Origin of the sequence: Niastella sp. OAS944 (genome assembly GCA_024809215.1) — a bacterium.
Taxonomy (GTDB): domain Bacteria; phylum Bacteroidota; class Bacteroidia; order Chitinophagales; family Chitinophagaceae; genus Niastella.
In genome coordinates this window covers 1-57,671 of record JANUBW010000009.1, presented here as the reverse complement: position 1 = coordinate 57,671, position 57,671 = coordinate 1, and the positions used below count along the sequence as shown (strand labels likewise).

Annotated in this window: 43 protein-coding genes and 1 pseudogene; 16 read left to right on the top strand and 28 right to left on the bottom strand. The window is 43.4% G+C overall.

What is annotated here, in order from left to right; all coding sequences use genetic code 11:
- Window positions 1-105 precede the first annotated feature (105 nt).
- On the top strand, window positions 106-1,341 hold the full coding sequence (locus tag GGD38_RS28500; RefSeq protein ID WP_375302856.1) for an isocitrate dehydrogenase (NADP(+)): 1,236 nt from the start codon (window positions 106-108) through the stop codon (window positions 1,339-1,341).
- Between the two features lie 956 nt (window positions 1,342-2,297).
- Here the strand turns inward: GGD38_RS28500 and GGD38_RS28495 are convergent.
- Window positions 2,298-4,205 (bottom strand): beta-N-acetylhexosaminidase, encoded by a 1,908-nt coding sequence (locus GGD38_RS28495; protein ID WP_375302857.1) that lies wholly within the window; start codon window positions 4,203-4,205, stop codon window positions 2,298-2,300.
- Between the two features lie 154 nt (window positions 4,206-4,359).
- Between GGD38_RS28495 and GGD38_RS28490 the strand changes: the two genes are divergently transcribed.
- The 3 genes from GGD38_RS28490 (at window position 4,360) to GGD38_RS28480 (ending at window position 7,394) form a co-directional block, all read left to right on the top strand.
- Window positions 4,360-5,187, top strand: a complete 828-nt coding sequence (locus tag GGD38_RS28490) for a universal stress protein (RefSeq protein WP_375302858.1) — start codon at window positions 4,360-4,362, stop codon at window positions 5,185-5,187.
- Between the two features lie 56 nt (window positions 5,188-5,243).
- On the top strand, window positions 5,244-6,152 hold the full coding sequence (locus GGD38_RS28485; RefSeq protein WP_375302859.1) for a LysR substrate-binding domain-containing protein: 909 nt from the start codon (window positions 5,244-5,246) through the stop codon (window positions 6,150-6,152).
- 66 nt (window positions 6,153-6,218) lie between these two features.
- Entirely contained in the window at window positions 6,219-7,394 is a 1,176-nt protein-coding gene (locus GGD38_RS28480) for a threonine synthase (protein ID WP_375302860.1), read from the top strand.
- Window positions 7,395-7,439: 45 nt separating this feature from the next.
- On the opposite strand, the gene GGD38_RS28475 is transcribed toward GGD38_RS28480, so the two are convergent.
- The 6 genes from GGD38_RS28475 to GGD38_RS28450 form a co-directional block, all read right to left on the bottom strand.
- Window positions 7,440-7,613 (bottom strand): hypothetical protein, encoded by a 174-nt coding sequence (locus GGD38_RS28475; protein WP_375302861.1) that lies wholly within the window; start codon window positions 7,611-7,613, stop codon window positions 7,440-7,442.
- A gap of 178 nt (window positions 7,614-7,791) precedes the next feature.
- Window positions 7,792-7,971 (bottom strand): hypothetical protein, encoded by a 180-nt coding sequence (locus GGD38_RS28470; RefSeq protein WP_375302862.1) that lies wholly within the window; start codon window positions 7,969-7,971, stop codon window positions 7,792-7,794.
- A gap of 759 nt (window positions 7,972-8,730) precedes the next feature.
- Window positions 8,731-9,795: an agmatine/peptidylarginine deiminase gene (locus GGD38_RS28465; protein WP_375302863.1), complete on the bottom strand. Its 1,065-nt coding sequence runs from the start codon at window positions 9,793-9,795 to the stop codon at window positions 8,731-8,733.
- Between the two features lie 71 nt (window positions 9,796-9,866).
- Complete coding sequence (locus tag GGD38_RS28460) at window positions 9,867-10,742, bottom strand: carbon-nitrogen hydrolase (protein ID WP_375302864.1); 876 nt, start codon at window positions 10,740-10,742, stop codon at window positions 9,867-9,869.
- Window positions 10,743-10,795: 53 nt separating this feature from the next.
- A complete protein-coding gene (gene bshB1, locus GGD38_RS28455) occupies window positions 10,796-11,530 on the bottom strand; it encodes a bacillithiol biosynthesis deacetylase BshB1 (RefSeq protein WP_375302865.1) in 735 nt (244 codons plus the stop codon).
- Window positions 11,531-11,784: 254 nt separating this feature from the next.
- On the bottom strand, window positions 11,785-12,921 hold the full coding sequence (locus tag GGD38_RS28450) for a serine hydrolase domain-containing protein (protein WP_375302866.1): 1,137 nt from the start codon (window positions 12,919-12,921) through the stop codon (window positions 11,785-11,787).
- 277 nt (window positions 12,922-13,198) lie between these two features.
- On the opposite strand from GGD38_RS28450, the gene lpdA reads away from it, so the two are divergent.
- The 3 genes from lpdA to GGD38_RS28435 all read left to right on the top strand — a co-directional run bounded on the left by lpdA (window position 13,199) and on the right by GGD38_RS28435 (window position 15,782).
- Window positions 13,199-14,602 carry a dihydrolipoyl dehydrogenase gene (gene lpdA / locus GGD38_RS28445; protein ID WP_375302867.1) on the top strand — a complete coding sequence of 468 codons (1,404 nt, stop codon included), beginning with the start codon at window positions 13,199-13,201 and terminating at the stop codon, window positions 14,600-14,602.
- Window positions 14,603-14,700: 98 nt separating this feature from the next.
- Window positions 14,701-15,459 (top strand): DUF6882 domain-containing protein, encoded by a 759-nt coding sequence (locus GGD38_RS28440; protein WP_375302868.1) that lies wholly within the window; start codon window positions 14,701-14,703, stop codon window positions 15,457-15,459.
- A gap of 71 nt (window positions 15,460-15,530) precedes the next feature.
- Window positions 15,531-15,782 carry a hypothetical protein gene (locus GGD38_RS28435; RefSeq protein ID WP_375302869.1) on the top strand — a complete coding sequence of 84 codons (252 nt, stop codon included), beginning with the start codon at window positions 15,531-15,533 and terminating at the stop codon, window positions 15,780-15,782.
- Between the two features lie 57 nt (window positions 15,783-15,839).
- On the opposite strand, the gene GGD38_RS28430 is transcribed toward GGD38_RS28435, so the two are convergent.
- Window positions 15,840-16,577, bottom strand: a complete 738-nt coding sequence (locus GGD38_RS28430; RefSeq protein ID WP_375302870.1) for a DUF4197 domain-containing protein — start codon at window positions 16,575-16,577, stop codon at window positions 15,840-15,842.
- A gap of 53 nt (window positions 16,578-16,630) precedes the next feature.
- Here GGD38_RS28430 and GGD38_RS28425 point away from each other — a divergent pair, with 53 nt between their 5' ends.
- Window positions 16,631-17,761, top strand: a complete 1,131-nt coding sequence (locus GGD38_RS28425; RefSeq protein ID WP_375302871.1) for an NAD(P)/FAD-dependent oxidoreductase — start codon at window positions 16,631-16,633, stop codon at window positions 17,759-17,761.
- A 62-nt stretch (window positions 17,762-17,823) separates the two neighbouring features.
- A pseudogene (locus GGD38_RS28420) lies at window positions 17,824-17,985 on the top strand (four helix bundle protein); the annotation flags it as partial.
- Between the two features lie 18 nt (window positions 17,986-18,003).
- On the opposite strand, the gene GGD38_RS28415 reads toward GGD38_RS28420, so the two are convergent.
- Entirely contained in the window at window positions 18,004-19,155 is a 1,152-nt protein-coding gene (locus GGD38_RS28415) for an MFS transporter (protein ID WP_375302872.1), read from the bottom strand.
- A gap of 396 nt (window positions 19,156-19,551) precedes the next feature.
- Between GGD38_RS28415 and GGD38_RS28410 the strand changes: the two genes are divergently transcribed.
- Together GGD38_RS28410 and GGD38_RS28405 are read left to right on the top strand one after the other, a co-directional pair.
- A complete protein-coding gene (locus GGD38_RS28410) occupies window positions 19,552-21,396 on the top strand; it encodes a PAS domain S-box protein (RefSeq protein ID WP_375303915.1) in 1,845 nt (614 codons plus the stop codon).
- A gap of 137 nt (window positions 21,397-21,533) precedes the next feature.
- Entirely contained in the window at window positions 21,534-22,208 is a 675-nt protein-coding gene (locus tag GGD38_RS28405; RefSeq protein ID WP_375302875.1) for an HAD family hydrolase, read from the top strand.
- A 315-nt stretch (window positions 22,209-22,523) separates the two neighbouring features.
- On the opposite strand, the gene GGD38_RS28400 is transcribed toward GGD38_RS28405, so the two are convergent.
- The 7 genes from GGD38_RS28400 to GGD38_RS28370 all read right to left on the bottom strand — a co-directional run bounded on the left by GGD38_RS28400 (window position 22,524) and on the right by GGD38_RS28370 (window position 33,918).
- Entirely contained in the window at window positions 22,524-23,732 is a 1,209-nt protein-coding gene (locus GGD38_RS28400) for an AGE family epimerase/isomerase (RefSeq protein WP_375302876.1), read from the bottom strand.
- A 3-nt stretch (window positions 23,733-23,735) separates the two neighbouring features.
- Window positions 23,736-24,923 carry a glycosidase gene (locus GGD38_RS28395; RefSeq protein WP_375302877.1) on the bottom strand — a complete coding sequence of 396 codons (1,188 nt, stop codon included), beginning with the start codon at window positions 24,921-24,923 and terminating at the stop codon, window positions 23,736-23,738.
- A 22-nt stretch (window positions 24,924-24,945) separates the two neighbouring features.
- On the bottom strand, window positions 24,946-26,778 hold the full coding sequence (locus tag GGD38_RS28390) for a sodium:solute symporter family protein (RefSeq protein WP_375302878.1): 1,833 nt from the start codon (window positions 26,776-26,778) through the stop codon (window positions 24,946-24,948).
- Window positions 26,779-26,957: 179 nt separating this feature from the next.
- A complete protein-coding gene (locus tag GGD38_RS28385) occupies window positions 26,958-28,067 on the bottom strand; it encodes a glycoside hydrolase family 26 protein (protein ID WP_375302879.1) in 1,110 nt (369 codons plus the stop codon).
- A gap of 5 nt (window positions 28,068-28,072) precedes the next feature.
- A complete protein-coding gene (locus tag GGD38_RS28380) occupies window positions 28,073-29,152 on the bottom strand; it encodes an IPT/TIG domain-containing protein (RefSeq protein WP_375302880.1) in 1,080 nt (359 codons plus the stop codon).
- 24 nt (window positions 29,153-29,176) lie between these two features.
- Complete coding sequence (locus tag GGD38_RS28375; RefSeq protein ID WP_375302881.1) at window positions 29,177-30,742, bottom strand: RagB/SusD family nutrient uptake outer membrane protein; 1,566 nt, start codon at window positions 30,740-30,742, stop codon at window positions 29,177-29,179.
- A gap of 35 nt (window positions 30,743-30,777) precedes the next feature.
- Window positions 30,778-33,918 carry a SusC/RagA family TonB-linked outer membrane protein gene (locus GGD38_RS28370; protein WP_375302882.1) on the bottom strand — a complete coding sequence of 1,047 codons (3,141 nt, stop codon included), beginning with the start codon at window positions 33,916-33,918 and terminating at the stop codon, window positions 30,778-30,780.
- 232 nt (window positions 33,919-34,150) lie between these two features.
- Here GGD38_RS28370 and GGD38_RS28365 point away from each other — a divergent pair, with 232 nt between their 5' ends.
- Together GGD38_RS28365 and GGD38_RS28360 are read left to right on the top strand one after the other, a co-directional pair.
- Window positions 34,151-35,029 carry a helix-turn-helix domain-containing protein gene (locus GGD38_RS28365; protein ID WP_375302883.1) on the top strand — a complete coding sequence of 293 codons (879 nt, stop codon included), beginning with the start codon at window positions 34,151-34,153 and terminating at the stop codon, window positions 35,027-35,029.
- Between the two features lie 238 nt (window positions 35,030-35,267).
- Window positions 35,268-35,972 (top strand): NUDIX domain-containing protein, encoded by a 705-nt coding sequence (locus GGD38_RS28360; protein WP_375302884.1) that lies wholly within the window; start codon window positions 35,268-35,270, stop codon window positions 35,970-35,972.
- Between the two features lie 456 nt (window positions 35,973-36,428).
- Here the strand turns inward: GGD38_RS28360 and GGD38_RS28355 are convergent, their stop codons facing one another.
- The 6 genes from GGD38_RS28355 to GGD38_RS28330 form a co-directional block, all read right to left on the bottom strand.
- Window positions 36,429-38,258: a glycoside hydrolase family 2 protein gene (locus GGD38_RS28355; RefSeq protein ID WP_375302885.1), complete on the bottom strand. Its 1,830-nt coding sequence runs from the start codon at window positions 38,256-38,258 to the stop codon at window positions 36,429-36,431.
- Between the two features lie 163 nt (window positions 38,259-38,421).
- Entirely contained in the window at window positions 38,422-39,636 is a 1,215-nt protein-coding gene (locus GGD38_RS28350; RefSeq protein ID WP_375302886.1) for a glucuronyl hydrolase, read from the bottom strand.
- 248 nt (window positions 39,637-39,884) lie between these two features.
- On the bottom strand, window positions 39,885-41,501 hold the full coding sequence (locus GGD38_RS28345; RefSeq protein ID WP_375302887.1) for a RagB/SusD family nutrient uptake outer membrane protein: 1,617 nt from the start codon (window positions 41,499-41,501) through the stop codon (window positions 39,885-39,887).
- Window positions 41,502-41,526: 25 nt separating this feature from the next.
- Window positions 41,527-44,793: a TonB-dependent receptor gene (locus GGD38_RS28340; protein ID WP_375302888.1), complete on the bottom strand. Its 3,267-nt coding sequence runs from the start codon at window positions 44,791-44,793 to the stop codon at window positions 41,527-41,529.
- 243 nt (window positions 44,794-45,036) lie between these two features.
- Window positions 45,037-46,167 (bottom strand): FecR family protein, encoded by a 1,131-nt coding sequence (locus tag GGD38_RS28335; protein WP_375302889.1) that lies wholly within the window; start codon window positions 46,165-46,167, stop codon window positions 45,037-45,039.
- A 222-nt stretch (window positions 46,168-46,389) separates the two neighbouring features.
- Window positions 46,390-46,974: an RNA polymerase sigma-70 factor gene (locus GGD38_RS28330; protein WP_375302890.1), complete on the bottom strand. Its 585-nt coding sequence runs from the start codon at window positions 46,972-46,974 to the stop codon at window positions 46,390-46,392.
- A 306-nt stretch (window positions 46,975-47,280) separates the two neighbouring features.
- Between GGD38_RS28330 and GGD38_RS28325 the strand changes: the two genes are divergently transcribed.
- Window positions 47,281-48,108 carry a glutaminyl-peptide cyclotransferase gene (locus tag GGD38_RS28325; RefSeq protein ID WP_375302891.1) on the top strand — a complete coding sequence of 276 codons (828 nt, stop codon included), beginning with the start codon at window positions 47,281-47,283 and terminating at the stop codon, window positions 48,106-48,108.
- 91 nt (window positions 48,109-48,199) lie between these two features.
- Here the strand turns inward: GGD38_RS28325 and GGD38_RS28320 are convergent, their stop codons facing one another.
- From GGD38_RS28320 to GGD38_RS28305, 4 genes are all read right to left on the bottom strand, one after another.
- The gene (locus GGD38_RS28320; RefSeq protein WP_375302892.1) at window positions 48,200-49,099 is read right to left on the bottom strand and encodes a class I SAM-dependent methyltransferase; all 900 of its coding nucleotides are present in this window, start codon (window positions 49,097-49,099) and stop codon (window positions 48,200-48,202) included.
- 56 nt (window positions 49,100-49,155) lie between these two features.
- Window positions 49,156-49,845, bottom strand: coding sequence for a hypothetical protein (locus GGD38_RS28315; RefSeq protein WP_375302893.1), 690 nt, complete (start codon window positions 49,843-49,845; stop codon window positions 49,156-49,158).
- A 128-nt stretch (window positions 49,846-49,973) separates the two neighbouring features.
- Window positions 49,974-51,632 carry a hypothetical protein gene (locus tag GGD38_RS28310; protein ID WP_375302894.1) on the bottom strand — a complete coding sequence of 553 codons (1,659 nt, stop codon included), beginning with the start codon at window positions 51,630-51,632 and terminating at the stop codon, window positions 49,974-49,976.
- A 147-nt stretch (window positions 51,633-51,779) separates the two neighbouring features.
- Window positions 51,780-54,806, bottom strand: a complete 3,027-nt coding sequence (locus GGD38_RS28305) for a tetratricopeptide repeat protein (protein ID WP_375302895.1) — start codon at window positions 54,804-54,806, stop codon at window positions 51,780-51,782.
- A gap of 170 nt (window positions 54,807-54,976) precedes the next feature.
- Here GGD38_RS28305 and GGD38_RS28300 point away from each other — a divergent pair, with 170 nt between their 5' ends.
- Together GGD38_RS28300 and GGD38_RS28295 are read left to right on the top strand one after the other, a co-directional pair.
- Window positions 54,977-55,384: a DoxX family protein gene (locus GGD38_RS28300; protein ID WP_375302896.1), complete on the top strand. Its 408-nt coding sequence runs from the start codon at window positions 54,977-54,979 to the stop codon at window positions 55,382-55,384.
- Window positions 55,385-55,508: 124 nt separating this feature from the next.
- Window positions 55,509-55,922, top strand: coding sequence for an acyl-CoA thioesterase (locus GGD38_RS28295; protein WP_375302897.1), 414 nt, complete (start codon window positions 55,509-55,511; stop codon window positions 55,920-55,922).
- Window positions 55,923-56,044: 122 nt separating this feature from the next.
- Here GGD38_RS28295 and dacB read toward each other — a convergent pair whose 3' ends face one another.
- Together dacB and GGD38_RS28285 are read right to left on the bottom strand one after the other, a co-directional pair.
- Window positions 56,045-57,454, bottom strand: coding sequence for a D-alanyl-D-alanine carboxypeptidase/D-alanyl-D-alanine-endopeptidase (gene dacB, locus GGD38_RS28290; protein ID WP_375302898.1), 1,410 nt, complete (start codon window positions 57,452-57,454; stop codon window positions 56,045-56,047).
- Between the two features lie 9 nt (window positions 57,455-57,463).
- A partial coding sequence (locus tag GGD38_RS28285) for a hypothetical protein (RefSeq protein WP_375303914.1) occupies window positions 57,464-57,671 on the bottom strand: 208 nt, incomplete at its 5' end.

The window sequence follows — 57,671 nt, the reverse complement described above, 5'->3', positions numbered from 1 at the left end:
AAAAACAACATACGATCAATCGGTTGGGCAGCTAAAAAGCCTTTTGCACATTTGGCCATTCTGCTGTAGGTTTGCACCCTTATTTGAAGGCAAAAACAAGCATTTATGGCACAAAAAATCAATGTACAGAATCCTGTTGTAGAACTGGATGGCGATGAAATGACACGCATTATCTGGAAGTTCATCAAGGATAAACTCATCCTCCCTTACGTTAACGTCGATATTAAATACTTCGACCTGGGTGTTGAATACCGCGACCAAACCAATGACCAGGTTACAATTGATGCCGCCAATGCTATCAAACAGTATGGTGTTGGGATCAAATGTGCTACCATTACACCCGACGAAGCCCGCGTAAAAGAGTTCTCCCTGAAACAAATGTGGAAGAGCCCTAACGGTACCATTCGTAACATTCTTGATGGTACTGTATTCCGTGAGCCAATTGTGATCAACAATATCCCCCGTTTGGTTACCAACTGGACAGCACCCATCATCGTTGGCCGTCACGCCTTTGGCGATCAGTATCGCGCTACCGATACAGTGATCAAAGGAAAAGGCAAACTCACTATGACCTTCACTCCCGAAGGTGGTGGCGAACCGCAAACTTTTGAAGTATACAACTTCAAAGGCGACGGTGTGGCTATGACCATGTACAACACCGACGAAAGCATCATCGGTTTTGCCCGCAGCTGCTTCAACATGGCCCTCGCTAAAAAATGGCCTTTGTACCTCAGCACCAAGAACACCATTCTTAAAAAATACGACGGTCGTTTCAAAGACATCTTCGAAGACATTTATCAAAACGAATTTAAACAAGCTTTCGAACAAGCCGGTATCGTATACGAGCACCGTTTGATCGATGACATGGTTGCCAGCGCCCTGAAATGGAATGGCAATTTTGTTTGGGCTTGTAAAAACTACGATGGCGACGTTCAAAGCGACACTGTAGCACAAGGTTTTGGTTCACTGGGTTTAATGACCTCTGTTCTGATCACTCCTGATGGTAAGACCATGGAAGCTGAAGCTGCCCACGGTACTGTAACCCGTCACTATCGCGATCACCAAAAGGGTAAACCAACCAGCACCAACCCTATCGCTTCTATCTTTGCATGGACGAGAGGTTTGGCTTTCCGTGGAAAGCTCGACGGTAACCAGGCCCTTATCGACTTCTGCAACACATTAGAGTCTACCTGTATAGAAACAGTTGAAAGCGGTAAAATGACTAAAGATTTGGCCGTTTGTATCCACGGAAATAAAGTAGAACACGGAAAACACTTCCTGTATACTGAAGAATTCCTCGATGCCATCGATGCTAACCTGAAAAAGAAAATGGGTCTTTAATATTACCCGCTTCTCAAAATAAATAGGTTATACATTATCAAAAAGGCGCCCCCGCAAAACGGGAGCGCTTTTTTGTTATCCGCCATCCCCGCTTTAGTGGTTTCCGGGGAATTTATGATTGTAGTCAGTATTTTAAAGAGAAAGGCCTTCCCGAATTTCGGAAAGGCCCTTGTGATGATAATACCCCTTAACTTACCTATTTTGAAAATTCTTAGTTCTATACTGCCTTTGTGATTTCCATTAGCACATTAGCTAATTATCACATTATCTCATTATCATTATTTGTGCCTAATGGGCCGCCGCCCATATTATTCCTGTTAAGAAAACCATAAACCCCACTCAACATTCAGAAACATTCTTCACCTTGAGACATAATTTCTACAAAAAGGTCCCAGGCGTTTTACTGGGACCTTTTTAGAAATGATTGATTAAACCCTAAACTATTTATTCTTTACGTGCAGGAACCACCATCGCTTGCTTAGCGGTTAATCATCACCTTGTTATGCAGGGTCGATGATCGTATTTTAATTGACAGTTCACGCAATAAATACGTTGCGCCTTCAGTTTAGTAAGCATGTTAAAGAATAGATAATGTAGCAGAGGGACTAACCGGGCGCAGGAAAAAGCTGTTTAAAAGCCTATAAGATCATGTGAGGTTTGAAAACAAAATGGCAGCAGGATCACGACCTTAAATATTACAACAAAAAATATTTTGCCATTAAAATGAAAAGCCCGAACGTTAATTATCGAAAGAGACATAACCCCTTTGCATATTGTCGCAACATTAACCCGATCTCTACCCTTCCTTATAAAAATATTTGAATTCTTTCTTGCCAGGGGAACGCCTATGTACACGTGAAGGATTAAACAAGTACGGCCGGCGTTCCTATTTTATTTTAAAGCAAACGGCCCGAAGAGCGAAGCTCATCGGGCCGTTCCATTTGCACATTAGCTAATTACTTCTTCTTCTCTGCACGCTTTTTCAACTCCGCTACCGGCATTACGATCATTCTGCCAACAGGCGCTGCGCCACGATAGGTGATCACTTTCAGGCTCACGGCATCAACAGGCACTTTTAACGCCTGTGTATATTTGGGATAGAAACGATCGGGGAATGAATTATCAAAACTGTAATAGATATCTAACCCCTGCACCTCAGTGCTCATTTCTACTTTCAGTTGCTCGCCATCTTTGCTGGCATTGAATATAGGCTCATACATGCTTGGGGCATATTTGATCTCTGCCACATCAAAGCGTGTGAAATGATTCTCTACACGGCGTATAAAGTCGTTCCAGTTCTTTTTCTCCTTAGGCGACCATACACTTTCAGCTACCGCAAAAGCACGAGGCCAGGTCATATATTGCGCATGACGCATATTGTAAACCTGTTCTGTCCATAAGTTCGCCTGACCGCCCTTGATATATTTAGGATCTACTCCTTCGGGCACCGGCTCAAACTCATAAGAGTTGGTCAACCGAACCGATTTGTACACCGGTGGCTCAATTACACCATCGCCCTGCATCAAATCGATATACACATTATTATTGGGGCTCATTACCACTTCATGTTGCATTTTAGCAGCTTCTGCCCCACCCTTTGAACCACGCCAGCTCATTACGGCCGCATTGGGCGCCAGGCCGCCTTCTAAAATTTCATCCCAACCCAGCATCTTTTTTCCTTTCGACTCAATGATCTTTTCAACCCGCTTTACAAAATAGCTTTGCACTTCATGCATATCCTTCAGGTTCTCCTTTTGCATCAGGGCTTTAATAGCATCGCTTTTCTCCCAAAAGTTTTTGGCGCATTCGTCGCCGCCCATATGAATGTACTCAAAGGGAAAAAGCTGGGCCACTTCGGTGAACACTTTATCAAGCGCTTCATATACTTTTTCATTGGCCGGGCACAGGGTATTATCAACCAGTGCCGAAAATGTACCCTCGCCCCATTGCATGAATTTTTCACCTGAGTTTACGCGATAGGTCCCGGGCGTACAAGACAGTTCGGGGTACGAAGCCACTACCGCCATGCTATGGCCAGGCACATCTACTTCGGGAAGAATATTCACAAAACGGTCTGCCGCATATTTTACCAGCTCTTTAATATCTTCCTGGGTATAAAAACCACCATAGGTGCGTGGTTCATTTTCTGCAGGCGGCGTAAACGTACCAAACGTTCCGGTTTTTTCTACGCGCCAGGCGCCTACCTCCGTTAATTTAGGCAGCGATTTTATTTCAATACGCCAGCCCTGGTCATCGGTAAGGTGTAAGTGCAGTAAATTGTATTTGTACTTAACCATATCATCGATATAATCCTTCACTTCTTGTTTGGTAAAGAAGTGACGCGATACATCGAACATCAAACCACGCCAGGCAAAACGGGGGTAGTCGGTAATATGCACACCAGGAATAACCCAGCTGGCCTTTTTCACCACCGTTTGACTTTCTATTTCTTTAGGTAATAATTGTATAAGGGTTTGAACGCCGTAAAACAAACCGGCCGCATCATTAGCGGTCACCTGAACACCGGTGGCTGTTACATCTAAAATGTACCCTTCTTTACCAATAGCCTTATCGGCTGTTTTGTTAAGGGTAAAACTAATGGCATTGGCTTTAACGCCAGGGGCCGCGGCGGCAAGCGTAAAACCAGTAGCGGTTTTTACTTTGTCGGTAAATAACCGTACAACCCGTTGCACATCGACATTTTTAGCATCGGCGGCAACTTTGGTTTGGCTCGAAAGCACGAACCGGGCGCTCTTTTTTTCGAGGCTCACCGGCTGGGGAATTATGGCAATGTCGTTGGGTGTTTGCGCAATCACCATGGTACCGATCAAAAAGGAGGTAAGTAACAGGCTGATTTGTTTCATATTAGTCTTTATTCTTTGAGGATGTTTTTCTCCCATTCAGGATTTTTAAAATTAAGGGAAAATCTCCGCTCACTTCCACTAAAATTCATGCAAACGATTGATCCTCTTTATTGAATGAGGTTTAATTTGTAACTTCCCAAAAACAATCAAATACATGAAGAAGATTCTGGTACCAACTGACTTTTCGGATACATCGAAGAATGCAGCACTGTTCGCCGCTCAAATGGTTGCAGATCTCCAGGATGCTAAAATCGTTTTGATCCATGTGTCAGATAAGATAACAGGCGGCTCAGACGGCACTCCATTAACCGAAGACGATGACGATCGTCGTATCATTCTTACACAGGCCCTCAGCCAGTTGTCGGAAGAACTGCTTACCGTATCCAAGGTGCCCATTGAATTTGTTATGGAAAAGGGCACCTCCCTTGTGGAGACCCTCACCCGTTACGTTCGCTACCAGGCAATTGATCTGGTAATAATGGGAATCACCGGCGCCACCCGCCTTGAACAGATCTTTATGGGTAGCAATACGCTCGAAATGGCCAAGGAAAGCGCCTGCCCTGTTTTGATCGTTCCGCCAGACGCAAAATACCGCAAGATCAAAAATGTGGTGCTGGCCAGCGACTTTAAAGATGTAGATACCACTATTCCGGTTGCACCGCTAAAAGCTACCCTCGACCTGTTTAAGCCAGCCCTTCACATTGTAAATGTAGATAGCGAACACTATGTTGAGCTGACTGACGAATACAAAGCAGAAAGAAAGAAACTGGAAACCATGTTAACAGGATATTCGCCTGAGTTCTACTTCATCAGGCAATATGATTTCTTCGATGCCATCAGCCAGTTTGCCGACGATAAGAATATCGATCTTATTGTGATCGTTCCGCGCGAGCGTTCTTTCCTCAGCGGTTTGTTTAAAACCAGCCATACTAAAAAGCTGGCCTATCACAGTCATATACCCATTGTTGCAATACACGAATAACAACAGTTCAAAATATCACAAAGGCGTAGCTGAAAAGTTGCGCCTTTTTTCGCTAAATGCTAAGTTACAGTCATATCGTATTTTTTGAGGTAGCCACCCACCTCAGCTTTTCAAAAGCTGCCGATGTTTTATATATCAGCCAACCCGCTATTACCAAGCATATTCAATCGCTTGAAAAAAGTTATAAAGTAAGCCTGTTCGAACGCAAGGGCAATTCGGTATCACTCACCAGCGAAGGCAAAATACTGCTTGAATATGTAGTTAAGGGCCGCGAGCTGCAGCGCCAGCTTGAATTTGATCTTACCAAACAAAAGAACCTGCAGCAGGCACGTGGTTCACTTACGCTGGGTACCAGCACCACCATATCGCTGTATGTTATTCCACCTGTGTTTTCAGCCTTTCATCAACAATACCCCAATATCGATCTCACCCTTATCAACCGCAATTCGGAGAATATTTTAAAAGCCCTGCTCGATCATGAAATTGACCTGGCCATTACCGAAGGACGTAACACCATTACCTCGGTAAAATATCAATTCTTTTTAACCGATGAGGTAATACCGGTATGCAGTGCCAAAAGCAGCCTGGTGAAAAAGAAAAACATTACACCGGAAGAACTCAAAAATATACCTGTAGCCTTACGCGAAAGAGGCAGCGGTACTCTCAGCGCCGTTACCGAAGCATTGCAAAAATGTAAAATAAGCATTGCCGATCTGCAACATAAAATAGTTTTGGGTGGAACCGAGGCCTTGAAGAATTTTTTACTCGACGATGTTTGTTTAGGCTTTTTGCCTTTACGCTCGGTAGCGCGTCAACTAAAAAATGGTGAGCTGGTTCGGTTATCCATCGCAGGTTTACAAATACATCGTGAGTTTTATTTTATGCAGCGCCGCGGTTCAGAAACCGATCGTATTAACCAGCTCTTCATTAAACTGGCTACCAGTCACTATAACAAAAAGTTATAGCGTATAAGCAAACGGTATCGTTTCACTTGCAGCAGGTTGTTACTTTTACGCTGTCATTACGGAACAATGAAAACAGTACAACCACTCACCGCACTACATCAGCTCGTGTGTTCGCAGTGCGAACAACCATACAGCGCATTTGAACAGCAAACATTTTCTTCCTGTTGTAACAAACCATTGGTAGCACAATATAACCTGGCAGAAGTACCATCTAAAACGGTGCTGTACAACCGGCCGGCTACTATGTGGCGTTACAAAGAAGTATTGCCTGTTTTAGAAGAAGAAAATATTGTAAGCCTGGGAGAAGGCATGACGCCCATTTTGGAATTAAAACGCTTACAGGCAGTATATGAATTACCAAATCTTGTATTGAAAGATGAATCCAAAAATCCAACCGGTTCATTTAAAGCAAGAGGATTAAGTGCAGCCGTGTCAAAAGCAAAAGAGTTTGGCGTAAACACCTGCATAGTTCCAACAGCAGGTAATGCCGGTGGCGCATTAGCAGCCTATTGCGCCAAAGCAGGACTAAAAGCCATAGTAGTAATGCCACGCCATACCCCGCAGGTATTTAAAGATGAATGCGAGTTATATGGAGCAGAATTAATTTTGGTTGATGGCCTCATTAGCGATTGCGCTAAAAAAGTAGCACAGTTAAAAGAGAACATCAGCTGTTTCGATATTTCTACCATGAAGGAGCCTTACCGCCTTGAAGGCAAAAAAACCATGGGCTACGAAATTGCAGAGCAAAACAATTGGACGCTGCCCGATGTGATCTTATACCCAACTGGTGGCGGCACAGGGTTAATAGGTATGTGGAAGGCATTTAAAGAAATGCAGCAAATGGGTTGGATCGGTGACAAACTTCCGCGACTGTATGCAATACAGGCAGAGAACTGCCAACCCGTTGTACAAACCTGGAAAGGCTTACAACCCAATGCAAAAGGCTATGTTGGTAAACCCTCCCTGGCCAATGGATTGGCAGTACCAAATCCGTTTGCAGAAGATATGATGTTAAAAGCATTACGCGAATCGAAAGGGCAACCGCTGGCTGTAAGCGATAGTGCAATGGTAGCCGCGGTAAAAGAAATAGCACGAAAAGAAGGATTGATCATTGCTCCTGAGGGCGGCGCATTATGGAGTGCGTTATTGCAATTGGTGCATGAAGGAATTGTGCAGCGTGCAGAGAAGATATTATTACTTAATACAGGTTCTGGATACAAATACCTTGAAAATATTCTTTAAAGGACGGGTAATGCGGGGCTGGCTAAATGCCGGCCCTTGATTTTACTATTTCTTTTCAGAAGGCACTTGCGCAGACTTAGGTACGCCGTAAGTTTTAAGTACTCTGTTGGCCTCATCTAATTTTTCTTTAAAGAGCACTTTCCCGGCATATTTTTCATCGAGGGTCTTATCTATGTAAATACCTGGGTATTTAGGTTTTATTAAACCTTTATTTTTCATATACACTATTTCTTATCCTTAGGTTTTGGAAGCCCAACACGTTTAAGTGTCTTATTAGCCTCGTCCAATTGCTCCTTAAAAATTACTTTTCCCTTATACTTTTCAAGGGATTTGTCAATATGAATAATAGGTAGATATGCTTCGTTGAACTCTTTATATTCTTTACTAAACTCCTTCATTAATTATTGGGATTCTTTTCAGAATTCTTTTGCTCAGACTTAGGTACGCCATAAGTTTTAAGCATTTTATTTGCTTTGTCTAATTTCTCCTTAAAGATCACTTTCCCATTATATTTATCAAGGGACTTATCTATGGTAACTACGGGATGTTTTATATTATTTATGTCTTTGTTATCCATTGTACGAATTATTATTGAAGAATAAATATATTATAAATCTAAACTAACTTTATATAATTACGAAACTAACGGACTTGATTATCGTCAACTTATTTCATTACTACAGACGATGAGTTATGAACTGCATCTGTTAGTATGAAATGAGCACAGTTAATTTAAAACAGAGCTAGTTAGATTAAAATGAAGACCATTTAGTATAAAATGAGCGCTACTTAGTTTAGAAAATGGGCTTTTTGATTTACAATGAAGAAAGTTAGCTTTAAATAGGTACTTGTTAGTTTAAAACGGGGGGCCTTTAGCATAAAATTCAGACCAATTAGTGTTAAAAAGGGATAATTTAATTTTAAATACGAAATCCTAATCTAATTATCCTCGTTCCTACGTTATGAACAGGCAATACCAAACTAATGATCGCCCTTAATAGCCTTATCATCACCAACCTTAGTTCCATTTTTCTGATATTTAGATTAGAATGGGTAGCTATAAGTTTAGAATGGCACATCCTAAACTTGTTTTTGTTGATCCTACACTCTAAATGACAATCATTTCACTTCTGGCTATGAACTTTAAATTTATTTTCCCTGCATCTTAACTTATCTCCATGAAAACCTAAACGACAAACACCAAAACGATGCTAAAAAAAGAAATTCCAACATTAAAAACCAAAACAAAAAGCCCTAATGAAGTAAAACTTACCTCATTAGGGCTATTTTATATCTTAAAGCCACTAACTGTGAACTAAGAACTAAAAACTCAGCACTAAACAGCCGGCTCCTGCTGACTTAAACAATGGAAACTTCCTAATCCCCAAATAATATCAGTAGAGTCGATGCCTATCACTTTTCGATCGGGGAAATTTTGCTGTATTATCTGCAACGCTTTATCATCTTTCTCGCAACGAAATGTAGGAACTATCACTGCAGCATTAGCAATGTAGAAATTTGCATAAGAGGCTGGCAAACGCTGATCTTCATACACCACTGCATCGGGCATGGGCAGTTCTACAATATTCAACTGCTGGCCGTTCAACAAACGCAATTGCTTCAACTGACGCAGGTTGTGTTGCAGCAGCTCATAATTCTCATCCTGTTTGTTCTCTTCTATTACAGTCAACACAGTATTGGCATTTACAAAACGAACAGTATCATCAATGTGCCCGTCTGTGTCATCGCCAACAATACCTTCATCAACCCACAACACCTGTTCAGCACCATAATAGTTGTATAAATATTCTTCAATCTGCTGCTTGTTCAAATGCGGATTGCGGTTCTCATTTAATAAACAGGCAGTTGATGTGAGTATGGTGCCCTGTCCGTTAAATTCAACCGAACCACCTTCCATTACAATCCCCGGATTGTAAACAGGAATATCATAATGTTTACCTATTAAAGTTGGAATAACATCATCGAGATCGTATGGCGGGTATTTATTACCCCAGGCATTATACCCCCAGTCAACGATCACTTTTTTAACATCGGCATTGGGGTTTATTAAAAAGGCCGGACCATGGTCCCGGCACCACGCATCGTTGGTAGGATGTATAAAGAACTGGATCCTGCCCAGGTCGGCGCCTGCTTCGCGCAAACACTTTATGGCAAATGCCTTCATGGCCTCATCAACCACGTTGATGCACACTGTTTCACCTACTGCTACTTCTTTTATGAACTGGCAGTATTTAGGATAAATGCTTTCAATTTTACCGGGCCATGAAGCTTCCTTATGCGGCCAGCTTAACCAGGTAGCGGTATGCGGCGCAAATTCAGCAGGAAAATAATAACCCAGTTGCTTTGGTGTAGGTGTATCTGGAAATTGAAATGATGCCATTCTTATTTCTATATTCGTATTTCTTTGTATTAATTAGCACATCAGCAAATTATCACATTAGCTAATTATGCTTAGTCTTCGTCAATAAACCGCTTCGTGATCGGCTGGTAAGAATCGATCCTACGGTCGCGTAAGAACGGCCAGTGCGTACGATAGCGATCGGTTGTAGCTGTGTCCAGTTCCATTACATGCACTTCTTCTTTATCGGGCGAAGCCTGGTATAATACAGTGCCGAACGGATTGCTTACAAATGAACCGCCCCAGAATTTCATAGCACCGTTCTGCTCAAGTCCAACCCGGTTAACACTAACTACGTGCACACCGTTGGCAACGGCATGACCGCGTTGAATAGTTTGCCAGGCGTTGTATTGCTCAACATTGGTAGCATCGTCTTGCGAAGTTGCCCAGCCAATAGCTGTTGGGTAGAACAGAATTTCGGCGCCCATCAAAGTGGTAATACGCGCAGCTTCGGGGTACCATTGGTCCCAGCAAATGAGCACACCAAAAGTGGCATATTTTGTTTTCCATACTTTATAACCCATATCACCAGGCGTGAAATAGAATTTCTCATAATACGCCGGATCGTCGGGAATATGCATTTTACGGTATTTACCCAGGTACTTACCATCGGCATCGATCACCGCGGTTGTATTGTGATAAATACCCTGTGTTCTTTTTTCAAACAAAGAAGCAATGATCACCACACCGGTTTCTTCCGCTACCTTGCTCAACGAATCGGTTGAAGGGCCAGGTATGGGCTCTGCCAGTTTGAAGTTTTCATAATCTTCCACATCGCAGAAATACAGCGAAGTGAACAACTCCTGTAAACAAACGATCTGCGCACCTTTGGCTGCCGCCTCACGTACTTTAGTAATCGCTTTTTGCAGATTTTCTTCCTTATTGTTGGTGCAGCTCATTTGCACCATGCCTATTTTTACTTTTGCCATTTTCAGTTGTTAGTTCAATGTTTAAAGATCTCGGTTTCTTTTACCAGTCAATCCTAAGTTTCAACTTGCAACAAAGCATCCAGATTCCTGATCCCTATCTTCTTTTCACATATGAATCCCTCTGCATATTTCACGCCAATACGTTTCCCCATCATGCGGGCGCGGCCAATAACGCTATCGAGGAAATCGGGCGATGAAATATAGGTTTGCGGACCATCACCTCCAATTTCAACATTGAACTGGGTGGTATAGGCTTTTACCGCTTCCATCCTTTGCTCAAACACATCAGAAATGTCAATGAGCAGATCTGGTTCATGGTACCAGTCCTGCAGATAATGCAGTATATATTTAGGGCGCCATTTTGGTTGTGGCCTTCCGTTTTCGTCGGTTGTTTCAATTTTAGCCAAACCCGATAAAAAGCAGGCCGTGGAAATCAATTGCCCCGCCCGGCCATGATCGGGATGGCGGTCGGTAAGGGCATTTGCCAGCACCACTTCGGGCTGCCAGGTCCTGATGGCCCTTATCAGCTGCATCTGATGTTCTTCATCGTTCTTAAAAAAGCCATCGCGCATTTTCAGGTTGGCCCTAACATGTACTCCCATAATTTCGGCGGCTTTGGCTGCCTCGGCATACCGGGTCTCAATAGTGCCCCGTGTGCCCAATTCTCCTTGCGTAAGATCAAGGATCCCGGCCTTCTTGCCCCGCTTTATTTCATTTAGGATCGTTCCCGAACAGCTCAGTTCCACATCGTCAGGATGAACGCCTATTGCCAGTAAATCCAGTTTCATAATTTAAATTAAAGCTGCAAATGTATGAAGAGTTTAAACATTTAAACTCGTTTCAGCCTGTATTACAAATATCAATAGGGGAATGTTGGGCCTGCGCCCAAAATTTAACATTAGCGGCTGAAATCTGAAGGCCAAAGCCGAAAGCTGAAGGCTGAAGGCGAATACAAGACAGCTACCAGCCAAAAGCGAGGCCTGGATTTACTTTTGAGTTTTGAATAAAAGAACTGAGAACTAAGAACTGAAAACTAAGAACTTTAAAAGGTTAGCCCCCATTGGATCAATGCATTCACTTCGGCCGGCGCATTGTCAATTCGCTTATCGGCCCGTTTCTTCCCAAGCCTTACAAGGATTGTTTTTTTGGAAGGAATAACAATCACATATTGTCCCAGAATACCGCGGGCATAAAACACCTCGGGACGGCTGGGGGTAATCCACCACTGATACCCATAGTACTTACAGGGCTGGCCGGTTTCGTCGGGTATGAGGCAGGGTTTTATCGATTGCTGGTAGTAATCCAATGAAATGATCTCATTACCTTTCCAGCGGCCGCTGTCGAGCATCAGTTTGCCCAGGCGGGCAAAATCGCGGGCATTTGAATTAAAACAACAATAGGCTTTTTCGCTGCCGCCAATTTGGTCGGTGCTCCATAATGCCGCATGTTCGGCACCTATAGGTTGCCACAATTTTTCCGAAGCGTAAGCGCTAAGCGATTTACCGGTGGCTTTTTCAACAATAAGCCCCAGTAATTGTGTGTCGCCCGATTTATATCTGTGCAGCGTACCCGGTTGTTGTACGACAGAAACGCCGGTTGCGGTTTTATATAGATCATGCCCGTAATACAGTTCGGTGGTAACTGAAAACGGATTGGCATATGATTCGTCCCAATTGGAGCCACTGCTCATGGTAAGCAGGTCAACAATACGCACTTTGGCCCGCTCCCCTGTTCTGAACTCTTCCAGATAATTACCCACCGGTTCTTCCAAAGATCTGATCTTACCTTCTTTAAGTGCGGCGCCTACCAGCAGGCTGGTAATGCTTTTGGCCATGGAAAAGGAACCAGATAAGGAGGAATCGCTGTAGCCATCCCAATAAAATTCGTATAAAACTGAATCGTTCTTAATGGCCAGCACGGCAACGGTCTGCAGGTCTTCGAGCATCTTTTTGAGGTCGGCCGGCAGGGGATTTTTGTTATAATCGTTTGAAATGTTCCAGGGTTGCGGGTCGCCGGTGACAACCGGGTTGTTGCTGAATTTTTTATAATCGTCGATATTGGCAAAATTATACCATACCGCCTCAAACAGGTAAGTGCGGCCCGAAATAACGGCATAAGCAGAAAACCCAACAATAATGATAAGAATTACAGCTACTATAGCCTTGATAAACTTTTTCATAGCGGCGGTTGTTGAATGAAGGTAATAAATTGCACCAACCTGCGCTGACCCTCTAACGGGTTATTAACTATTTTTTTCGGGGCTGTGTAAAAAAAAGGAATATGTAACACAATAAATATTATTCGAAAACCTCCGGGAACGTGTTCGTCCCTTTTTTTTGCTCTTTTCTCATTTTCGAGTAGCTTCGCAGGTCTTTATTAGAAAAAATAAGATAAGTCAGTAATAGAATACTGCCGGAAGAATCGGTAAATCGTAAAATCTAAAATCGTAAATCGAAATGGCATACGACGTAGTAGTTCTCGGAAGCGGCCCCGGCGGATATGTGGCAGCTATCCGGGCATCTCAACTGGGATTCAAAACCGCAATTATTGAAAAAGAAAGTCTGGGTGGTATTTGTTTGAACTGGGGCTGTATTCCCACCAAAGCCCTGCTAAAAAGCGCCCAGGTATTTGAATACATTAAGCATTCAAAAGATTATGGTATCGAGGCTACTGGTACCCCTGATTTTTCGGCAGTGATCAAACGCAGCCGCGGCGTTGCCGACAAAATGAGCAAAGGCGTTACCTTCCTCATGAAGAAGAACAAGATCGACGTGATCATGGGCTTCGGAAAATTGAAAGCCAAAGGTCAGATTGAAGTAAAAGGCACCGATGGCAAAACCCAGATCGTTGAAGCAAAACATATCATTCTGGCAACTGGTGGTCGCAGCCGCGAACTGCCCAGCCTGAAAATAGATGGCAAAAAGATCATTGGCTACCGCGAAGCTATGGTGCTGCCTCAGCAACCTAAAAGCATGATCGTAGTAGGTAGTGGCGCTATTGGCGTTGAGTTCGGTTACTTCTACTCAACCCTGGGCACTAAGGTGACCATCGTTGAATTCATGGACCGCATTGTACCTGTAGAGGACGAAGAAATTTCAAAAGAACTGGCAAAGAACTTCAAAAAGAACGGCATTGAAATTATGCTTAGCTCTGAAGTAACCAGCGTTGACACCAGCGGTAATGGTGTTAAAGCCAAAGTAAAAACCAAAGAAGGTGAAGTTACCCTCGAAGCCGATGTAGTACTGAGCGCTGTGGGTGTAGCTGCTAACATCGAAGGTATTGGCCTCGAAGAACTGGGTGTTAAAACCGAAAAAGGCAAGATCACTGTAGATAAATATTACAAAACCAACGTACCAGGTGTATACGCCATTGGCGACTGCGTACCTGGCCAGGCTTTGGCGCACGTAGCTTCTAAAGAAGGTATCATTTGCGTTGAAAGCATTGCTTACGGTGAAAAGAAATACAACCACCAGCCAGAAGCCCTCGATTATGGCAACGTACCAGGTTGTACTTATTGCACACCAGAGATCGCTTCTGTTGGTTTAACCGAAAAGCAAGCCAAAGATGCCGGCTACGAAATTAAAGTGGGTAAATTCCCATTAAGCGCTGCAGGTAAAGCTTCTGCTGCCGGACATAACGAAGGTTTCATCAAAGTTATCTTCGACGCTAAATACGGCGAATGGCTCGGTACGCACATGATCGGTTACAACGTAACTGAAATGATCGCTGAAACTGTAGTTGCCCGTAAACTGGAAACTACTTACCACGAAGTACTTGATAGCATTCACCCTCACCCAACCATGAGTGAGAATATTAAGGAAGCTATTGAAGTAGCTTATGGCGAAGCAATTCATATCTAATTAAGATATCACATCATAAAAAAGGACCATCTGTTTCAGGTGGTCCTTTTTTTATTGGTACCATGAATTCTTTATTTTAGTGTGAAAAGTAACATCTTATGAAGACTTCAGACTACGATAGCTTTGTACAAAAATGTGCTGAAGAGCAGGAATTGATACAAGCCAAATTTCATTCAGATTATAATATAAACAACTATGAAAATTGGTTTTATAACCAGGCAACGGGGCTTCTGACTTTTTCTACCGGAAACGACCAAATAAACTTCTCCTATATTCAGATAGGCACCTTTTCGGAAAATACAAAAACATGGAAGTGGTCGTGGGACAATGATCATACGCTCGACAATGTTAAAGACCAGGCTAATGTTATCAGGGAGTTCGGTGAAACCTCCCATTTCCCAAAACTTACAAACGGCTATTTTTCCAGTGACGAATATGAAGCTTGGGAATTCACCGCCATTGCCTTAAAGCTAACAAACGGCATCGGCGTTTACCGACCGGTTGCTGACCACCTTAAGATCTTTATGGTAATAATTGGCCTTGTTGACAATGAAACCGCCGAAAACATCAAAAGCAAATACGTTGAATGTGAGGAGCACGAATACCGCAGAAGGGCATTCGTTTGCCGGCATTTGAACCATGTGGACAAAGTAGGTTTTGAAGAAGCTTTTGAGACGTTTGAGGGGATGGAACTGAGCCTGGATGAAGATGACGATTTCATGGCCTGGTGCAACGAATGTGAAAAGGTACGACAACAGGAAGGCGAATGGAATAAAACCTCCATGGAGTTTGCCGATATTAAACTGGTGTGTGAAAAATGCTATTTTGAAATGAAGGAGCTGAACCTTGGGACATGACAATAAATAATATTGTTGTTGCCAGGCTGCCAGGGCTATGAAAGCCGCCAATTAATGTTTAAATTTAGAACATGGAAATTAACCCATGGCCTGTTTTGTTCTCGTACAGCGTCATTTTTACAATTACAACGGTCGTTTGCATGCTGCTATTAACCCTGTTGAACGACCTGAATATGTTCCGCATAAGAAGCCGGTCGGGCTATATTTTATGGGGCCTTGCCGTGGGATTGATAGTAACATTCATATTTGTTTCCTTTACATTTAAAAGCAAGCGGATAGCTAATGGAAGTATTGTTGTTCCATCTGTTTCTGCTAATAAATAAAAAAAGGACCACCCTCCGATGATCCTTTTATTAAAACGGTGAACTGTAAACAGTGAACTATGAACCCTGCGCCTCTTTACTTCCAAACACCTTCTTCAACAGATCGGTAACGCGGGCAACAGGATCTTTACGGATCTTCTGCTCTTCCAAACTAACCTGGTAAAAAATGCCACCGATCGCTTTCTCCGTTACAAAACCACTCAAATCGGGATTGATCTTGTTCGTAGCAAACTTATTATAGGCATTAAACACATCGCCCCAATATTTGGTAGCGCCTACCTTTGATAATGAACTTTCAATAACTGGTTTGAAGGCCGACGTTAATGCAGTGGTGGTTTTTGTTTTCAGATAATTGGTAGCAGCAAAATCGCCGCCTTTTAAAATACCCAATGCATCCTGAATGGTCATGGTTTTAATGGCATCAACGAAGATCGGTGCGGCCGACTTGGCAGCATCTTCAGCCGCCCGGTTCACCGATAAAATGGCTTTATCAACCAGGCTTCCCATACCCAGATCGCGTAAAGTTTTCTCAACTTTCTGCGCTTCAGTAGGTAATAATATCTTTATTGCGGCGTCCTTAAAAAAACCATCAACGGCCGAAAGTTTGCTCGAAGAGTTTTGAGCACCCACTTCCAGGGCTTGTTTTAAGGCTGAAGCAATTTCAGTGGTGCTTAACCCGCCAGCGGCGCCGGTAGCATAAGGCTCTATCTGCTTCAGGATCTGCTGGGTACTTTCACAACTGGTAAACAGCCCTAATAGAATTACACAGGATAATAATTGGATAATTTTTTTCATCATCAATTGTTTACTGATTATATTATGCAAGATTAAGGCGTAAAATTATAAAAATGCAAATATCGATCTGGGAAAAAGAAAGTTTTTATGCACCCAAAGATGTGATCATTGTTGGCAGCGGACTTGTAGGCTTATGGTGCGCCTGGCATCTTAAAAAGAAAGACCCCAAAATATCAATAGCCATTATAGATAGAGGTATTATTCCCACCGGGGCCAGTACCCGCAATGCCGGCTTTGCCTGTTTTGGCAGTGTTACCGAACTGGTTGAAGATGCCAGCCGTTTTGGCGAAGACAATATGCTTCAACTGGTTGAAATGCGATACAAGGGGTTACAACGCATTCGCAAAGTGTTCAAAGAACCGGCCATTGATTTTGAACTCTGCGGCGGCTATGAATTATTTCCACCCAACCATACCAGGCAACGGAGTGAGCTTGAACATGAAACAGAACGATTGAACAAATTACTACATGATATAACCGGTAAGAAAAGAACATTTAAAGATGCCAGCAAAAAGATAAATGAGCTGGGCTTACATCATGTTGACTATCTCATCGAAAACAAACTCGAAGGGTATCTTCATAGCGGCAAGTTATGCCAGGCCCTGTTACAGGAAGTGCAAGGCATGGGTGTTACGGTATTAAATGCCATCGAGATCAGTGGTTTTGAAAAAGTGGATGATAACGTAGTATTATACACGAACCAGTTAATACATTTAAAAGCCAAACAGATACTCATCTGCACCAATGCATTTGCCCGTCAGCTACTGCCCGATCTAAATATTGTTCCTGCCCGCGGGCAGGTTCTTGTTACTTCCCCTATTGATGATCTTCCGCTCAAAGGAACATTTCACTATGATGCAGGATATTATTATTTCCGCAACCTTGGCAACCGGGTATTATTAGGTGGCGCGCGAAATAAAGCATTTGAAGAAGAAGAAACCACCGAGCTCGAGATCACCGAAAAAATACAACAGGAGTTAGAACATTTTCTCAGCACTCACATTTTGCCCGGTTACAAATACCAGATCACCGATAGATGGAGTGGCATTATGGGAATGGGTAATGAAAAGTTACCAATAGTAAAAGAAGTGAGTTCGGGCGTTTTTTGTGCGGTGAGAATGAGTGGGATGGGAGTAGCACTCTCTCCGGTTATTGGGGAGCAGGTTAGTAAGATGTTAACTTAGCAACTGAACTATGTTTTAAGTTTTTAGTTCTTAGTTTTTAGTTTTCTTTAGGATTTGGCAGAGGTGGAAATCTTGAGTTTGTGCAATTCCTTGAAATTTCTCATGGTTCTGCCTGTGAATGCCAATCTCAACTATACCGCATTTTTGACCGCCAGTATATAAATAAGGAGCTATTTGATCAACTATTCCTCCCCTTTAACAAGAAACTAAGAACTAAAAACTAAGAACTAAAAACTAAGAACTCAGAATTTCGTCTTCGAAGCAATAACCGTCGTCATAAACCCAAGCACAGCTATAACCGCAAAAGAAACCCTTAAATTAACACCCTCAGCAATAAACCCAATCATCGGCGGGCCGGCTAAAAATCCTAAGTAACCAATTGTTGACACTGCTGCAAGCGCCACACCTGGTGAAAACACCGTTGACTTACCCGCCACCCCATATACCAATGGCACAACCGATGATACGCCAATTCCCACTAACATAAAACCAACAGTTGCAGTAACTATAGAAGGGAAACCAATAGCGACTATCAAACCGGTGGCTATTACCAATCCGCTTATTTGTAACACGCGCAATGTACCTACCCGTGCAACGAGTTTATCACCGGCAAATCGTCCACCCGCCATGGTACTCATAAATGCCGTATAACCCAATGGTATCAAACCTTTAGGCGCTTCTACCACTTTCTGAAAATATACACCGCTCCAGTCGAACATGGCGCCTTCGCAAACCATACAACACATGGCTATAAGGCCAAGCTTTAATAATGTAGCATCGGGTTTTGCAAACAATGGCCGGTCGTCATCGGCATTAATATCCTGACGAAGGGAGTTGCGATAAAGTAATGCTATCAATAAATAAGCAGTCCCGGTAATTATACAAAAATGTATGAGGGGGGGTAAATGAAAATTGATCATGAGTGTGCCTATAGAGGCGCCGGTAAAACCAGCCAGGCTCCAAATACCATGAAAGGATGCCATAATAGAACGGCCATACAATACTTCTAAACTTACCGCCTGGGTATTCACGGCTATATTGAACAAATTACCAGTAAGGCCAAAAGCAAACAAAACAAGCACCAGTTGCCATGTTGCCTGAACCAGGCCAATGTTGCATAAAATAAGTGGATATAGCACTGCCGACAATAACACCATTTTGCGGCTTCCGAAATGATGTACCAGCCAGCCCGAGAAGGGTAATGATACCATTAAACCAACAGGAAGCGCAAACAATACCGCTCCCAGACCACCATCGCTTAATCCCAATTTCAACTTTATGTCGGGAATACGGGAAGCCCAACTGGCAAAACATAATCCCGCAATAAAAAAGAAAGCACCTATTGATAACCTCGCTGCTCGCTTTGATACAGGCTGCACCAAAAAAGTATCCATGGCCGCAAAATTACTGGGAAGTAGGCGATTGTACACAAAAACATTTTTGCAGAATTTTATTAAATTTACACAACCATTCAACTGCCATGAACGTAATTAATGAATATGTATTAGTGTTTGTACGAGAAAGATGAATAGGACTACGAATAAATTTTCATGCTTCTAATCAAACAATACTTAAGATTTATAACCGTTATTGCAAAGTGATTAAGATAATTCTTTAAATTTACAGAACGTGGTTTCACCACACATGTTCACTAAGGCTCAGTGACTTCCAACCAGTAGATCATTTCATTCTCTCTGACTAGTAGCAACGAATCCCTTCCAAACCAAATAGGGTATTCATGACGCATTCATGAATGCGAGGAGATTTATTGATGTTAACACCTACTATTTATGCAAACCTCATCTGTTTCGCGTAGTAATGCTACTATGCAGGCTACTACTGGTCACCAGCGACAAACTGCATTTGCTGCCATATTAAATGGCGTTATAGAAAATACTGAAGGATACACATGGATCATTGACAGGAACCTGCGGTACATAGTCTGTAATATCCATCTTCGCAACCTTATAAAACAGCATACGAATAACAACGTGTTGCCAGGCACGGAAGTTATTGATTGTATTGCGCTGTTAGATGATACACAACTACTTCCATGGACAAGCATTTACCAGTCTGCATTAAATAACATACCCAGCCGGTTCACACACCAGATCATCGTTGAGTCAAAACCTGTTTTCTTTGACATTTCGGTAAATCCCGTTCACGAAGGGAACAATGTAATTGCCCTCTCCTGTTCGGCCCGGGATATTACCGAACACAAGAATGCGGAGGAATCATTGCGGCAAAGTGAACTGAAGTTCAGATCATTGATCGAGAACAGTTCCGATCTTATTGTCATGGCTGGTCCCGAAGGAAATATCTTTTATGGCTCGCCTTCTGCCCAAAAAGTATTTGGCTATGAAGAAGCCGATTATATTGGGCGGCATGTATGTTCGTTTGTACATCCCGATTATTTATCCGCTGTAGGCGATTTGCTGGTGAACCTCATGACACATCCCGATGAAATGTGCACCATCGACCTGAAAGTTTTTGACAAACAGGGTAATGAACGTTGGGTATCGGGCCTCGCCTCTAATATGTTAAATGTACCTGGCATCAATGCACTGGTAGGGAATTATAGAGATATTACCGAACGAAAAAAAGCGGAAGAAAAAGTAAAGGAGTCGGAATACCTGTATAAGAGCCTGTTTTATAAAAGTCCGCTGCCTATATGCGTTTGCAATTCTGAAAGTCTGCAGTTTGCCGAAGTTAATGAAGCAGCCGTTCAACTGTACGGCTATTCGCGCAAAGAGTTTATGCAAATGACGGCATTTGAAATTATGTCACCCGAAGACAGGAATAACCTGCAGCATTTAATGCCCAGAGCAAGCCATAGCAATCGACCGCCCACATTACGAAAACATTTTAAAAAGAACAACGAAGCCATCTTTGTTGAAGTATGGGCGCATCCCATAAATTATAAAGGCAGCAATGCCTGGCTCCTGATAGCAAACGATATTACCGAAAAAATACAGTTACAGAACGAGCTTGTTGAAGAAAGAATAAAACGCCAACTGGAAATTGGGCAGGCAGTTATTGATGCACAGGAAAATGAACGCGAAACCCTGGGCCGCGAACTGCACGATAATATCAGCCAGGTATTAACAACTGCCAGGCTGTACCTCAATTGCGCAAAAGACTCGCCCTCAATGCAGGATGCCATGATCAAAAAAAGCGCCGACACCATTAGCAGCGCCATTGAAGAAATAAGACGATTGTCGAAATCGATGATAGAAACCTTTCATAAGGAAGTGGGCCTCGAACTTTCGCTGAACGACCTTATTGAAAATGTGTTGCTTACCCAGCAGTTTTCTATTGATCTGCAATACAATGTGCCCAACGAACAGCAACTGGATGATAAACTAAAAATGACTATTTTCAGAATAGTACAGGAGCAGCTGAACAACACCATAAAACATGCCGCTGCATCACAAGTTTTTATTAGTATATTACAAAAGGACCGGCTGTTACAAATAACCATTGCCGACGACGGCAAAGGGTTCAACACAAATAAAAAACGGACCGGCATTGGCATCACCAACATTATAAGCCGGACTGAATTGTTTAACGGACGGGTTAAAATTGAGTCGGCCCCGGGCCATGGTTGCCGTATGCAGGTGAGCTTTACTATCTGATAACCAAAGCGTTTCTTTAATAAATTAGGTTTCCACGGCATTAATAATATATTGTGTTTTGTTGTTTTACACTGCAAAACGAGGCGCAAGCCTTACTTTTGCGGTGTTTTTTTTATTTAAATGCACGGGGGATATTTATGGATAAGGCTTTTTTGTTCGATCTGAACGGCACCATGATCGATGATATGCAATTTCATTTAAAAGCATGGTATCATATCTTAAACGATGAACTGGGCGCTAACATAAGCTGGGAAGAAACAAGCAGCCATATGTATGGCAAAAACACCGAGTTGCTGGTGCGTATATTTGGGAAAGACAGGTTCACCCAAAAAGAAATGGACCACCTTTCGGTTGAAAAAGAAAAACGGTACCAGCAGGAATTCAAACCACACCTGAAACTTATACCAGGTTTACACGAATTTCTGGAGAAAGCACATGCTATGAACATTCCAATGGCCATTGGTTCTGCCGCCATTATGTTCAATATTGATTTTGTGCTCGATAACCTCAACATACGGCACTACTTTAAAGCTATTGTAAGCGCCGATGATGTTAGCATTAGCAAACCACACCCCGAAACCTATTTGAAATGTGCAGCAGCCTTAGGCGTTGAACCTGGCAATTGCCTGGTGTTTGAAGATGCGCCTAAAGGGGTTGAAGCAGCGCAAAACGCAGGTATGCCTGCGGTGGTGCTTACGTCTACCACCCTGCACGAGAAAGAAGAGTTTGCTGTATACAATAACATTATTCAATACATAACCGATTATACGCAATTGTCGCCGGCCGCGCTGGTAAAGGCAATGGCGGTATAACTATAAACCGTGCCACGGCTTGGAGCCGTGGCACGGTTACATCCTCGAAACGTGGCACACCTTAATGCATACTCTCTTCAACCTCATTGCAACCTCATTGCCACCCCAGCCCACGTATTTTTGCATACACTACTGAAGAGAGCAGGATTTCACGACACTAAGTAATAGGACATTTATGCAATAGTTGTTGTAAGTAGTTGCTGTAAAGTTGCAATGAACCAGCAGAGGACCTGCCAGGGAGCATCAAAGGAGCTACTAAGGTGCTATCTAGGAGCTATATCGCTATAAGGTCGCTATAACATCGCTATAAGGTCACTATAAGGTCGCTGTAACATCGCTATCACCTATCCTTCTTATAAGCTCCATACAGGCGCGGCCGTTATGATAGGGGCATTTCCATAACCCTACTTTATCCTGCCCCGGCATCACCGTATGATCTTCCTGCACGCCCCAAAACCATTCACCATTTTTATTATCCCGAATATACTGTTTTATAAAAGCCCAGTTATTGATCGCTAATTGCAGAAACTCATGCCGCCCGCTCACCTGCCAGGCATTATAAAAACCCACCAGCGCTTCGGCCTGCGGCCACCAATGTTTTTCTTTTATCAATTTATTATGCGCAGCTTCATACTCGTACCACAAACCTCCATCGGTATCTACACCAATAATAACCGCGTCGGCTATTGCAATGGCCAGTGTTTTCATTTCTTCTATCAACTCTTTATCACCGATCACTTCTACGGCTTTTAGCAATAACCAGCTGGCCTCAATATCATGTCCATACGAAATGGTGTTCGATCTCACCTGCCACTGCTCATTAAAGAACAAATGCAGGTGGCCTGTATGAGCATCAACAATATGCACGGCAAAATTGGCAAGCAGTAAATTTATATGTTGCTTTAGTTGTTCATTAGGCCATATGCGGTATAAACAAGTGTAGGCTTCCAGCACATGCAGGTGCGTATTCATCGTTTTCTTTTCGTTGGCATCTTTATCACTCAATCGCAGGTCATCTACCGGTTGCCAGTTGCGTGCATAGGCTTCAAAATAACCACCATGCACGGCATCAAAACTTTTTTCCTGTATTAAATGGTAAAGATCGATTGCCAGTTGTTTTGCCGGCTCGCTATGCATGGCCATATAATACTCGCTACAGGCGTATATTACAAAAGCCAGTGCATAGATCTGTTTTTTAGGATCAAGCATTTCTCCCTTGCCGGTAACGCTCCAGTAAACACCACCATATTCAGGATCAACAAAGTGATCGCGGATGTAAGCAAAAGCGCGGTTGGCCATTTTTGCATATCGCCAGTCATTTGTTAATGAAGCAGCCGCGGAGAAGGTCCATAAAATACGAGCATTTAATACACAGCCTTTAGGCGCATCTGCATAATGCGTATTGCCATTATCGAGGCGGCCGTAAAAGCCGCCTTGTTGCTCGTCTATGGTGTGTTGTATCCAATAATCGAGTATGGCACGCAGTTCCTGCTGCATTTCCAGTTTGAGCTCAGAAAGATTCATGTATTAAACGTTCTGTTGCAGCACCAATTTATTACTATCTATCAGTTTATACAAACTCTTTACCGATTCGGCAGAGGTATAACCATCGGCCGGCGTGTTCATTACATAGTCTGTCAACCGGTCAACGCTCGATTCTGCAACATGCATCCTGGTATCTGATGAAGCATAATAGATCAATACGCGGCCATCTTCATCGGCCACCCAGCCATTACCAAACACAACATTCGACACATCCCCTACCCGCTCTTCACCTTCAGGCGCTATAAAATAGCCTGCCGGTTTATAAATTATGCTCGACAGATCGTTCAAACCGGTCATAAACATATACAACGTATAACGCATACCGGCAGCAGTATTACGCACGCCATGCGCCAGGTGCAGCCAGCCGTATTTTGTTTTAATAGGTTGCGGTCCCAGGCCGTTCTTTAATTCAGAAATGGTGTGGTATACCCTTTTATCAACGATCACTTCTTTATGCACTACGGCATTCTCCATTGAACTGCTCAACCCAAATCCTATGCCACCGCCGGTGCCTGCTTCAATAAATCCATCCTGCGGCCGGGTATAAAAAGCATATTGACCGTCAACAAACTCAGGATGCAGCACTACGTTCCTTTGCTGCGGCGAAGGTGTTTTCAGATCGGGCAGCCGCTCCCATTGTTTCAGGTCTTTTGTTCGCGCAATACCACATTGGGCCACAGCCGAAGATTGATCGGCCGGCGGCGCATTGGGATCACGACGTTCGGTACAGAATAAACCATAGATCCAGCCGTCTTCATGCTGTACCACACGCATGTCGTAAATATTGGTATCTGCTTCTTCTGTTTCAGGCATCAGCACAGGGTACTCCCAAAACCTGAAACCATCGATACCATTGTCGCTTTCGGCAACCGCAAAAAACGACTTGCGGTCAGAACCTTCTACCCGTGCTATCAGGTAGTACTTTCCATTCAATTTAATAGCCCCGGCATTTAGTACTGAGTTAATACCTATTCTTTCCATTAAATACGGATTGGTTTCGGCATTAAGGTCGTAACGCCATAACAGGGGCGCATGCCTGTTGGTTAACACCGGATGTTTGTACCGGTAAAAAATGCCATTATTCTCTTCTGATCTTTCATTGGTACGACTAATTAATTTCTCATGTGCTTTTTTCAGCATTTCCAGTCGCGTCAAAAAGTTCTTGTCCATTACTTTCAGTTTTTAAGTCTTTTTAGTTATCGAGTTTATCCCACCAAGTTCTTTTAAGCACCACTATGATCACCAATAAAATAGCAACGGTGATCAGTAATGGTAACTTCAGCCATAATACTATATACATTGGCAAAATGGTAAGACAGCACTGGCCAATAATGCCCAGCGCTACATTGAACATATCTGTTTTAAAATTTTTATTAGGAACAAACGCCGGGTCTTCGGCCATCACTTTTACCTGAATGGGTTTCCAAAAGCCCCATGGTTTTACCGTTTTATAGAATTGTTTTAAAACGGTTTCATCGGAGGGCGGCGCCATAAAGGTGCCAATAAAACAACCCGCCAGCGATATCAGGAACAACAGGGGCCAACTGTACAGGGGAAGCGTGTTCGCAAAAAGATAAGGAAATACCAGCGCGGCTACAATGCCACTGGCCATACCCCAGAAAAAACCATTTGCATTAAACCGCCACCAATACCACTTTAACATATTGGCGGCAATATAGCCACCGTACAATGCGCCTACAATCCATTGCAGAACGCTGTTCACATCTTTGGCGAAGAAGCCCAGTGTAACACCTATTGCAACCACTACAATACCCACCAGGTAATTGGCAGTGATCACTTTTTTGGTACTTGCATTGGGGTCAACATACTTAAGGTAAATATCATTTACGATATATGCCTGCGCCGCATTAAGCGTACCCGAAAATGTGCCCATAAACGCGCCCAGCAAACCAGTGAGCACCAGGCCCAGAATACCTACCGGTAAAAAATTGTTGATGGCTGCCGGCAATATCTTTTCAAAATCAGTTTCGCCTGCCGGCCCCAGGTTCAATTGTTTATAATACAACAATGCCAGCACCGTTAACCCTATGATCATTGAATACCTTACCGGTAATAATATGATAGATACAAAGCCCGACATTTTACTGGCCTCTTTTGGCGAGCGGGTTGATAACACTTTTTGCATATCATAATTTGGCGCCGGCCCGGCAAGGCTTGCAAATATGCCTTTGAACAACATCATCATAAAGAAAAAGCCAAACAGGCCAAAACCATCTGCAGTTATCTTTTTATTGGCATCGGGTACCAGGTTGCTCCAGTTAAGGTCCAGCTGCCAGTTGAAAAAGGGATTCGTCCAACCCGCAGGCACTGCCAGCGTTGTACCAGTATTGTGTAACCGCAGCATGGCGATAATGGCAATGGAAACACAGGCGATGGTCATAATAACGTACTTGATCACATCGCCCAATACAATACTATGCATGCCTCCTAAAATAGAATAGAACATGGCAAACAACGTGAAAATAATACCGTACAAATGCGGCACATATTCATGCGCTATGGCAAACGGAATATGAGGTTGTACCACCTCCCAGGGCACAAAGATCTCGATGAACTTACCCAGGCCTACAAAACCATATGCCAAAAAACCAAAACAGCTGAGCAATGCAAAAGCCACTACTACATTGTGCGAACTTTTTACGCCCTTGCCGCTTGAACCAAAACGGGTCACCAGCCATTCGGCGCCGGTACTGGCATTTGACCGCCGCACCCATTTTGAAATAAACATCATCATAAACACCTGGTTAAACACGGGCCACAACCAGGGAATCCAGATCGATTTCATTCCATACACAAAACACAAGGCTACCATCCACATGGTACCACTGATGTCGAACATATCGCTGGCATCGCTGAGGCCCAGCATATACCAGGGCAACGATTTGCCGCCCAACAAATAACTTTCCTTATTTTTTCGGGCACGTTTGCGTAACACCCAACCTATTACTACCATGGTAACCAGGTATAAAAAAACAATGCTTGCGTCTAGTAGGGTTATTTTCATTCTGTTTGTTTCCTGTTCGTATTTGTTCGTTAGTTATTCAGTTATTAAGTTATTCAGTTTAAAGCCAACCACCAACTTAATAACTGAATAACTGAACAACTTATTAACGACCTTCCCTTTATCAACTTTATCACCTCTATTAACTTATCAACTCACTAGTCAACTCGTTAACTCGTCAATTACTCATATAATCTTTCTTTAGCAACATCTTTTTCAAATAAGGTATTCTCCTGTTGATAAAACTTAACAAAGTCCGCCGCCGATACCTGGTCCTTATACGGCGCGTAATAATGCATTTTCTTCATCCATTCATTATAGCCATGATTACGCCATACCAGCACATATGATATTTTATGCCCTCCTATAGCTTTGGCCAGGGTTTCCGTCCACCAGCCGGCAAAGGGAATTTGCTCATAGCCTGTTTCGCCAATGGCCATCAGCTTGTTCTTCTCAGCAGCTATTTCACCCATAAGCTGTAACTGCCTATTCGTATTCTTTACAAACCAGTCGCTTTTGGCGGCATCGTCATATTGATAGCTGTCAAAGCTGATCACATCTACCGCATCATCGCCGGGATACCTTTCAAGAAATTCGTCTTTTGTTTTGAAATCACCCGCGGTATTATATACGTAGAGCAGGTTATGCACTTTCTTTTCCTCGCGCAGGTAATACTGCGTAAACCGCCACAGCACTTTAAACTGCTCTGTGGTACAGGCATTGCGGCACCACCAGAACCAGTTACCTGTTAATTCATGATAAGGTCTGAACAGTACAGGTATCATTTCGCCCTTATTACCTTTTAACGACAGAAAGAATTTCGCCAGCTCATTGAGCCAGCCTTTATATAACTGATGATTATTACCGCCCGGTAAAATAGACGCTACCGTGCCATGCGTGGTATCCCAGGCACCTTTTTCAGCGCCGTACGGACTGCGGGCATGCCAGCTGATGGTAATTACACCACCGCGTTCATACCCTTCCTTAATATACTGACGCATTTTTTTAAACGGCACGCCATCTATGTTCTTTTCCTGTGCAGCTTCCAGTCCGCCTAACTCCCAGCCATACACGGCCGGGTAATCGCCGGCTACTTCTTTCACATCACTGCGGCCAGCTTCATAACGCCAGTTTACGCCATACGCCAGATCGTCCTGGTGACCGAACATATATCCTTTGGTCGCCAGCTTTTTCAGGTTCTTATACAATGCGGCAGTTTGCGCAGTGGCGCTTTTGTCGGTGGGTTCCGTATTAGCTCCCAATATTGCGGCAAGCAGCAGAAGATATCTCATTGTTATTATTTAACCAACAGCAGATCGTCTATATAAAATGTTTCATCCTGCGCATCGGGCCCTTTAATGCGAAATCCGATTTGTTTAAAAGGCGTGCCTTCAGCCCAAAGCTTAAGTGTTGACAGTGGTATTTTGAAATACGTCCACACATTGGCGGGCACATTGATCTTGTTTGGCTCGGGAAAATCGTCCCAACCACCAGTGGTTGTTTTATCGGTGGTGATATACAAGGAATAATCTTTTGAAGCCCCTTTTACCCAAACGGTAAGGTATTTATATGCAGGATCCTGGTCAACCCCCGGCCACCAATTCGCAATTCCAATAAGATGCCAGTTGGCTTTTGCATATTTTTTACCCAGTGACCTTGTACCCGTTTTAAATTCGGCTGTTGAAATAAATGCAGCATCACCCCAGGAATCGTTCTCAAAACCTGCAGCATAATCATCGGTAAAGATCTTAAACGCCAGATCAAGATTCACAAACTCCTGTGTTGTGGTAGTGGTCCCTGTAAAATTGGTAATGTTCAATGCTGTGCGTGCCGTGGTTGTTGCCGGCATTTTTATAACCAGTTGCTTTTTAGATTTTGATATAACCGTTGCCTCATCAGTACTGTTGTTCAATACTACTTTACTAACTGTTTCGAGGTTATTACCCCTAAGCGTAAGTTCCGTTCCGGCAACAAAATTATAGTTCGATACCGAAGTAACACTTGGAAAGGCCAACCCCGTGAATGGCACTAATAATTGTTTACCGGCGCTATTGGTGAGTACAATGTTTTGCAGACCGCCCGAAACGGTATCGGGCACCCTGAAAATAATGGCATTCTCTGTATTAAGTGTTGATTGGAACGGCGCAGGTACGCTGTCTTTATCAAATACGATCTTGCGCATATCGCCCAGTCCCGTACCCGTTAGTGTAAGCAGCGTTCCGCCAGAAGCAGTTGAAGGGGTTAAACTTTCAGCAACGGGGTTACCGGCCTCTACGTCGGGGCTGCCGTCCTTATCTTTTTTGCACGCCTGTACGTACAATACCAGGGCGGCAACTATAACAATTATCAATGATCTAAAGCAGAATAATTTTTTCATAGTAACAATCGTGTTTTGAATTCATTAATAATAGCTAACCGGTTGTTTGGCCAGTTCAGGGTCCTGCACTATTTCAGCAGCAGGAACAGGCAGGTACATAAACTTTTCATCAAAAGTTACATGGCGCGGCCCCCCCCATTCGCCCCTGTCCTGCGCCTCAATTATTTGTTTGGCTTTGGCAGCGCCCTGCCTTTGTATATCGAACCAGTAATCGCCTTCAAAAGCAAATTCAACACGCCGTTCTTTTAAGATATCATCTTTTGTTATTGTGGTTTTAGTACTTAAACCGGCCCGGGTACGTACCCTGTTGAAAGCCTGCACGGCGGCCGCATCGGCAGTTGAATTACCCGAACCAATAACCGCTTCGGCGTATATAAGCAAAATATCAGCAAAACGTAACATCATAGTATTGATGCCGGTATTCATTCCTATAACCTGTTCTCCGCCAAATTCCTTACCGGGGCCCACAACATACTTGGCAATATTTGCACGTACCCCGTTCTTGATACCGCCTTCGCCATCTTTTTGCGCAGTATCATAGATATAACCATTTGCCATAAATGCATTATAAGCAGTATTTGAATTCTTTGGTTTCCATTCAAGCTTACTCCATCCATGTTCCATTACTGAACCTTTGCGGCGAAGGTCGCCAAACTCATACGCGTTTAAAATATCCATTGACGGCAAATACAATTGCCACATGTCCGCCTCTTTGGTTGCTAAATTAGAGGGACCTCTATCGGGGTTCTTCTGATTGCCCGAGCCCCATGGATTGCTGGTAAGCTGATGTTGTATGGCAAAAAGAGATTCTTTATTATTGTTGAAACTGCTCGAATTGAACATACCGGCATAGTCAGTAACCAGGTCATATACATTGGAGTTGATAATTTCCCCTGCCAGCTTTTTGGCATTCTCATAATCCTTTAAATACAGATACAACTTTGCCATCATGCCTTTGGCCACAAGCTTCGTTAACCGGCCGGGTTGTGGATCTGTTTCCGGCAAACCAGCTTCTGCCTGTTGCAGTTCTTCCAACGCAAAACGCAATACATCTTTTTGAAAATACCGGGGAATATTAAAGTTACCGGATAAAGCCGTTTTACCGGGGTCGGTAATAATAGGCGCATCGCCCCAAATGCGGCCAATATAAAAGTAAACCGTTCCTCTAAAGAAATGACATTCGGCAATAGCCGGATCGATAAATGAAGCCTTTCCACCCATCGATTTCTTCAACTCCAGCGTCTTCATATACTCGCTCGTCCAGCCGCCAATTTTATAAAATACTTTCCATGCGGCGGCCACCCGTTCAGATGTTGCGGCAAAGGAAAAATTTACAAAAGGGTTATCTACTTTATCGCCGCTATATTCATTACCAGCCAGCACATCGCCAATACAATCCATAGCCCGGTTTTCGTAACCCGTCCAGGGCAAACCGTATAAGGTACTTGTAAGGCCGCGTACTTCTTCGGCCGTATTGTAATAGTTATCGAGTGTGGTGGCATCGAGCGCGGGCCTGTCGGTATATTTCTTTCCACAGGAAGCAATTACCAGCAATACACCTGCTAAAACATATATATTAATTCGTTTCATTGTATCAAGGTTTAATTACATCTGGATCTGAAATTCTAAAATTCAAGGTTTGCACCAATAGTGAAGGAACGTGGATTGGGATAGTGACCCGCATCTACATTCATTAAGCTGATGCTGTTGTTAAACGACCCTACCTCGGGATCGTACCCGCTGTAATCGGTAAATGTTTTCAGGTTTTGAACAGATACATACACACGAAGATTATTCACTTTTACTTTATCCAATATTTTCTTAGGCAACCTGTACCCAAAGCTTATGTTCTGAATGCGCAGGTAAGAACCGTTCTCAACATAGCGGTCGCTCTCAAAAGTATTACTCTCATTATCGTTGGTGAACCGGGGCAGTTTGCCATTGGGATTGGTTTTTGTATACCTGTCTAAAACAGACCGTAACTGGTTCTCACTTCCTGTGATCATTCTCTCTAATCCCCAACGCATGAAATTGTATATTTTAGCGCCATGACTACCCTGAATGAATATGCTACAATCAAAATCCTTATACTGAAAGTTATTGGTTAACCCGTAAGTAAATTTCGGAAGCGGGCTGCCAATAAAGGTTATATCCTCAGCATCTACTTTTTTATCGCCATTGACGTCTTTAAAGCGAACATCGCCAAAATACGTTCCCTTTAGGCCCGTATCTTTTGCAAACTGTTTCATGCTGTTATCAAGATCGGCCTGGGTGCGAAAAAGGCCATCTGTAACCAGCCCGTAAAAAGAACCTACTGCATAACCGGGTTTGGTATAGGTAATAGTTCTTTCATTGTATAATACTTTACCCGTTAAGCCTGCGGTTGACGCAGCCATTTTCTCCAATTTGTTTTTATAATGGGTGAAGATGGCCGTGGTTTTCCAGGTAAAATCCTTGTTCTTTATATTGGTGGTGGTAAGGCTGATATCTATACCAGTATTGCTCATTCTACCAACATTGCCAATAGGCGCTTTAAGATCGTCCCAGGCATCACCCACGCCTATAAGGCTGGGGCCGGTAAGGAACAGCAACATATCGGAGGTTGTTTTCTTGTACACATCTACATTCAGATCGATACGGCCTTTCAGGAACGAGGCATCAAAACCTGCGTTCTTAGTGATCACCGATTCCCAGCTTAGATCGGTATTTGAAATACCGTTCAGGTAATTTGAAGTACCAAAACCAACGGGGCCGGGCCAGAAACCGATCACCGACGTATATGGCGGATTTGGCGCACCGGAAGGAAGGTTCTGATTACCCACTGCACCATAGCCAACACGCAGTTTCAGGTAACTCAACACATTCTTTGCAGGCTCAATAAAACGTTCGTTGGTGACCGTGTAGCCCAATGAGGCGCCGGGGAAATAACCCCACCTGTTGTTGGTACCGAAATTAGAAGATGCATCGGCCCTGAAGCTTAGTGAAAGTGAAAAGCGGTCATCATAAGTATAACTACCGCGGGCAAACCACGATTCCATGGCCCAGTTATTTTTTCCACCACCCAGCTCCCAGGTTTGCTTATTGCTTTCACCGGCATTAAGATCGAGTATGTTATTGGCCAGGTTTACTTTTTTACCATTGATGCTTTCGTAATAAGAGTATTGTGCTTCGTGTCCGGCGGTTGCAGAAATAGCATGTTTATTAAACCATTTATTATAGTTCAGGTATGTTCTTAGCGCATAATAATAGCTATTTGATTTGGCATCGAACAACTGGCTTTGCAACATGGTAGGGCCAATGGCGCCGGAGTTTTGATAAGCTATATTATTGTTCAGCCCCAGCGTATAGGCAAACTCTGTTTTGAAAGAAAGGTCTTTTCTTAGTTGTACATCGGCATAGGTATTACCAAACACCTGCCAGTGGGTGCCTTTGTTGCCACGGTAATGACTTTTAGCCACGGGGTTATCCTGTGAATACATAACACCGCCAATATTAGTACCGCCGCCCCAGGTACCATCAATATTTTTAACCGGTATCAGGGGACTTTGAACAGCACTCCACCAGATGGTGCTATAAGCGGCATCGGACAATGTTACGTTCTGAATATTGCGCGTGGCATTGGTACTAAAACCGATCTTTAACCAGTTCTTCAACTGATGGTCGAGGCTAAAGCGTAAGGTATACCGTTTAAAATCGGAACCAATAAGAATACCTTCCTGGTTAAAATAGTTCATTGAAAGATAGTAGGACGTTTTATCTTTTCCGCCCGAAAAGCTCAGTTGATGGTTTTGAATTTGTCCGTGCCTGAAGATGGCTTCCTGCCAATTGGTACCTACGCCCAGGATGGATGGATCTTTAAACTCTTCGGAAGGCAGTTGACCCAGTACGGGAAGTACTTCGTTCTGGTATTGGGCAAATTCGCGCAGGTTCATTACATCGAGTTTCTTTTGCACCTGTTGTTGCCCGTAATACATTTCATAGTTCACCTTCCCTTCACCATTTTTTCCTTTTTTGGTAGTAATGAGAATAACCCCATTGGCAGCCTGCGAACCATAAATGGCCTGGGCCGAAGCGTCTTTCAATACATCGATAGATTCAATATCACCGGGGTTTATAGAGGCCATAACGCTGTTACCCGTTTGGCCATCGGAGCCACCCAGCCCCGCATAGCCGGTTGTTGACCTTGTGTTATTGAAAAAGGGCACGCCATCTACAACGATCAGCGGATCGTTACTGTTGATGGTAGTAACACCGCGTACTTTTACCGATACGCCGCCACCAGGCTGACCGCTATTATTGGTAACCGTTACCCCGGCCACTTTTCCCTGAATGGCCTGATCGATACCTGCCACCGGAAGGTCTTTAAGGTCTTTTGCTTTTACAGAAGAAACGGCCGACGATACATCACTTCGCCGAACAGTTCCATAACCGATCACTACCACTTCGTTCAATTTGCTATCGGCAACGTTCAGGGTAACCAGTACAGTTTCTTTTCCGTCGATGGAAACAGTAACCGGTTTCATGCCTACGTACGATACTTCGATAGCATTGGCCTGTTCGGGAACAGCCAGCCTGAACCGGCCATTGGCATCAGAAACGGCCTGGGCTTTTACACCTTTTGCCTTGATGGTAGCTTTTTCGAGTGGAACTCCGTTTTGGTCTGAGATAATGCCCGAGACCGTTTTGGTTTGGGCATAGACAGAAGAGGTTTGTGCCAGTACCCACACGAAAAGTAGGAGCACCCGGCAGAGTACTTTTTTTCTCATACAGCAATACAATTTACTCCAAAATTATGCTTGATCTATGCTTATAATATAATACTATATTGACCTATTTTTATATTATTTCCTGCATTATATATCGCTAATCTTTAATGGATAGCCGCTAAATCGTTGCTGACAGCGGATTGAGCCATTACTGACATTTAATATTGCTATGGTATTAATTCTACCAATAATTATATAATTTTGATCACACTAACGATACAATTGCCTGCATATGAAAAGCACATTATTGCGTGAGATAACGCCCCTAACCCAAAGTGACTGCTTTACATTATTCTCCCGTACGAAATCGCAGTTCGATTTTCCGCTCCATTATCACGAAGAATTTGAGCTCAACTTTATTCAAAACGCCAAAAACGCCCGGCGGGTAATAGGCGATCATATTGAAGACATTGATGAAATGGAACTGGTACTGGTTGGCAGCAACCTGCAGCATGCCTGGTTTACCCATAATTGTAAGAATAAAGAGATCAGGGAGATCACGGTTCAATTTCATAAAGACCTCTTTGATGACAGGCTGCTACGGCGCAACCAGCTTAGTTTTATACGAACCATGCTTGAAAAATCGCTACGGGGCATTTTATTTTCAAAAGAGACCACGCACTTACTGGCTCCCCGCATTATTGAGTTGAACCAAAAGCAGGGTTTTGATTCCGTGCTTGAATTAATGTCAATATTACATGACTTATCGATCTCCCGCAATATGCGCATCCTGTCAGATGCCTCATTTAACAATACCGAACAGTACACTTATAACAGCCGGCGTATTGAAAAAACGCTGGAATACATGAACCACAATTTCGACAAACCCATAACCCTCAACGAAGTGGCCCGGCTTGCTAATATGTCGGACGCCGCTTTTAGCCGCTTTTTTAAACAGCGTACCGGTAATACATTTATCGACAGCCTTACCGAAATACGACTGGGCCACGCTTCGCGTATGTTAATAGACACAACCCAGTCGGTTGCCGAAATTGCCTACCACTGCGGGTTTAACAATATTTCCAACTTCAACCGCATTTTTAAAAAGAAGAAAAACTGCACACCCAAGGATTTCAGGGAAAGCTTTTCGGGCACCCGCATATTTATTTAGGAAATTATTGACCAACGTTAGTATTATGCAGTTTTTTCGGCGGCGCCGAACGTTAGGCTGGTAAAAACCGGGGTCGCATATGACACGGCAGCGTCCCTATTAAAAAAAAATAGGTATCTTCATCACAAGGTTTTACTATTGTTCAGTTTTTCTTATTACTTTAACCCAAAATTCTATCCGTTTTCCACTATTATCATTAGCCAGATTTTAATAGTAAAATGGACGATTTAACTTTCATATGAAACATTATTCCAAGCAAAAACGCATGCTTGTTGCGGTAGACTGTATCATTTTTGGTTTTGACGGACATGAAATAAAACTACTGCTCATACAAAGAGGATTTGAACCCGAAAAAGGCAAATGGAGCCTTATGGGTGGTTTTGTACAGCCCGATGAAGATTTTGAACAGGCGGGCGCACGCATTCTTAAACAACTTACCGGTCTTAAGAACGTTTACATTGAACAACTATATTCTTTTGGTGAGCCCAGCCGCGATCCCGAAGAGCGTACTATCTCAGTTGCTTATTTTGCCCTCATCGATATTCATAAATATGAGAAGCAATTGAGCGACGACTTCCATGCCGAATGGTTCTCCCTAAAGAAAATGCCCAAGCTGATCTTCGACCATACCCGTATGGTAAAAATGGCCCAGGAAAAGCTTCGCTATAAAGCAGCCTTCCACCCTATTTTATTTGAGCTGCTACCCGATAAATTTACCCTTCCCCAGTTATACAACCTGTACACCGGCGTGTACGATACTGTGTTGGATAAACGTAATTTTACCCGCAAAATACTTTCTACCAAACTGCTTGTAAAGCAAAAAGAAAAAGAAAAAGAGGGTTCTAAAAAAGGCGCCTTCTACTACAAGCTCGATAAGCGTCGTTATGACTCGCAATTCCATTCATTCATGAATTTTATTCCCAATCCTGATAATCTGAAATAGCTATAATAAAAAAAGGCAGCTCCCCGGAGGAGGAACCGCCCTAAACAGGACATAACTGGAGGAGAGTTGCCAGATCCAACGGTTTGTATCCCGTTTGCCTTTCCCGAAACCATTAGCCTTGCACCATACGTTGCCAGATGCTATTAGCGTGAAGGCGTGACTTGCATGGGTAAATAGTTCTTAGTTTATAGTTTCAAGTTTATAGTTCATGATTGTGCAGGCAGCCTGATTAAAGGCAGCCATAGTAAATGTGCGCATATACAGGCTAAAACAAGTGCTAAACGAAGAGACAATCAACGGACATGGACCAATGATCAATTGGCAATAAGCAAAAGAATAAGGTATAAACTTCAGCTAAATCAGGAAGAGAACAATTGTACATACATAAGAAAGAAGTATGCCAATTTGAAGAAGCTTAATGTTTAAGCAATGGTTGGCCTGAGATATTTATTTTCATTATGGATTAAGGCCCTTTTCATCATAGTAAGCCTTCAGCACATAGAACGCTTTCTTCTTTTGTCCCTGTTGATCTATAAGCCCTTTATTGTTCCAGCCTTCCTGAAAGGTTTGATTATTACGACGGGGCGAACGGAAATCGCAAAGTATCCATGGTGAAAGGCCCGCAAAATTATCGGGCATACGTTTGAACATGGTCACCTGCTCGCGGTAATACCATTCCTGGTATTCCTCGCTCCAACGGGTAAGCGAATCGCCATGAAAACCGCCCAGGGTCTCAGCGCCGGTTTCGCTAATAAAAAATGGTTTATTATACGCAAACTCCCAATTGGCCGTACGGCATTTGTCGGGCAAACCGGCATACCAGCCCAGGTATTCATTGAAAGCAACAATATCAACATACTCACCCAGCGGATCATCGATCTTATTTACCCCAGGCTGATAATTCACTTCCAGGGCAGCCGATACTAAACGGCTTGAATCGAGCGACCGGGCCGCACTAATAAGATTGCTCATAAACTTTGTACGTACCGGATTAACCGGGGTTTCATTACCTACCGACCAAATAATGATACTGGCCCTGTTATTGTCGCGGGTGATCATTTCGGTGAGCTGGGTACGCGCTTTGTTAAACACTTCCGTACTGGTAAAATCGATCGTCCAGTAAACCGGGATCTCCGACCATACCAAGATACCCAATGAATCTGCCGTACGGGCCATATTCTCATTATGCGGGTAATGCGCCAGCCTTACCATATTGCAACCAAGTTCTTTTGCCTGGCCCAATAGCTGTAAAGCATCCTGTTTGCTATAAGCCCTGCGTACCTGTTGCGAAATTTCTTCATGTATACAAATGCCGCGCATGAACAATGGCTTGCCGTTCAGCAACACCTGTTTACCTGCCACTTCTATAGTTCTGAAACCGATCTTATCTTCAACACGGTCGGCACCGGTACTTACCACTACATTATACAATTTGGGCGTTTGCGGCGACCACAACTGCGCGGTTGGCAAATTAAACCGAACAGCTACCCGCTCACCGGTTACAGGAAATGTCTTTTTAATTTTCAACTCAGGGATTTCAATGGTCACTTCGTGGGTGCTTTGCCAGTTGGTGCAGTTCACCCACCCTTCTACCGGAATATTTTTTGTGCTTTTTAAAGCCCCTTTTTGTATATGCAGGGTGAAGTCCTGAATAAAGGCGGGTGGTGTTTCTACTAAATAAACATCACGCGTGATGCCGCCATAATTCCACCAATCGGTATTTACCGTAGGCACTTCATCTTTATGGCGGGTATTGTCAACTTTTACAACCAGGTAATTGCCGGTTGCCTTTAATACCGAATCGGGCACTTCAAAATTAAATGGCGTGAAGCCGCCTTTATGTTTACCCAGCTTTTTGCCATTGAGGTATACATCGGTCTCGTAATTAGCGGCGCCAAAATACAGGTATACTTTACCGGCTGGGTTTGTCTTTGTAAAATCGAACGACTTCTTATACCATACTATGCCTTCGTAATACAGGAATTTTTCAGCCTGTGAATTCCAGTCGCCAGGCACCTGTAATGTGTATTCATCGGTGAACTTGTGTTCCTTGCGATCGGTTTTACTGGTTGGTTCATCGCTGTTCCAGTAAGCTTCGCGATCATTCTCTTTTCGTTCCATGAAACGGTAATCATAGAAACCCGTTCCATACGGATCAATTATATACTGCCATTTGCCATTCAGGCTGGTTGTTTTGCGGGCATTGACATTGGTGATCAATGGAGCTTGCGCATACACTATAATGCAGGCAAGTGTTGTGATAATGGTTAAGTATAGTGATTTCATATGTTAGTGGTGAATCGTGAAACGGCAAACGTGAAAGGGTCGCTCAATTCCAAGGCTCGCGCTGTTACCGGCAATCGGCAATCGTCAATCGGCAATAAAAGCCAACCCGCGAGGCTCGCACTTTTAGTTCACTCGTCAACCCGTCAACCCGTCAACCCGTCAACTATTTACTTAATTCCTTATATCGCTTACAAGCTTCAATAAAATAATAATCGCCATATGTAAGCGGCACATCAATTTCGGTACCGGCAGGTTTATGTCCTACCCCATGTTGTAAAATAAAACCACCGTTAGTGCCGGCGGCTGCTTTGTATTCGGGTGTAGATAAATTACTGATCATGGTTTCTGCTGCCTGCATATATGTACGGGCATCTTTGCCCTTTGTGTACTGGCTTAGTTCTATAAAGGCTGCAGCCATTATTGAAGCGGCAGAAGCATCGCGTAAAGCATTTGGAATATCGGGTGCATTAAAATCCCAATAAGGAATTTTATTAGCAGGCAAATTAGGGTTCTTTAAAATAAACTCAGCTATATGCTGCGCCTGTTGCAGGTAACGCACGTCTTTGGTATAGCGATAACAAACGGTATAACCATATAAACCCCATGCCTGGCCGCGCGCCCAGGCGCTTGCATCGGCAAATCCCTGTGCCGTTTTCTTTTCCTTTACACCGCCGGTGGTTACATCATAGTTCAAGACATGGTATGAACTATAATCGGCCCGGAAATGATTTTTCATGGTAGTATTGGCATGGGTAACGGCAATCTTCCAGAACGAAGAATCGCCACTGGCCTTTGTGCTTTCAAACAACAACTCCAGGTTCATCATATTATCTATGATCACCAGAAAATCAGATGCTTCTTTTGAATCCCACGATTTAATACAACCTACACGCTCGTTAAACCGGGTGCTGAGCGATTTCGCGCTATTAAGTAAGATCTCTTTATACTCCGGCTTTGGCTTTATCCGGTTGGCATTGCCAAAGCTGCAGAACATCATAAAACCAAGGTCGTGGGTGCTTTTATTGTATTGTTCTTTTTGTAATACGCCCAGTATACGTTCGGCTTCGTTAAGCAATACCGTATCGCCCGTTTGTTCGTACAGGTATAACAGTGTGCCGGGATAAAACCCACTGCACCACCAGCCTGAGCCGCTGGTTTCGGATTTACCGGTTTGCGGAAAATAAGTTTTTGGGAACCTGTCGGGCGGCAGCGTTGCCTTCAATACTTTGTATTGTTTAGCGCCGTCCTCAAAATCCGTTTGAATGGTTTGTAAAAGCTGGTTATTGGCTTTGAAAGCCGTTTTCTTTTGGGCCTCACAGGAAATGCTGGTGGTGATTACACTTAGCAGTAAAGCAGGAACAAATACTGATGATCTCATGGATAGCAATAATTTGCGTCGAAGTAAAGAAATATATAGTAAACTTTTACTTATAAATTGTAATCTCATTTAAGAAAAAATAAGCTATAATGGCATTAATTTGAAGTAGGAAGTAAGATGTAAGAAAATACTGATATTTCAGTTCTCTAATTAACTGTAGCCTCAAACCTGATACTTCGTATATTGTTTTTCTTACTTCCTACTTCTTACTTCTTACTTCCTACCTCCTGCTTCGGCCTTCGCCCAAACTAGTAAAGATCATTCTGTTCAAGCTTAGCATCCTTATTCAAATCTATCTCCGCCTGCGGAACAGGCAACAGCAAATGTTTGCTGGTTAAACCTACCACGGGGTTTATGGTTTGGGTATTATACTTCAGGGTCCTTGTAACCAGTGTTTTGGTGCGCATCAGCGTCATACGGCGGTTCTCTTCTGCCAGCAGTTCGCGCGCTCTTTCATCGAGTATAAAATCAAGCGTTACCTGGGCGCCTGTTATAGGCGTAGCATTGGACCTGGCCCTAAGTGTGTTGAGGGTAATAGCGGCCTCGTTTATTTTTCCCTGTTTAAACTGCGCTTCGGCCAGCAACAAATAGGTTTCACCCAGGCGCATAATGATCCAATCTTTTACCATGGCAAATCCAAATGCATCATTAGGGTCGTACTGGTACCATTTGGTAGTATGCGGCGCTATTTTGAAAACCGTATCCCCGCCGGCATACGGCACCTGCTGGCCGTAATTAGGCTTACCAACCGTATTGTAATAAAACCGGTGGCGAATATTATTTTCCGAGTTACGCATATCGTTGGCGTCATACAGGCCATATACCACCCAGTCGGTTAACCGCATTCTTCCAATACCACGGCCACCCAGTGAATCGCAAATGGTCATATCGTTAATTTGATAATAAGCCGCACCCCAGTTACGGCGTTGCTGAGGCGCGCCACTATAGCCACCAGCTACGGTACTAACATTTTCCTGTTCCAATACCCAAATGGCTTCTTTGTTGCCCTGCCCGTACCGCATATTACCAAACACAAACATATCGGAGAAAGCATCCCCGGGCATACTGGTCCTAACCCCATATCGTGAAGTAACCAGGCTGAACTTGCCACTGCTGATCACTGCCTGGGCCTGCGCTTCGGCCAGGTCGTTCTTGCCCATTCGCAAATAGGCTTCGGCCAGTAACTGTTGCGCCATGGCCTTGTTGGCGCGGCCATACAATTTGCCTTTTGAGTTCGACTTCACATTATCGATAGTAGGTAAATTGGTAATGGCAAACTTCAGATCGTTTTCAATCAATGCATTTACTTCATCTAATGAAGCCCTTACAAAATCGGTCTTTGGTTTTGTAAGCGGTTCGGTAACTATGGGCGCTTTACCAAACAAAGCGGCCAGCATATTATACGCATAGGCCCTGAAAAAACGGGCTTCTGCGTTAAAGGCGGTTTTGCCGCCGGCTGTTACTATAGGGCTGGTAGCGCTTTCTACCGTAGCAATAATGTTATTGGCATTATTGATCATTTGATAAGCCCAGTTCCAGGTAAAAGTAGCCGCAGCATCTGTTGATATCAGTTGCGTATAATCGTAGTAAGGCACCTCTATGCCTTCTTTTTGCGTTGGCGGCACCCAGGCAATATCGGTACCGGCATTCCATACGCTTGGCCAGCCCTGCCGGTCGCTTTTTGAAAAGAACAATCCCATTTGGTAATACAATCCAATAGCGGCAGCATCAACCCCCAACGAGTCGGTCATTTTATCAGGCGCATAGTTGGAATATAATTTTTCGTCGAGGAAAGATTTGTTGCATGAATACAAGCCCTGCAAAACCGGGTACACACACAATATGATTATTATATACTTTTTCATTACTAATAATGTTTAAGTTGATCAATTAACGAAGCCCTACATTAACACCAAAGATGAACGATCTTACGAGCGGATAGTTATTCTCCCAGCCGCCGCTTCCACGGAACGTGAAGTCGTTCTCGGGGTCCCAGCCTATCCAGTTGGTGAATGTATACAGGTTACGACCACTTAAATAGAAGGTCAAACTGCCCAGCCCTGTTTTGGTTAATAACCGTTGTGGCGTTGTGTAGCTCAGCGTAGCATCCTTAATGCGGGTGTAGCTATTATCAGAAGCGTATCCATAAGCACGGGTGAGGCTGTTATATCGCAATGAAGGACGGCTATTGCTTTTGTTCTCTTCTGTCCAGTAACCAATTTCTTTTGGTGTGTTCATACGGCCGGCCTCATCGGCAAAAGTGAGATTAATATTATTCTTAATAGCGCCCCGGAAGGTTTGAATAAAAATATTCAGGTGCCAGTTTTTGTAATGAAAAGTATTTGTAAGACCACCAATCCATTTTGGCAGCGGAGAACCTATTACACGCTTGTCATCGGCGGTAACCGTTTTGCTACCGTCCATATCGGCAAACTTCAGATCGCCGGGTTTAACGCCGGGGTCCTGACTGCTGGCGTCTTCACCGGTTTGCCAAACGCCCTGTAATACGTAATCGTATATTACCGCTACAGGCTGACCAATAAACCAGCGGTTACCCACATCGTCTTTTTTATCGCCATACAGATCGATGATCTTGTTCCTGTTGCGGGTAAAGTTCAACATGGTTTCCCATTTAAAATCACCGGCTTTTACGTTCACTGTATTCAGCGATATTTCCACGCCTTTATTTGATACTTTACCTAAGTTATCCCACACGTTTGCAAAACCATTGGCGCCCGGCAGGTTACGCTTTAACAGAATGTCGTTTGTTCGGGTACTATAGAATTCTATGGTACCATTTATTCGGCTATTGAGCACAGAAAAATCGATACCTGCATTGAACCCTGTTGTGGTTTCCCAGGTAAGATCATTGTTACCCATGGTATTGGTGCTAACCACTCCAACGGTGCTCACCCCATTATAAGGGGTACGAATAGATGCATCGATATAAGAAGTACCATTGGGATCGATGGCCTGGTTGCCCGATTTACCATACGACAACCGCAGCTTCAGATTATTGATAAAAGAATATTTGCTCATGAACTCCTCATTGCTGATGTTCCAGCCCAATGCAAACGATGGGAACAAACCATATTTATCGGTATTGGAGCCAAAAGCCGAATAGCCATCACGGCGGGCCGTAACGGTGAAAAGATAGCGACTATCGTAATTATAATTCAAGCGGCCCATTTGTGAGATGAGCGAGCTTCTGTTCTGATAAGAACCGTATACGTTGGCGCCATTGAAATAACCCACATAGCCCGGCGTTAATGTAGCGGCAGCATTTAAATTCCTATAGGACATTTCATCGTTTATAAAGCCAACGCCAATGGTACTGCTTCCAAAAAAGTCGTTCCGTTGCGCACTGTACAAACCAGTGAGGTCTAAATGATGTTTATCCCAGTCTTTTGACCAGGTAAGAATATTTTCAAAGATCCAGTTCTTGTAACTGGAGCTTGCCACTGTGGCTGTTCCCAGCTTGTCATCGAACCTGCGGCCCACGTAATTGGCGCTATCGCGTGGCAGATACGACCAGGCTGCATTGACCCGGTATTTCAACCCCGGTATAATGGCCGGTTTTAATTCAAGATAAAAAGTACCATTCAGGTTGTTACCACGCGCTATACGGTCGTCGTACAAACTTGCCAGCGGATTCTTATATAACTGCTCGGCATACATTGGGTACACCTCATAATTGCCAAGGGCATTGTATAAGGTGCCATACGGGCTCATTGCAGCAGCCAGGTAAAAGTTCGCCCTGCCGCCGTCATAATTGTTATTGGCATAAAACAGCGAGGTACCAACGGTAAGGAAATCAGTAAGATTTACATCGAGGTTTGAACGAATGCTTAAACGGCGATATTGATATCCCTTTACCACTCCTTTCTGGTTCAGATATTCGCCAGACAAATAGTATTTCACATCTTTTGTACCACCAGATACGCTAACATTATGGTCCTGAATGAGGCCTTGCTGTGTAACTTCTTTTATCCAGTCAACCGTTTTGCCGGCAGTGTAATTGTCTCTTTCATAAGCATTGGGCAACACCTGCGTTTGTGCAGAGGTGTTCGTCTGTTTCCAGAAGTCGGCATATTTTTGTACATACGCTTCCGGACTGCTAGGCTCCAATACATGCGCCAGGTTTTCCAAACCGGCATAGCCATTATAACGGATCACAGCTTTGCCCGAAGCTCCTCTTTTTGTTGTAATGAGAATAACCCCATTAGCGCCGCGGGTACCATAGATGGCCACGGCAGAAGCATCTTTCAATATTTCAATAGAAGCAATGTCGTTGGAGTTTATATCGTTGATACTACCGCCGGTAGTACTGAACGGAATACCGTCTACCACAATAAACGGAGTTCTGTTTGCATTGATAGAATTAAGGCCACGAACGGTAACTGTTGCTCCGCTGCCAGGCACAGATGAAGCCTGGGTAATATTGAGACCGGCTACCGCGCCCTGCATGGCCTGGTACACATTGGTAACAGGCAGTTCACTTAACCGTGCTTTGGGCACCGATACTACCGAACCGGTTACATCGGCTTTCTTTTGGGTACCATAACCTACTACTATCACCTGATTCAAATCGGCTGCATTTTCCTGTAATACCACATCAACCGTATGCCGGCCCTTAACAGCTACTTCCTGATCGAGAAAACCTACTGAGCTAAATACCAGTATGGCATTTTCGCTGGTTACGTTTATTGAAAAGGTGCCATGCTCTTTGGTTGAAGTGCCATTACTGGTACCTTTTTCCTGTACGGTTACATTCGGCAATGTATTATTGCGAGTATCGGTAACCCGGCCTGTTACTTCAAATGCAAGCGGGATGCGTATTTCCGCAGCCTCCTTTTGTTCGGTTGAAATAACAATGAGATCGCTGCCTACTATTTTAAAAGTGAGCGCCGTTTTATTCAGCAGTTGTTTCAGTACATTACCAACCGGTTCGCTTTGTACATTGATATTGATCTTTTGTTCCGTTGGTAATATTTCTTCGTTATAAACAAACCTGAAATACGTTTGCCGCTCTATTATTTTAAAGGCAGTTCGCAATGATGCATTTGCCAGTTTAAGGGTAACTTTTTCCTGGCCAAACGTATCGTGCGCTATAGACTGAAGCGAAAAAAAGCAAATAAGCAGAACAGTCAATTTCATCAGCAGCAAGCATTTGATGATTGGGGCAGGGCATGACAATACCCTACATCCATTTTTTTTCATAACTTAGTTTTGAATAGTTAAAGGATGAGAATTTCCTTAAGCAAGAAGGTTGTCAGAATTTAACTTCAAACGGGGGATGCGCCAACATTCTCCGTTTTTGTTTTTAGAGATGTCAGGTTATTTTCATGCAAATCGTTTTGGTTACACAATCGTTATCAACTTATATAGAGTACTCGTACTTTACCAAATGGTCACTTCTGCGCCTTTGATCTCATAATGAAAACCGCGCGCCAGGCTAAGCGCATCCATTACATCGGCCAGTGATTTATTTTCAAAAACACCGGTAAAATGCAGTCCTTTCAGGGTTTCGTTTTTAAGCACTATAGAAACATTGTACCATCTTTCCAGTTCGGGCAGCATTCGATCGAAGGTCTCATTTTCGAAAGCCAGTTTATTTTTTACCCATAGGGTTTCATAATGAGCAGTGGTATCTCCTTTATAGCGGTGTATTTTGCTTAACGTCATCATGGGCTCGTTATCTGCACTCTCGGCCAATGCGGGTTTATTACTTACAACAACGGCGTTATCGTTCTTTACAACCAGCTTTTCATCGGGCTTCAACACTATTTTCTTATCGGCACTGTTATGCAGGGTAACTTCTACCGAGCCGCGAATGAGCGCCGTTTCTATTGTTTTTTCGCCCGGGTACGAACGTACATTGAAAGCAGTACCCAATACTTTTATATCAATTGAGTTGGTATGAATAATGAATGGGATCTTTTGCCCGGTTTCAATAGAATTGATATGCGCTACATCAAAAAAAGCCTCACCGGTAAGGGTCACTTCGCGGGTATTACCAATAAAATTCTGTGCATAGGTTAATTTACTATCGGCATTCAGCCAAACCTGGGTACCATCGGGCAACTCTACTTTTGATTTTGACCCCGGCCGGGTACTAATAGTGTTACTTGCCACCGGTTTACTTTCTGTTTTCTTTGTGGGCGAAAAAACCAGGAATACAACCAGTACCGATGCGGCCACTGCGGCGCCCACCCAAAGCCAGCGCAAGCGGTTACGCGATGGCGCCATCTCCAATTGCGGCGCATCACTATCAACAAGCTCATCATCAAACTGCAAGGCAGGCTGCGCCAGGTGATTGCTAAGGCGTTGCAGGTGTTTGTCGAAATGACTGACTGCCACCGGCTTTCCCTTGCGGCCCACGGTGCCGTTCCAGAGATTACGGATAATATCGGCACGCAATCCCAGTTCGGGCTGCTGCTTTAATAAGGTGCTCAATTCTTCCAGTTCTTCAGGCGTAGCTTCGCCTGAAAGCTGTACACTTAACAGATACCAGGTTCTTTCTTGGTTCATGGTTCTGCTAAGACAAGATGTTTGATGAATATGTACCAAAGGGAGTGAAAAAAAAGTTGACGGGTTAATCCCGATGCAATCGGGAACGAGTTGACGAGGAAGCTGAAAAGTTGATGGAGGTGATAAAGTTGAAAAAGGCCTAATTTCGTGACTCGCGACTACTTTGCGACTTGGGTTGTTTTTCCTTTATCAACTTTTCAACTTTATCAACTTATCAACCTGTTACTTAATACCTTTAAGATTATATTGTAAACTAATAGACGCAGGTAAAGACTCAGCAACTTTGCGAACAGCAATGGCCACCTGGTTGCGTACGGTAAGAACGGAGAGTTGAAGAATGTCGGCCACTTCTTTATAACGCATGCCATCTTCTTTTACCATTTGAAAAATAAGCCGGCATTGCGGTGGCAACTGTTTAATGGTTTGATGGATGGTATTGATGATATCGGCCGAGATGCACATTTCCTCGGGGTTATCGACACTGATAACTGTTTCAAGGTCCATTTCATCGAGGCTCGATACAGGATTCTTAAAATGGCGGGTAATATAATTCAGGCAGAAATTTTTAGCGATCTGGTACAGATACACTTTCAGGTTATCTATCTCCGGCAGTTTGTTCCTGATTTGCCATAATTTGATAAATACATCGGAAACAATTTCTTCTGCTGCTTCGGACGACTTTACAAAGGAAAAACAAAAACGATGGAGATTATTGAAGAAAAGATCATACAAGGCATGATAGGCCTGCATATCCTCATATAAAGCAATCCGCTGTTGAAGCGATCTGATATGATTGGGATCATTCAAAATGGCAAGTTCTGGTTGTATTGCAATTCTAATTTCAGATAAAAGAACAATATAAGCAAAAATAACTGTGGGAGATACAAATAAACGGGGCTATGGATAATATTTTAAAATAGCATTCCGCATATAGCTGATCATAAAGAGTGAACCTTCATACAAATCAAAATATAATGGCCTGGTGAGGGTGGGCCGGTATTTCATTCACTTCATTAATGGTCATTCCTTAATTAAACCTAAAATTAATTATTAGCCCGGCTTTACTTATCTTTCCGATCGTATTTTTGACAGCTTACTCCCTTTATTATGATTATGAAGAAGAAAGTACCTTTTGCAGCTATCGTTCTCTTAACCACGCTGGCTGCCTGTAACGAATCTGGAACAAACACTACCGACAATACGTCCGGCAATAGTGCGGCCCCCCCCCCGCCTACCATTCAATATGCTGTAGTAAATAAATTTCCGCACGATACATCCTATTTCACCGAAGGGCTGGAATTTTATAAAGGACAGCTTTTGGAAAGCTCAGGCGGTAATGCCGACGAAAGCCCCTACCCTTCTGAATTTGGCATCGCCGACCTTAAAACCGGTAAGGTGGCCACCAAAGTGCAGCTGGATAAAACGAAATACTTTGGCGAAGGCATTACGGTGTTTAACGATAAAATTTACCAGCTTACCTGGACGAGCCAGGTTGGTTTTGTATACGACGCCAATACCTTTAAAAAAATAAAGGAGTTTAAAATACCTGCTAAAGAAGGCTGGGGTTTAACGCACGATTCTGCCAACCTCATTATGAGCGATGGCAGCAGCAATCTTTACTACCTTACCCCCGATTCACTTAAATTATTGAACATTCTGCGGGTGACCGATAACAGTGGCCCGGTGCCCAATATCAATGAACTGGAATATATTAACGGGTACATTTATGCCAACCAGTGGGAAACGCCGTATATTCTGAAAATTGATCCTGCTACCGGAAAGATCGTTGGCCGGCTTAATTTGGAAAACCTGCAAAAGGAAGCCTCTTCACTTCGCCCCGGCGCCGATGTGCTGAATGGGATTGCTTTTGATAGCGCTGGTAATAAAATACTGGTAACCGGTAAACGGTGGCCTTATATATACGAGATTAAAATGCAGTAGTTGACGAGTTCACGAGTTAACTAGTTGACGAGTTTAAATAAAGAAGCCCCTGGAATTTACCGGGGGCTTTTTACTTATATAGTTAGCATTGTTACTTCCCAATAACATAAATCAACGAACTACATTGTTCCTTATTGAACAGCGTATTGATATTAGATATCGACCCCATAAATCCACCCTTCAGCACACTGTCTTTTCCGGTTTTATACTTTTCGCTTAACATGCTTACATAAAAGCTGTCGAACCACATAGGTTTTACCGCCCTCAGTTTCATGCCATGCTTTTCAACCAGTAACCGCATTGAATCGGGTGAGAAATGATACAGGTGGCGGGGAACATCATACGCCGCCCAATGCTCCTTATACTTCGAAGCATCGAGGCTGGTGTAATTGGGCACCGCAATGAACAGTACGCCCTGTGGGCGCAGCAATTCCTTCAGGCGGTCCATATATTCATTCAACAGGTGCACATGCTCCAGCACATGCCACATAGTTATAATATCAAAATCGCCGAATGCAGTATCGAAGAACTTATCGGGCGGGTACACGTACAGTCCGTACTGTTTGGCTGCCGTATCTCGGGCGCTATCGCTGGGCTCAACACCTTCAACCGCCCAACCATGTTGGCGCATATGATCCATAAACGCGCCTATGCCACATCCTACATCGAGCAGGCGGGGCACGCTTTCGGCATTGCTATACGACTGTATAAGTTTTCTTTTATTTTTCAAACTACGTTCGCGTACCCGGTGGTACAACCTGTTCACCAATCCTTTATTGGTATTGCTGTGTGAAATATAGTTGTCCGACTGATAATAAGCGGCAATATCATTCTGTGGGGGTACGTCCTGGGTAAAACGCATAGTACAACGTTTACATTCCCAAATTTCGAACGTTTTATGCGATACCGTATAATCCTTTGATGCCAATACACGATGAATGTCTGACGAATCGCAGGCCGGGCAGGTAGTATAATGAATAGGTGATGACATCAGGTAATTATGACCTGCAAAGAAAAGAAAGAATCGGGTTGTTTAAAAGAAAAAAATCAGGGTGCTGCATTGATCCGCTGCTGGTTTCCTGCGGCAGATGTTGTAAGGCCATTTTTATACACCCTCATAAATATTACAGTTAATGCCAAAGCGGCTATCACCAGCGCAAAGATCCACCAGCCCCGTTTTTTGGGTGGTTCTTCGGGATATGGCGGATAATCAGGTACCTGCTCCTCATTAAATGCAACATTATTGTTATCTGAAACGGTTGGGGTATTCGTTTCGGTATTGGTGATCTTCCTGGTCACTTCCTGGTCGCCCACCAGCATGGTATGCTGGGTGTGGGTATGAATAACACGGTTTGCCGGTGTTGGCTCCTGTAAACTGGGAATGCGCCCCGCCGACTCAAATATAATTTCTCCTGATATGTCTTTCTTTAAAGTGCCTATTCCGGCCCATTCAATGATCTGCCCTTCACGCAATTTACTGCGCAGCTCATAGGCCCATTCGTTGTACCACTTGATGGCCTCATAATCGGCAATGTTCTGCTGTTTTGCCAGGTAGGTGAAAAAATCTTTATCCGGAGCGTCAAAATATTTATCGAAACGAAAATGGTAATCGGGCGGAAGAATACGACGGTTCACAAAGTCAGTTTGCGCAGGAATACGTTCAATATACATTGAACCCAGCCCCGGAATACTGATGCTTTTATGTTGAAGCAAATAACTTACCAGCACATTATTCATAATAGTCCGTTGTTTACTTCTGCAAAGAACAAAAATTTTCCCGTAATGGAAACACAAACATGTTAAAACCTTTATCCCCATTGCCGGGCCCCGGGCCCGGTAATGGGGATAGTTTATTAAGCTTTAGCCTATTTAGTATTAAATGAATAGGTTATACCACCCATAATGCTGAAACCAAACACTTCATACTGGTTCCAACGCTGGTATCTATCATTTAACAAATTATTAAGTTGAACCCACAAATTGAAGTTTTTGGTGATCTTGAACTCGGCGCCGGCATTCAGGTCAAATGCGTTGTCGCCTTTGTAACTATCGCCGTCTTTACCAAGGTACCGGGGTTTGTTCCACGTCCATAATTCAGTATAAAAGAACAGGTCTTTGATCAGCTGCCAGCGAATGGCGGCATTCAGTTCTACAGGAATTAATCCATAGGCCTCCTTTTCACGCTCAAGGTTATAATAATTATTGAGTGTTAACCCGGCCGATGCATTGAATTTTTCGCCAACGGTATACCCTATCTCACTGTGCAGCTGCAGATCGTTCATCTTGGGCTCATAGCGAATTTGGAAGGTTTTTCCATCAATAGTATAATCGTTCACAAACAACGGCATGTTGTGATAAGTTACAATGCCAACCTTTGCAGAATAGGTAAAGTGGTCACCCATTGTTCCTTTTAATCCACCATACAGATCAATAACCCGGGTGTTCAACAATGAATCGGGTTGTGCCAGGAACGGATTGATAGAAGCAAAACGCTGATACGATCCCTTATTATAATATCCTACCCAGCCCAACTGCAAAGTCAAAAGCTTGTCGTTGGTGCTAATGTCGGCCATTACGTTAGGCAACATGTGAAACTTCTTCTGGTCCCACGAAGGAAGGATACCCGCATGCAAATTGAAATTGTCCAGTTTTACAGATACCGCTGTTGCGATCTGGTACAAGTTGTTCTTGATATCTAATTTGTTGGTGCCTTCTCTTTTATAATTGGTAAGATCGGCCGTGGCGCCAATGTCGAACGAGAATTTTTCATCATCGCCAAACGTTTTCTCCAATGGCAGGTTTACCACGGTATTGATCTCACTTCCTTTGGGGTCCCATTTATCGCTAAACGAACTCACCTTTATTTTGGGGTGGTAATTAAGGCCATATTCGGTTGGACTTAAATTTCTGAAGTCGATCTTTCCTTCAATGGTTTGAAAACGCTGCCTCAGGTCTTCTTTTGAATATGGTAATGTTTCTGGTTGAAACCCATATAAATAATAATCATCGCTGCGGAAACCCAAACCGGCATTCCACTCTAGGTTCTTAGTGGTTTTGTAAGTACCGGCAGCTGCCACGCTGGTTTGGCTGTTCTTCTGAAACGGCAGTTCACCTTTTGAGGTATAGTGATTGGCGAAAAGATTAAAGAAGGTCTGCTTACCATCGCCAAAACTAAAGCCTGCTTTTACATATGGCTGGTGAATGTTACCAATACCCGCTTTTATGTAGTTGCTCGATTGCCAGGCGTTCATTGAATCAACCCTCAACGCCACCGGGTGTACGCCGGCCGGCTGATAGGTAAAAAATAAGTTCTGCGATGGTATATTGTAATTGAGCCTGGGCTTTGTTGTATCAACCGCCGGCTCAGTTGCATTGAAATTGATCTTTGATGCTTCCCGTAATACCGGTTTAAATGTAGAGGTTACATCAATGGTTTTTCCTTTGTTGGGCTCCTGTGCATGTACTGCGGCCCCCAATAAGCATCCACTGATAAAGAAAACTGTTTTTCTGAATTGTTTATTCATCTGAAAACTTGTTCGTGAATTCGTTAATCGTGAAAACGTGAAAACTGGCCTCTGGCCCCTTCCCCAAACATAAGCCCTTTATCAACTCTATTAACTTTATCAACTTATCAACTCACTAGTCAACTTGTTAACCTGTTAACTCGTCAACTAACCACCTATCTTACTATTCTTTTTTTCTTCCTCCTGTGCCACCTTCAACTTTTTATCCGCTTCCTGACGCAGATCTTCCAACTTGGCATTATCTACAATGCTTTGGTAAGTGGCCTTGGCGTTGAAATAATCTTTTTGTTTCAGGTAAACATCACCCAGTAACAGGTAGGCTTTTGTTACCCAGGTTTCGTAAGAACCGGATTTGTTCACTACCTCAAATGCCGCTTTTTCAGCATCAGGCAGGCGGTCCTGTACAAATAAGCAATGTGCAATTTCATACCTGGCTTCGGCGCCATAAGCCGATTTATTCAATGCAACAACCTGGCGGTAGTACGTGATGGCCTGATCGCACTGATTTGAAACCTGGAATGATTTGGCGATGGCCATATTCGCTAATACTTTATCATCGGCACCAATACCTTTCTGGTTCAACAGGTCTTTGGCATTGGTAACAGCATCATTCCATTTTTGTAACTGAAACTGGCTGCGCAACAATCCACGCATAGCTTCCAGCTTGTTCTCCTGCGAGGTTGCAAAATCTTTCAGTTTCGTAAAATACTTCTCTGCTTTTTCATAATTCTTCAACTCAAAGAAGTTGAGCCTGGCAGCATTCAGCAATGATTTTTCACCAAATTTATGTGGCACCAGCTCGCTTAGCTTTTCATAACCTTCGGCAGATTTGGTCCAGTCTTTTTGGTTATAATATATTTCGCTTTTGTAATACAATGCTTCCAGAGCAAATTTACCCTCAGGGAAACGGGTAAGATATTCCTCAAACTTTTTCGCAGCGGTTGGGAAATTGCCATTGTTGAATTGTACTTCGGCTTGCTGATACATCAACTCGTCTTCCTGATTGGTGGTAATTTCCTTACCCATTGAGCGGGCGAATGCTACATATTCGCTGGTTTTACCTGCCTCTACATAAATGATACGGGCGTTTTCGAGTGCAGCTTCTGCCTCGGGTGAATTGGGGAACTGTTGTAATACCGCCGAATATTGTTTTAACGCGTCGTTATCGTTATTGAGGTTGTAGTAAGCAATACCCATTTTCAAATAAGCCTTTGGCTTCAATGATGAAACCGGATCGCTGATCACATTCTTCAAATAAGGAATGGCTTCGCGGTACTGTTCTGCAGCAATATAAGTAGTGGCCACTTCCATATTGGCATCTGCCGATAAATTCGATTGCGGATAACGGCGGCTGATACTTGAAAGCAGCGTGATCTTTTCTTTTTCATTGCTAACGCCCGTGATCATAGCCTTTTGAAAAGTGGCGTAGTCGCCTGAAGCCCAGCTATAACCGATCACTTTATCATACATCGCCAGCGCTTTTTTAAAGTCGCGGTTCATATAATAACAATCGGCGCTGCGAACGTAGGCGTCCTGCTCCAATGGGTTGGCGTTGATCTTGGGATTGGTAACCACTTTTTCGAAAAAGCCCAATGCCTGGTTGTAATTCTCCCGTTTTAAAAAGCAATAACCCAAACTATATTGAGCATTCATTGGGTTCACCTCTATATAAGAAACCGGGTGTTTCAGATATTCGAAGAAATAACGGATGGCATCATCCACTTTATTCAACCGGTACGAGATCTCCCCTTTCCAAAACTGGATCTGTGGTAATACCGAGGTATTGTTGGCATCGTTCTCTGCTTTGGTAAGCAGATCGTTGGCTGTTACCAGCATTCCATCATTTATTAACTCGGTGGCCCGGCCCAGCAATACTACCGGGTATAAACGCCGTGCATTGGGCGATGGCGATTTCAGGCTTTCGAGTAATGCCAACGCATCTTTATAGTTATTGGTGCTGGCCAGCATATTTACCAGCAGCTCCTTTGCTTCATTGCTGTATTCAGATTGCGGGTATTTGGTTGAAAATTCCTGCAACTCCGATAAGGCTACATCCTGGTAACCGAGCTCATATGACAGTTTTGCATAATTGAACTGCGACACTTCCTGTTGTTTTGCATTGCTGCTATTGCGTGCGCACATCAGAAAGGCATTACGCGCATTGGCTTTTTGTCCTGTTCTTAAGTAAGAATCGCCCAGCAGGTACATGGCGTTCTGCGCCAGCGAATCTTCTTTACCACTTATTTGTTTGAAGCCATTGATGGCTTTGTTCCAGTTCTTTGCATCATAGTAACAATACGATAACTCGTAAATATCCTCGCGTTTTACACTGTCGGCTTTACTTACATATGTTTCGAGGTATGGCAGGGCTTTATCGAATTGTTTTTTCTCAAAATAGGCATGACCCACCATTTGGCGCATTGGCACATCGTAATGCAGGTTGCCTCTTTTAAGTTTTGCTTCGGCATACTGCAGGGCTTTTTCTTTTTGGCCCAGCGAGTAATAAATACCGGCAATATAAAAAGGCACTACCCGGCCATAGTTGGGATGGTCCTCTACTTTGGAGAAGGCTGCCAGTGCGTCGCTGTATTTCTTTTCGTAAAAACAAATAAAGCCATAGTAGTAATTGGCATCGGCATAGTTGGGGTCTTTGCTATCCTGCCGAATGGCATCAAATTTCGGTTTGGCCTTATCGAATTGTTTTAAAGTAAAGTACACATAGCCCTGATGAAACTTCATATCGGCTATCTCACGATTGCTGAGGTTGGCTATGGTAGTGGTTTCGTACAATGAGGCCGCAGCGGCCAGATCGTCTTTGCGGAAATAATATTCGGCCAGGTGAAAACTCATCATCTGTACCCGGGCAGTATTATCTTCCTGATCAATAAATTTTCGTGCCTTTAACACAGCGGCCTCTTCATTTTGCTTCAGCGCACAAACGATGGAGTAATACTTAACCTCCTGGTAGTATACAGCCTGGTTGCTACGATCAATGGATGTTTGTTGCAACTGCAGCTCCTTAAATAAAGGATATGCCAGACTGTATTGTTCACGCTGATAGAGTTCTTTTGCGTGTTTGAAAGTTGCCAGGGGATCAGTTATAACACGGGTTTGCTGAGCATATGAAAATTGAAAAAGACCTAAAAGGGTTATGAAGGCTGTCGTTTTTTTCATTCCAGTGTCCTTAAGGTGATATATTATACGAGGTAAAGGTTCTAAATATTTTACCTTAAACCAAACATCGTTCCAAACAGATGTGGATAAGTAGCAGGATTAACAATTCTTTTTAATAGGAAATGTGAAAAAACAAATACATTATTTTTGAGCCACCTAAAAACGAACTCATGAAAAGACTATTGAGTACCGCCTGTTCCGAAACCTCATTCAATATTGCCGTGTTGGTAATACGGGTTACTTTCGGCCTATTGTTGCTGGTTAATCATGGAATTGACAAACTAAAGCATTTTGCAGAACAACAAAATTCGTTCCCCGATCCATTTCATATGGGTCATATGCCATCGCTGATGCTGGCATTGTTTGCGGAAGTGTTTTGTGCTGTGTTTATAATTTTGGGGCTTTTCACCCGCATTATGGCTATACCTGTTGTGATCACTTTTGCCGTGATCGTATTCATGGTGAATAAAGGGTATTCAAAGGAAGCCGAAAAGGGCATTCTTTTCCTCGCCGGTTTCTTTAGCATTTTGTTAATGGGACCCGGGAAGTATAGCATTGATGGAGCGATGGGGAAATAGCCAGTGGTGAGTGGTCAGTGGTGAGTGGGTTACCCATTATTCAAACTCGCTACTGACCACAACACTCCTACTGTTCACCATTTAACTTTTATATAAACTCACCATTCACAATTCACCACTCACCATGTTCATCTCCGAAACCCAGATCCGTGTTCGTTATGCCGAAACCGACCAAATGAATGTTGTATACTATGGCAATTATGCCCAGTATTTTGAAGTAGGCCGCGCAGAATCGATCCGTCAGTTGGGATTTACGTATAAGGATATGGAAGCTATGGGCGTTATTATGCCCGTTGTTGAAATGCATTGCAAATACTTACGCACCGCGCATTACGACGACCTGCTTACCATAAGGACCACCCTCAAAGATTTACCCACCGATCATAAAATTGAATTTCACTCTGAAGTTTATAACGAAAACAAAAAGTTGTTGACCGTAGGGCGTGTAGTTTTATATTTTGTTACCGCCAGTGGTATGCAGAAGACCACGATGCCGGTTCAACTGTATGATAAGTTAAAACCCTTTTTTACGTTTTGACGCGGAAGTAAGAAGTAAACAATTTCTGATTTTGAGATTTCGGGATTTTGAGATTTCTTTTAATTCAGCATTTCGATAAATCTCAAAATCTCTAAATTCCGAAATCTCAAAATCTCTTCCTCCTATTTCAGCACATCAAGCACCGTATACATCTTCTTCACCACTTCACCGGAAGAACCTTCATAGTTATTTACAATGATCGAGAATACATATTGCCTGCCATCTTTAGCGGTATGATACCCCGCAAAGGCCCGCGCACCACCAATTGAGCCGCTTTTCATTTTCATTCCATTGTATTCGGGTAATGCATTGTAAAAAGCTTTATACCAGGGCCGGGTTTTGGCATATTGCAATACTTTCACTTCGGCAAACGTAGTTACCCGGTTCTGCGGACTCAGTCCACTGCCATCAATGATGTTCACCGCGCCTTTATCGATGCCCCGCTCTTTCCAAAATTCACGTACCAGCTCAACACCTTTCTCTGTTGAGCCCAGGCCATTCTTCTCCAATGCCAGCGTTTTTATCAATGCTTCACCATAGAGATTAATGCTTTTTCGCAAAAACCAGTAATTGATGCTATCCATTGGTGGCGACAAAAGCGTAAGAAGCGGTTTTTGAATTGCAGGCCATGCCAACTTACCCGCTTTCATAGCTGAATAACTTACAAACACACCAGCCACGTTTATCTTTTGCGTCAACAACAATTGTTCCAGGGCCCTGGAAAACTGTGCGGGTGCATTGGCGAATGAACCCGAAATAACAAAGGGCTCGTTTTGTAAAGGCACCGTACCCTGTGTAAATGCCAATGACGAGTTTGGCGCCAGATAAATATAACCATTGTCACCACTGCCTTTTTTACCGGTAGTGATGGTGTTTATGAAGTGTGCTTCGTTTAATTGAGGCGCTACTTTTACAATTTGCGTGGTATCACCCTCTTTCTTTCCCGGCTGCAAATGCAGGTCGTATTGGTTTTCGTGCCAGTTAATGGCCCAACTGCCGGCGCCATAATAATTACCTATATCATCCCAGATCCAGCCACCGGGCAGGGGTTGAATAGAAAATGCAGAGTCATTGAATAATACATCACCCTTTATATTGGTAATGTTTTTATCTTGCAATGCGGTAATGATCTTTTTTAGAACAATATCTTCTTTGGTATCGTTCCATCGCCAGCTACCCAATGTTGGATCGCCGCTGCCATTGATATGCAGGTTGCCTTTCAATACACCATCCTCAATATTTCCATCATAACCCACCACAGTTTTATACCTGTAATCACTTCCCAGTAATTCAAAGGTGGCAGCACTGGTAAATAATTTTTGCGTGCTGGCAGGCGCCAATCCTATTTGTGCATTGTGTTCATACACTGTTTTACCTGTTTGCGCATCGGCAACATATAAACTAATAATGCCATGTTGTACCTGGGCATCGGCTTCAAACTGTTTTATAGCGTTCGCCAGTTTTACCGCAATGGTTTGGGCCATTGTTGCATGTGCCTGGGCGATCAGTAATAACAGGAGTAGTTTCTTCATTTTGGAAAATTAGTGAAAAGACATAAGCTGAAAGCTGGCAAAAAGCTGCATGTCGTGAATGGTGAATGGTGAATGGCCTCGCGAGTATTCAGATTTCTTTACGACCTTGCGTCGCCAAAAATTCAAGCCGATTGCCGATTGCCGATTGCCGATTGCCGATTGCCGATTGCCGATTGCCGATTGCCGATTGCCGATTGCCGATTGCCGATTGCCGATT

Excerpts from the sequence above, each read along its gene's own strand:
- GGD38_RS28500 (WP_375302856.1), top strand. The coding sequence starts at position 106 with ATGGCACAAAAAATCAATGTACAGAATCCTGTTGTAGAACTGGATGGC.
- GGD38_RS28495 (WP_375302857.1), bottom strand. The coding sequence starts at position 4,205 with ATGAAACAAATCAGCCTGTTACTTACCTCCTTTTTGATCGGTACCATG.
- GGD38_RS28490 (WP_375302858.1), top strand. The coding sequence starts at position 4,360 with ATGAAGAAGATTCTGGTACCAACTGACTTTTCGGATACATCGAAGAAT.
- GGD38_RS28485 (WP_375302859.1), top strand. The coding sequence starts at position 5,244 with ATGCTAAGTTACAGTCATATCGTATTTTTTGAGGTAGCCACCCACCTC.
- GGD38_RS28480 (WP_375302860.1), top strand. The coding sequence starts at position 6,219 with ATGAAAACAGTACAACCACTCACCGCACTACATCAGCTCGTGTGTTCG.
- GGD38_RS28475 (WP_375302861.1), bottom strand. The coding sequence starts at position 7,613 with ATGAAAAATAAAGGTTTAATAAAACCTAAATACCCAGGTATTTACATA.
- GGD38_RS28470 (WP_375302862.1), bottom strand. The coding sequence starts at position 7,971 with ATGGATAACAAAGACATAAATAATATAAAACATCCCGTAGTTACCATA.
- GGD38_RS28465 (WP_375302863.1), bottom strand. The coding sequence starts at position 9,795 with ATGGCATCATTTCAATTTCCAGATACACCTACACCAAAGCAACTGGGT.
- GGD38_RS28460 (WP_375302864.1), bottom strand. The coding sequence starts at position 10,742 with ATGGCAAAAGTAAAAATAGGCATGGTGCAAATGAGCTGCACCAACAAT.
- bshB1 (WP_375302865.1), bottom strand. The coding sequence starts at position 11,530 with ATGAAACTGGATTTACTGGCAATAGGCGTTCATCCTGACGATGTGGAA.
- GGD38_RS28450 (WP_375302866.1), bottom strand. The coding sequence starts at position 12,921 with ATGAAAAAGTTTATCAAGGCTATAGTAGCTGTAATTCTTATCATTATT.
- lpdA (WP_375302867.1), top strand. The coding sequence starts at position 13,199 with ATGGCATACGACGTAGTAGTTCTCGGAAGCGGCCCCGGCGGATATGTG.
- GGD38_RS28440 (WP_375302868.1), top strand. The coding sequence starts at position 14,701 with ATGAAGACTTCAGACTACGATAGCTTTGTACAAAAATGTGCTGAAGAG.
- GGD38_RS28435 (WP_375302869.1), top strand. The coding sequence starts at position 15,531 with ATGGAAATTAACCCATGGCCTGTTTTGTTCTCGTACAGCGTCATTTTT.
- GGD38_RS28430 (WP_375302870.1), bottom strand. The coding sequence starts at position 16,577 with ATGAAAAAAATTATCCAATTATTATCCTGTGTAATTCTATTAGGGCTG.
- GGD38_RS28425 (WP_375302871.1), top strand. The coding sequence starts at position 16,631 with ATGCAAATATCGATCTGGGAAAAAGAAAGTTTTTATGCACCCAAAGAT.
- GGD38_RS28415 (WP_375302872.1), bottom strand. The coding sequence starts at position 19,155 with ATGGATACTTTTTTGGTGCAGCCTGTATCAAAGCGAGCAGCGAGGTTA.
- GGD38_RS28410 (WP_375303915.1), top strand. The coding sequence starts at position 19,552 with ATGCAAACCTCATCTGTTTCGCGTAGTAATGCTACTATGCAGGCTACT.
- GGD38_RS28405 (WP_375302875.1), top strand. The coding sequence starts at position 21,534 with ATGGATAAGGCTTTTTTGTTCGATCTGAACGGCACCATGATCGATGAT.
- GGD38_RS28400 (WP_375302876.1), bottom strand. The coding sequence starts at position 23,732 with ATGAATCTTTCTGAGCTCAAACTGGAAATGCAGCAGGAACTGCGTGCC.
- GGD38_RS28395 (WP_375302877.1), bottom strand. The coding sequence starts at position 24,923 with ATGGACAAGAACTTTTTGACGCGACTGGAAATGCTGAAAAAAGCACAT.
- GGD38_RS28390 (WP_375302878.1), bottom strand. The coding sequence starts at position 26,778 with ATGAAAATAACCCTACTAGACGCAAGCATTGTTTTTTTATACCTGGTT.
- GGD38_RS28385 (WP_375302879.1), bottom strand. The coding sequence starts at position 28,067 with ATGAGATATCTTCTGCTGCTTGCCGCAATATTGGGAGCTAATACGGAA.
- GGD38_RS28380 (WP_375302880.1), bottom strand. The coding sequence starts at position 29,152 with ATGAAAAAATTATTCTGCTTTAGATCATTGATAATTGTTATAGTTGCC.
- GGD38_RS28375 (WP_375302881.1), bottom strand. The coding sequence starts at position 30,742 with ATGAAACGAATTAATATATATGTTTTAGCAGGTGTATTGCTGGTAATT.
- GGD38_RS28370 (WP_375302882.1), bottom strand. The coding sequence starts at position 33,918 with ATGAGAAAAAAAGTACTCTGCCGGGTGCTCCTACTTTTCGTGTGGGTA.
- GGD38_RS28365 (WP_375302883.1), top strand. The coding sequence starts at position 34,151 with ATGAAAAGCACATTATTGCGTGAGATAACGCCCCTAACCCAAAGTGAC.
- GGD38_RS28360 (WP_375302884.1), top strand. The coding sequence starts at position 35,268 with ATGAAACATTATTCCAAGCAAAAACGCATGCTTGTTGCGGTAGACTGT.
- GGD38_RS28355 (WP_375302885.1), bottom strand. The coding sequence starts at position 38,258 with ATGAAATCACTATACTTAACCATTATCACAACACTTGCCTGCATTATA.
- GGD38_RS28350 (WP_375302886.1), bottom strand. The coding sequence starts at position 39,636 with ATGAGATCATCAGTATTTGTTCCTGCTTTACTGCTAAGTGTAATCACC.
- GGD38_RS28345 (WP_375302887.1), bottom strand. The coding sequence starts at position 41,501 with ATGAAAAAGTATATAATAATCATATTGTGTGTGTACCCGGTTTTGCAG.
- GGD38_RS28340 (WP_375302888.1), bottom strand. The coding sequence starts at position 44,793 with ATGAAATTGACTGTTCTGCTTATTTGCTTTTTTTCGCTTCAGTCTATA.
- GGD38_RS28335 (WP_375302889.1), bottom strand. The coding sequence starts at position 46,167 with ATGAACCAAGAAAGAACCTGGTATCTGTTAAGTGTACAGCTTTCAGGC.
- GGD38_RS28325 (WP_375302891.1), top strand. The coding sequence starts at position 47,281 with ATGAAGAAGAAAGTACCTTTTGCAGCTATCGTTCTCTTAACCACGCTG.
- GGD38_RS28320 (WP_375302892.1), bottom strand. The coding sequence starts at position 49,099 with ATGTCATCACCTATTCATTATACTACCTGCCCGGCCTGCGATTCGTCA.
- GGD38_RS28315 (WP_375302893.1), bottom strand. The coding sequence starts at position 49,845 with ATGAATAATGTGCTGGTAAGTTATTTGCTTCAACATAAAAGCATCAGT.
- GGD38_RS28310 (WP_375302894.1), bottom strand. The coding sequence starts at position 51,632 with ATGAATAAACAATTCAGAAAAACAGTTTTCTTTATCAGTGGATGCTTA.
- GGD38_RS28305 (WP_375302895.1), bottom strand. The coding sequence starts at position 54,806 with ATGAAAAAAACGACAGCCTTCATAACCCTTTTAGGTCTTTTTCAATTT.
- GGD38_RS28300 (WP_375302896.1), top strand. The coding sequence starts at position 54,977 with ATGAAAAGACTATTGAGTACCGCCTGTTCCGAAACCTCATTCAATATT.
- GGD38_RS28295 (WP_375302897.1), top strand. The coding sequence starts at position 55,509 with ATGTTCATCTCCGAAACCCAGATCCGTGTTCGTTATGCCGAAACCGAC.
- dacB (WP_375302898.1), bottom strand. The coding sequence starts at position 57,454 with ATGAAGAAACTACTCCTGTTATTACTGATCGCCCAGGCACATGCAACA.